The sequence below is a fragment of the Alkalibacterium thalassium genome (genome assembly GCF_900101165.1).
GTDB lineage: Bacteria > Bacillota > Bacilli > Lactobacillales > Carnobacteriaceae_A > Alkalibacterium > Alkalibacterium indicireducens.
On record NZ_FNFK01000009.1, the window covers coordinates 1 to 57,671 of the forward strand.

General features: G+C 44.5%; 56 protein-coding genes and 1 pseudogene (1 of these 57 running past the window's edge). 33 read left to right on the forward strand and 24 right to left on the reverse strand.

Annotated features, from left to right (window positions below; all coding sequences use genetic code 11):
• Positions 1-207 (forward strand): zinc ribbon domain-containing protein (locus tag BLR76_RS03620; RefSeq protein ID WP_143009181.1); only part of this gene is annotated, 207 nt, incomplete at its 5' end.
• Between the two features lie 175 nt (positions 208-382).
• Here BLR76_RS03620 and BLR76_RS03625 read toward each other — a convergent pair.
• Positions 383-1,588: an NAD(P)/FAD-dependent oxidoreductase gene (locus tag BLR76_RS03625; protein ID WP_091265564.1), complete on the reverse strand. Its 1,206-nt coding sequence runs from the start codon at positions 1,586-1,588 to the stop codon at positions 383-385.
• A gap of 27 nt (positions 1,589-1,615) precedes the next feature.
• Positions 1,616-2,413, reverse strand: a complete 798-nt coding sequence (locus tag BLR76_RS03630) for an SDR family NAD(P)-dependent oxidoreductase (protein WP_091265567.1) — start codon at positions 2,411-2,413, stop codon at positions 1,616-1,618.
• 348 nt (positions 2,414-2,761) lie between these two features.
• Here BLR76_RS03630 and BLR76_RS03635 point away from each other — a divergent pair, with 348 nt between their 5' ends.
• Both BLR76_RS03635 and BLR76_RS03640 read left to right on the forward strand, forming a co-directional pair.
• Complete coding sequence (locus BLR76_RS03635) at positions 2,762-5,419, forward strand: cation-transporting P-type ATPase (RefSeq protein ID WP_091265572.1); 2,658 nt, start codon at positions 2,762-2,764, stop codon at positions 5,417-5,419.
• Positions 5,420-5,452: 33 nt separating this feature from the next.
• Positions 5,453-6,742: a flavin monoamine oxidase family protein gene (locus tag BLR76_RS03640; protein WP_091265575.1), complete on the forward strand. Its 1,290-nt coding sequence runs from the start codon at positions 5,453-5,455 to the stop codon at positions 6,740-6,742.
• 417 nt (positions 6,743-7,159) lie between these two features.
• Here BLR76_RS03640 and BLR76_RS03645 read toward each other — a convergent pair whose 3' ends face one another.
• Entirely contained in the window at positions 7,160-8,398 is a 1,239-nt protein-coding gene (locus tag BLR76_RS03645) for a dicarboxylate/amino acid:cation symporter (RefSeq protein WP_091265697.1), read from the reverse strand.
• A 210-nt stretch (positions 8,399-8,608) separates the two neighbouring features.
• Between BLR76_RS03645 and BLR76_RS03650 the strand changes: the two genes are divergently transcribed.
• Complete coding sequence (locus tag BLR76_RS03650) at positions 8,609-9,562, forward strand: 2-hydroxyacid dehydrogenase (RefSeq protein ID WP_091265576.1); 954 nt, start codon at positions 8,609-8,611, stop codon at positions 9,560-9,562.
• 67 nt (positions 9,563-9,629) lie between these two features.
• Here the strand turns inward: BLR76_RS03650 and BLR76_RS03655 are convergent, their stop codons facing one another.
• Both BLR76_RS03655 and BLR76_RS03660 read right to left on the reverse strand, forming a co-directional pair.
• Positions 9,630-10,553, reverse strand: a complete 924-nt coding sequence (locus BLR76_RS03655; protein ID WP_091265579.1) for an ATP-grasp domain-containing protein — start codon at positions 10,551-10,553, stop codon at positions 9,630-9,632.
• A 181-nt stretch (positions 10,554-10,734) separates the two neighbouring features.
• Complete coding sequence (locus BLR76_RS03660; protein WP_091265580.1) at positions 10,735-11,916, reverse strand: FAD-dependent oxidoreductase; 1,182 nt, start codon at positions 11,914-11,916, stop codon at positions 10,735-10,737.
• A 132-nt stretch (positions 11,917-12,048) separates the two neighbouring features.
• On the opposite strand from BLR76_RS03660, the gene BLR76_RS03665 reads away from it, so the two are divergent.
• Entirely contained in the window at positions 12,049-12,687 is a 639-nt protein-coding gene (locus tag BLR76_RS03665) for a TetR/AcrR family transcriptional regulator (protein WP_091265583.1), read from the forward strand.
• A 351-nt stretch (positions 12,688-13,038) separates the two neighbouring features.
• Entirely contained in the window at positions 13,039-13,434 is a 396-nt protein-coding gene (locus tag BLR76_RS03670; RefSeq protein ID WP_091265585.1) for a hypothetical protein, read from the forward strand.
• Between the two features lie 520 nt (positions 13,435-13,954).
• On the opposite strand, the gene BLR76_RS03675 is transcribed toward BLR76_RS03670, so the two are convergent.
• Positions 13,955-14,572, reverse strand: coding sequence for an alpha/beta hydrolase (locus tag BLR76_RS03675; protein ID WP_091265587.1), 618 nt, complete (start codon positions 14,570-14,572; stop codon positions 13,955-13,957).
• Positions 14,573-14,608: 36 nt separating this feature from the next.
• On the reverse strand, positions 14,609-15,529 hold the full coding sequence (locus BLR76_RS03680) for a VOC family protein (RefSeq protein ID WP_091265590.1): 921 nt from the start codon (positions 15,527-15,529) through the stop codon (positions 14,609-14,611).
• 410 nt (positions 15,530-15,939) lie between these two features.
• Between BLR76_RS03680 and BLR76_RS03685 the strand changes: the two genes are divergently transcribed.
• Entirely contained in the window at positions 15,940-16,923 is a 984-nt protein-coding gene (locus tag BLR76_RS03685) for an NAD(P)H-quinone oxidoreductase (protein ID WP_091265593.1), read from the forward strand.
• Positions 16,924-17,083: 160 nt separating this feature from the next.
• On the opposite strand, the gene BLR76_RS03690 is transcribed toward BLR76_RS03685, so the two are convergent.
• The 3 genes from BLR76_RS03690 to BLR76_RS03700 all read right to left on the reverse strand — a co-directional run bounded on the left by BLR76_RS03690 (position 17,084) and on the right by BLR76_RS03700 (position 20,750).
• Complete coding sequence (locus tag BLR76_RS03690; RefSeq protein WP_091265596.1) at positions 17,084-17,797, reverse strand: coiled-coil domain-containing protein; 714 nt, start codon at positions 17,795-17,797, stop codon at positions 17,084-17,086.
• A gap of 422 nt (positions 17,798-18,219) precedes the next feature.
• On the reverse strand, positions 18,220-19,674 hold the full coding sequence (nhaC, locus tag BLR76_RS03695; RefSeq protein ID WP_091265598.1) for a Na+/H+ antiporter NhaC: 1,455 nt from the start codon (positions 19,672-19,674) through the stop codon (positions 18,220-18,222).
• 176 nt (positions 19,675-19,850) lie between these two features.
• Positions 19,851-20,750, reverse strand: a complete 900-nt coding sequence (locus tag BLR76_RS03700; protein ID WP_091265600.1) for a glycine betaine ABC transporter substrate-binding protein — start codon at positions 20,748-20,750, stop codon at positions 19,851-19,853.
• Positions 20,751-21,187: 437 nt separating this feature from the next.
• Here BLR76_RS03700 and BLR76_RS12330 point away from each other — a divergent pair.
• Positions 21,188-21,403 (forward strand): annotated as a pseudogene (locus BLR76_RS12330) (aldo/keto reductase); the annotation flags it as partial.
• Positions 21,389-21,850: an aldo/keto reductase gene (locus BLR76_RS12335; RefSeq protein WP_342706580.1), complete on the forward strand. Its 462-nt coding sequence runs from the start codon at positions 21,389-21,391 to the stop codon at positions 21,848-21,850. The pseudogene BLR76_RS12330 and the gene BLR76_RS12335, both read left to right, overlap by 15 nt.
• 89 nt (positions 21,851-21,939) lie before the next feature.
• Here BLR76_RS12335 and BLR76_RS03710 read toward each other — a convergent pair whose 3' ends face one another.
• Positions 21,940-22,374, reverse strand: a complete 435-nt coding sequence (locus BLR76_RS03710; protein ID WP_091265603.1) for a GNAT family N-acetyltransferase — start codon at positions 22,372-22,374, stop codon at positions 21,940-21,942.
• Positions 22,375-22,512: 138 nt separating this feature from the next.
• Between BLR76_RS03710 and BLR76_RS03715 the strand changes: the two genes are divergently transcribed.
• From BLR76_RS03715 to BLR76_RS03730, 4 genes are all read left to right on the forward strand, one after another.
• Positions 22,513-23,343 carry an SMP-30/gluconolactonase/LRE family protein gene (locus tag BLR76_RS03715; protein WP_176759597.1) on the forward strand — a complete coding sequence of 277 codons (831 nt, stop codon included), beginning with the start codon at positions 22,513-22,515 and terminating at the stop codon, positions 23,341-23,343.
• 429 nt (positions 23,344-23,772) lie between these two features.
• Positions 23,773-23,973, forward strand: coding sequence for a PLD nuclease N-terminal domain-containing protein (locus tag BLR76_RS03720; protein ID WP_245683017.1), 201 nt, complete (start codon positions 23,773-23,775; stop codon positions 23,971-23,973).
• A complete protein-coding gene (locus BLR76_RS03725; protein WP_091265608.1) occupies positions 23,973-24,890 on the forward strand; it encodes an ABC transporter ATP-binding protein in 918 nt (305 codons plus the stop codon). The genes BLR76_RS03720 and BLR76_RS03725 overlap by 1 nt, the downstream gene beginning before the upstream one ends.
• Positions 24,887-25,654, forward strand: coding sequence for an ABC transporter permease subunit (locus BLR76_RS03730; protein WP_091265610.1), 768 nt, complete (start codon positions 24,887-24,889; stop codon positions 25,652-25,654). The genes BLR76_RS03725 and BLR76_RS03730 overlap by 4 nt, the downstream gene beginning before the upstream one ends.
• A 140-nt stretch (positions 25,655-25,794) precedes the next feature.
• On the opposite strand, the gene BLR76_RS03735 is transcribed toward BLR76_RS03730, so the two are convergent.
• Positions 25,795-26,298, reverse strand: a complete 504-nt coding sequence (locus BLR76_RS03735) for a hypothetical protein (protein WP_091265613.1) — start codon at positions 26,296-26,298, stop codon at positions 25,795-25,797.
• 172 nt (positions 26,299-26,470) lie between these two features.
• On the opposite strand from BLR76_RS03735, the gene BLR76_RS03740 reads away from it, so the two are divergent.
• Positions 26,471-26,992 (forward strand): cupin domain-containing protein, encoded by a 522-nt coding sequence (locus BLR76_RS03740; protein WP_091265616.1) that lies wholly within the window; start codon positions 26,471-26,473, stop codon positions 26,990-26,992.
• Between the two features lie 89 nt (positions 26,993-27,081).
• Here the strand turns inward: BLR76_RS03740 and pulA are convergent, their stop codons facing one another.
• The 3 genes from pulA to BLR76_RS03755 form a co-directional block, all read right to left on the reverse strand.
• Positions 27,082-29,067 carry a type I pullulanase gene (pulA, locus tag BLR76_RS03745; RefSeq protein ID WP_091265619.1) on the reverse strand — a complete coding sequence of 662 codons (1,986 nt, stop codon included), beginning with the start codon at positions 29,065-29,067 and terminating at the stop codon, positions 27,082-27,084.
• A 108-nt stretch (positions 29,068-29,175) separates the two neighbouring features.
• Entirely contained in the window at positions 29,176-29,769 is a 594-nt protein-coding gene (locus BLR76_RS03750; protein ID WP_176759598.1) for a TVP38/TMEM64 family protein, read from the reverse strand.
• A gap of 84 nt (positions 29,770-29,853) precedes the next feature.
• Positions 29,854-30,507, reverse strand: coding sequence for a metal-dependent transcriptional regulator (locus BLR76_RS03755; RefSeq protein ID WP_091265624.1), 654 nt, complete (start codon positions 30,505-30,507; stop codon positions 29,854-29,856).
• Between the two features lie 170 nt (positions 30,508-30,677).
• Between BLR76_RS03755 and BLR76_RS03760 the strand changes: the two genes are divergently transcribed.
• The 4 genes from BLR76_RS03760 to BLR76_RS03775 are packed head-to-tail and all read left to right on the forward strand — an operon-like array spanning position 30,678 to position 34,250.
• Positions 30,678-31,616: a metal ABC transporter solute-binding protein, Zn/Mn family gene (locus tag BLR76_RS03760; RefSeq protein WP_091265627.1), complete on the forward strand. Its 939-nt coding sequence runs from the start codon at positions 30,678-30,680 to the stop codon at positions 31,614-31,616.
• Positions 31,617-31,661: 45 nt separating this feature from the next.
• A complete protein-coding gene (locus tag BLR76_RS03765) occupies positions 31,662-32,417 on the forward strand; it encodes a metal ABC transporter ATP-binding protein (protein WP_091265628.1) in 756 nt (251 codons plus the stop codon).
• The gene (locus BLR76_RS03770; protein WP_245683018.1) at positions 32,371-33,336 is read left to right on the forward strand and encodes a metal ABC transporter permease; all 966 of its coding nucleotides are present in this window, start codon (positions 32,371-32,373) and stop codon (positions 33,334-33,336) included. Before BLR76_RS03765 ends, BLR76_RS03770 begins: the two co-directional genes overlap by 47 nt.
• A gap of 5 nt (positions 33,337-33,341) precedes the next feature.
• Positions 33,342-34,250, forward strand: a complete 909-nt coding sequence (locus BLR76_RS03775; RefSeq protein ID WP_091265630.1) for a metal ABC transporter permease — start codon at positions 33,342-33,344, stop codon at positions 34,248-34,250.
• A 169-nt stretch (positions 34,251-34,419) separates the two neighbouring features.
• Here the strand turns inward: BLR76_RS03775 and BLR76_RS03780 are convergent, their stop codons facing one another.
• The 3 genes from BLR76_RS03780 to BLR76_RS03790 all read right to left on the reverse strand — a co-directional run bounded on the left by BLR76_RS03780 (position 34,420) and on the right by BLR76_RS03790 (position 39,220).
• Complete coding sequence (locus BLR76_RS03780; protein ID WP_176759599.1) at positions 34,420-35,391, reverse strand: LacI family DNA-binding transcriptional regulator; 972 nt, start codon at positions 35,389-35,391, stop codon at positions 34,420-34,422.
• A 128-nt stretch (positions 35,392-35,519) separates the two neighbouring features.
• On the reverse strand, positions 35,520-37,655 hold the full coding sequence (locus BLR76_RS03785; RefSeq protein WP_091265633.1) for an RNA degradosome polyphosphate kinase: 2,136 nt from the start codon (positions 37,653-37,655) through the stop codon (positions 35,520-35,522).
• Between the two features lie 2 nt (positions 37,656-37,657).
• Positions 37,658-39,220, reverse strand: a complete 1,563-nt coding sequence (locus BLR76_RS03790; RefSeq protein WP_091265634.1) for a Ppx/GppA family phosphatase — start codon at positions 39,218-39,220, stop codon at positions 37,658-37,660.
• 320 nt (positions 39,221-39,540) lie between these two features.
• Between BLR76_RS03790 and BLR76_RS03795 the strand changes: the two genes are divergently transcribed.
• From BLR76_RS03795 to BLR76_RS03805, 3 genes are all read left to right on the forward strand, one after another.
• Positions 39,541-40,725: a 3D domain-containing protein gene (locus BLR76_RS03795; RefSeq protein WP_091265637.1), complete on the forward strand. Its 1,185-nt coding sequence runs from the start codon at positions 39,541-39,543 to the stop codon at positions 40,723-40,725.
• 326 nt (positions 40,726-41,051) lie between these two features.
• Positions 41,052-41,849 carry an AAC(3) family N-acetyltransferase gene (locus BLR76_RS03800; protein WP_091265640.1) on the forward strand — a complete coding sequence of 266 codons (798 nt, stop codon included), beginning with the start codon at positions 41,052-41,054 and terminating at the stop codon, positions 41,847-41,849.
• 20 nt (positions 41,850-41,869) lie between these two features.
• Positions 41,870-42,616: an alpha/beta fold hydrolase gene (locus tag BLR76_RS03805; RefSeq protein WP_091265643.1), complete on the forward strand. Its 747-nt coding sequence runs from the start codon at positions 41,870-41,872 to the stop codon at positions 42,614-42,616.
• Positions 42,617-42,706: 90 nt separating this feature from the next.
• Here the strand turns inward: BLR76_RS03805 and BLR76_RS03810 are convergent, their stop codons facing one another.
• Positions 42,707-43,099: a DUF4430 domain-containing protein gene (locus BLR76_RS03810; protein ID WP_091265646.1), complete on the reverse strand. Its 393-nt coding sequence runs from the start codon at positions 43,097-43,099 to the stop codon at positions 42,707-42,709.
• Positions 43,100-43,672 carry an ECF transporter S component gene (locus tag BLR76_RS03815; protein ID WP_091265651.1) on the reverse strand — a complete coding sequence of 191 codons (573 nt, stop codon included), beginning with the start codon at positions 43,670-43,672 and terminating at the stop codon, positions 43,100-43,102.
• Between the two features lie 188 nt (positions 43,673-43,860).
• Between BLR76_RS03815 and BLR76_RS12180 the strand changes: the two genes are divergently transcribed.
• From BLR76_RS12180 to BLR76_RS03835, 4 genes are all read left to right on the forward strand, one after another.
• Positions 43,861-44,052 carry a hypothetical protein gene (locus tag BLR76_RS12180; protein WP_091265654.1) on the forward strand — a complete coding sequence of 64 codons (192 nt, stop codon included), beginning with the start codon at positions 43,861-43,863 and terminating at the stop codon, positions 44,050-44,052.
• 108 nt (positions 44,053-44,160) lie between these two features.
• Positions 44,161-44,415, forward strand: coding sequence for a hypothetical protein (locus tag BLR76_RS03825; RefSeq protein WP_091265655.1), 255 nt, complete (start codon positions 44,161-44,163; stop codon positions 44,413-44,415).
• Positions 44,416-44,446: 31 nt separating this feature from the next.
• Entirely contained in the window at positions 44,447-46,237 is a 1,791-nt protein-coding gene (gene uvrC, locus BLR76_RS03830) for an excinuclease ABC subunit UvrC (RefSeq protein ID WP_091265658.1), read from the forward strand.
• 15 nt (positions 46,238-46,252) lie between these two features.
• Entirely contained in the window at positions 46,253-46,810 is a 558-nt protein-coding gene (locus tag BLR76_RS03835; protein ID WP_091265659.1) for a GNAT family N-acetyltransferase, read from the forward strand.
• A 125-nt stretch (positions 46,811-46,935) separates the two neighbouring features.
• Here BLR76_RS03835 and BLR76_RS03840 read toward each other — a convergent pair whose 3' ends face one another.
• From BLR76_RS03840 to thiD, 3 genes are all read right to left on the reverse strand, one after another.
• Entirely contained in the window at positions 46,936-47,511 is a 576-nt protein-coding gene (locus BLR76_RS03840) for an LURP-one-related/scramblase family protein (RefSeq protein ID WP_091265662.1), read from the reverse strand.
• Between the two features lie 142 nt (positions 47,512-47,653).
• Entirely contained in the window at positions 47,654-47,818 is a 165-nt protein-coding gene (locus tag BLR76_RS03845) for a YvrJ family protein (protein WP_091265665.1), read from the reverse strand.
• A gap of 74 nt (positions 47,819-47,892) precedes the next feature.
• Entirely contained in the window at positions 47,893-48,717 is an 825-nt protein-coding gene (gene thiD, locus BLR76_RS03850) for a bifunctional hydroxymethylpyrimidine kinase/phosphomethylpyrimidine kinase (protein WP_091265669.1), read from the reverse strand.
• Between the two features lie 133 nt (positions 48,718-48,850).
• Here thiD and BLR76_RS03855 point away from each other — a divergent pair, with 133 nt between their 5' ends.
• The 3 genes from BLR76_RS03855 (at position 48,851) to BLR76_RS03865 (ending at position 50,817) form a co-directional block, all read left to right on the forward strand.
• Complete coding sequence (locus BLR76_RS03855) at positions 48,851-49,585, forward strand: NAD-dependent protein deacylase (RefSeq protein WP_091265671.1); 735 nt, start codon at positions 48,851-48,853, stop codon at positions 49,583-49,585.
• A gap of 66 nt (positions 49,586-49,651) precedes the next feature.
• The gene (locus tag BLR76_RS03860; protein WP_245683019.1) at positions 49,652-50,290 is read left to right on the forward strand and encodes an NUDIX hydrolase; all 639 of its coding nucleotides are present in this window, start codon (positions 49,652-49,654) and stop codon (positions 50,288-50,290) included.
• Complete coding sequence (locus tag BLR76_RS03865; protein ID WP_091265674.1) at positions 50,287-50,817, forward strand: acyl-CoA thioesterase; 531 nt, start codon at positions 50,287-50,289, stop codon at positions 50,815-50,817. Before BLR76_RS03860 ends, BLR76_RS03865 begins: the two co-directional genes overlap by 4 nt.
• 124 nt (positions 50,818-50,941) lie before the next feature.
• On the opposite strand, the gene BLR76_RS03870 is transcribed toward BLR76_RS03865, so the two are convergent.
• Entirely contained in the window at positions 50,942-51,829 is an 888-nt protein-coding gene (locus tag BLR76_RS03870) for a Cof-type HAD-IIB family hydrolase (protein ID WP_091265677.1), read from the reverse strand.
• Positions 51,830-51,933: 104 nt separating this feature from the next.
• Between BLR76_RS03870 and BLR76_RS03875 the strand changes: the two genes are divergently transcribed.
• The 5 genes from BLR76_RS03875 to BLR76_RS03895 all read left to right on the forward strand — a co-directional run.
• Entirely contained in the window at positions 51,934-52,620 is a 687-nt protein-coding gene (locus BLR76_RS03875; RefSeq protein ID WP_091265679.1) for a uracil-DNA glycosylase, read from the forward strand.
• 87 nt (positions 52,621-52,707) lie between these two features.
• Complete coding sequence (gene pta, locus BLR76_RS03880; protein ID WP_091265681.1) at positions 52,708-53,691, forward strand: phosphate acetyltransferase; 984 nt, start codon at positions 52,708-52,710, stop codon at positions 53,689-53,691.
• A gap of 279 nt (positions 53,692-53,970) precedes the next feature.
• On the forward strand, positions 53,971-55,500 hold the full coding sequence (glpK, locus tag BLR76_RS03885; protein WP_091265684.1) for a glycerol kinase GlpK: 1,530 nt from the start codon (positions 53,971-53,973) through the stop codon (positions 55,498-55,500).
• A gap of 27 nt (positions 55,501-55,527) precedes the next feature.
• Positions 55,528-57,195 carry an FAD-dependent oxidoreductase gene (locus tag BLR76_RS03890; protein ID WP_091265688.1) on the forward strand — a complete coding sequence of 556 codons (1,668 nt, stop codon included), beginning with the start codon at positions 55,528-55,530 and terminating at the stop codon, positions 57,193-57,195.
• Between the two features lie 15 nt (positions 57,196-57,210).
• Positions 57,211-57,671, forward strand: the 5' portion of a protein-coding gene (locus BLR76_RS03895) for an MIP/aquaporin family protein (RefSeq protein ID WP_091265690.1). It continues 262 nt past the right edge of the window; only the first 461 of its 723 coding nucleotides appear in the window; the start codon lies at positions 57,211-57,213; the stop codon falls past the right edge of the window.

Consider the following 57,671-nt stretch of genomic DNA (forward strand, 5'->3'; position numbering starts at 1 on the left):
GCGGAGTGGCATAACCGCTCTCTAGTTAAAGTCAGTCAGTGGTATCCTTCCAGTCAACTGTGCTCGTCTTGTGGGCATAACGCCGGGAAGAAACATCTGCATATCAGAGAGTGGATCTGCCCAGAATGCAAAGCGCATCATGACAGAGATATCAATGCAAGTATCAATATATTAAACGAAGGCATTAAAATACTACAGTTTGTCTAACACACTCCAACCGTAGGGACTACGGGGGTAGCCTGGTAAATAAAAGCAACCGCTGATACTCTATTAAACAAGTGTGTCAAGTCTACTTTGTTCCCAGGAATCTCCCACTTCTAAGCGTGAGCGAAAGTGGGGGTAGTTCAACAGATACACTATATGGATAGTGCTTTTATTTTAATTATTCACTGTCTTCTTTTTCTCTAATTAGTCCTTTTAGTGCATCTTTTGATTCAGGGGGATTACTTAAAACATTCCTGACTTCATCAAGATCCGGCTCCACATTCCAAGTCAGGATGCCGACGGGTTTATTGTCTTCAAGATAGTAGACGACCTTGCCGCCATCCACTTCGTCAATGTAATAATCAAGCTCGGGATCTAGCGTACCGATTGCTTTCCAAGAAATATCAAAGACCATTGAATAAAAATAAGGGGTATAGTCATAAGGCTCCTGAGCACCAGCCATATTTTTTCCTGCAGTAGTTCCAGATTTACGAGCATGGTCCACATGTTCAATACGATTTCGTCCAAGAATTGGGTCTGGGTAGTAGGCAATATCTCCTGCAGTGAATATGTCTGGATCAGATGTTCTAAGGTATGTGTCAGTTACTACCCCTTCATCAACTTCAAGACCCGATTCTTCTGCAAGCTCTAGTAAAGGCTTGACACCAATACCTAATACAATTGCATCTCCATACACTTTCTCACCGTTATCAAGAGCCACTACTAGGTCGTCACCATCTTTATCGTAAGATTCAGCTCGAGTTCCACTAATCAGCTTGATGCCATGGTTTTTATACGTGTTCTCGTATTCTTCGGCTAGTTCTTTAGGCAAACGATTGTCACTAAGTGTATCCTGTGGATAAATAAAAGTGACCTTGGTGTTATTCAGTGCAAGGTTAGCTGCTAGTTCAGTACCAATATAACTACCTCCAACGACTATAACATGATTGCCAGAACCTGAAATACTTCTTAAAGTGCGATAGTCATCGAATGTTCTGAACGCAAGCACGCGAGAATCATCGGGCCCCTCGATTCGTTGTGGCTGTCCACCAGTTGCTAGAAGCAATTTTCCGTAACTGAATGTATGGCCATCACTGGTCCGAACGGCTTTGTTTTCTTTATCTATAGAGACAGCAGTAGTCTGAAGAAAAATCTCTGCACCTGTCTCTTCGGTATGAAAGGGAACATCTTCTTCTGTAAAGTCATCATCTGTCCATATTTTTTTAGTTAGAGCAGGTCTAGTATAAGGTGAATCATTTTCTGAAGAAATAATACCAATCGTTCCATCTTTATCAACTTCTCGGATTCCCTCGGCAGCAAACCCTGCTACTGTTCCTCCACCGACCATTAGATAATCAAAATGTTTTACTGAATCTTGAGTCATGTGTGCATTCTCCTTTATCGTTTAGTGTTATATTGTTGCTACTGAACCACCATCGACGCGGTAATTGGATCCATTTACAAAAGATGCTTTATCTGAACATAAGAATAGAATCACTGGAGCCACCTCTTCAACTTTTCCGCGACGCTTCAGTTCAATATGCGGGCGTTCCTCGTCAAGGAAGGACTCAATGGCTTCTTCAAATGAGACACCCAGTTTCTCGGACCGTTTTTCCATCATCTTATCGGTCATTGGGGTTTCAATAAAAGCTGGAGAGACAGTGTTGACGAGCAGTCCCTCTGTAGCATAGGTTCTGGACAATCCCTTTGAAAAAGCCAGAATGCCTGCTTTGGAACAGTCGTATGGCAGTTCATCTTTGTATGGCTGAAGTCCGTTTTCCGATGAAATGAAAACAATGCGTCCCCAGCCCTTGCTTCTTAAATCAGGCAGGAATTCCCGGACGACACGTACCGGTCCAAGCAGATCATCTTCGATCGTCTGTACCCAGCCAGCGTCATCGATTTCATGGAAGAGTCCCTGGACACCGACCGTTCCAGCATTCTGCACTAGAATATCGATCTCTCCGACCTCCTCTTTTATGTAATCATGTAAAGCTTTCAGATCGTCTGTATTTGTGATATCTGCCGGGTAGGAATAGAGGGTGGCTTCAGAATCAAGCCAGTCTATGGTTTCATTCAGTTTCTCTTCATTGATGTCAGTCAGTACGACAGTCACGCCTTCTGCCAGAAACAAGCGGGCCGTTTCTTTTCCGATGCCGGCAGCGGCTCCTGTGATCAGTGCAACCTTGTTTTTTATCCCTAAATCCATGATGAATTCCTCCTGTAAAATCTGATTTTTATTTGATAGCGATTAAAAGCCTCGTTACTGTAAAGGGTACTCCACACGTGTCAAAACTTCAATTATAAGGCTTGACCTCCAGGCCTGGCCTTACTAAGAGTGAGTGAACATAAGTTTTTTGAAATAAAACTGTACACCTTTCTGAAATAAAGGAGAACTGATCGGATTTTCCCTGTAGAAAACAGCAATACTGGAATTAATGAAAGAACCATAGAATGCCGTTCTGTGGTATTCTATAGTTAAGAGAATAGATAATTTAGAATAGATAGGTAACAGGTCGAATCCGTTCAGGAAACTGACAATGGGGAGGAGAGTGTTATGTCTATTGAAAATAAATGGCACCACCTGACTGTAGAATCCATCACGGAGTCTTTGGGCACCGACAAGCAGCATGGGCTGTCGCCTTCGGCTGTCAATAAGCAACGGGAGGCATTCGGGTCCAACACGCTGCCAGAGAAGGCGGTCACACCCGAATGGAAGAAGTTCGTGAGTCATTTCAACGATATTCTGATTTATATTCTGCTGGTAGCGGCTTTAGTCACACTGATTTTAGGCCACTACATCGACACAGCCGTTATACTTCTTGTCGCAGTCATAAATGCTGTGATCGGTTATATTCAGGAGAACAAAGCCGAAAAAGCGCTGGAGGGTATCCGTAATCTTCTGTCACTTCAGGCTACTGTATTAAGGGAAGGGAACAGGGAAGAAATCGATTCAGAACACCTTGTGCCCGGCGATATCGTTCTTCTGAAAGCCGGAGACAAAGTTCCGGCTGATGTGAGGATCTATCAGGCTGAGCGTTTGAAAGCAGAAGAAAGTCCATTGACTGGTGAATCAGCCTCAGTCGAAAAACAGACAGCCGCATTGCCAGAAGAAACAGTCCTTGGAGACCGGACGAACATGGTCTTTTCAGGAACCTCCATTTCTTCAGGAACAGCTAGAGGAATAGTCGTCGCAACAGGAGAGGATACTGAAATCGGTCAGATTAACCGAAGCATGAAAGAAGTAGAGGATATGAAGACGCCTCTCCTCCAGCAGATCGATACATTCGGTAAAATGATTTCGATTGTCATTCTGGTTCTTGCTCTTGTATTGTTCGGCTTCGGATTGCTCATTCATGATTACGATTGGGGAGAACTGCTTCTGTCTGTAATTGGATTGACAGTGGCGGCTATACCCGAAGGACTGCCGGCCATTCTGACGATCATCCTGGCCCTGGGTGTTCAGACGATGGCAGACAAGAAAGCAATCATGAGGACTTTGCCGTCAGTTGAAACGCTCGGAGCGGTCACGGTGATCTGTTCTGATAAGACAGGTACTTTGACAAAAAATGAAATGACAGTGAAATCAGTCATTACCCGTGATAAACTTATTAATGTAACCGGCACGGGCTACAAGCCTGAAGGTGAACTGATTGAAGAGAAAACTGGCAAGCCAGCTGACGTCAAAGGGGATCTGAGATTACTTCTGACTGCCATGATGACAGTAAACGATGCAGAAATACAGGAAGAAGAAGGGCAGTGGATCGTCAGAGGGGATCCGACGGAAGGCTGTCTGATTACTTTGGCTAAAAAAGCCGATCAAAACTGTGAGCCACTGGACCTTATATCTAAAATTCCATTTGATTCAGAATATAAGTACATGGCTGGATTAGTGGAAGAAGAGGGACAGAAAAAGATTTATCTTAAAGGTGCCCCCGATCGACTGCTGGATATGTCTGACCTTGAAGAAGAGTGTGAGGAACGGGCCTACTGGGAAGAGCAGGTCAGATACCGGTCGAGAAAAGGCGAACGCGTCATCGCTGCGGCAGTCAAAGAAGTCGACAGCAGTCTGACGGATATTGATCATGAGGATGTATCGAGCGGCCTGACCCTGTTAGGGCTGACCGGTATTATGGACCCGCCCCGGGAAGAGGCCATCGAGGCTGTTCGCGTTTGTAAAGAAGCAGGTATTCAGATCAAAATGATTACAGGTGATCATAGAGAAACAGCCCTGGCGATCGCCAAGCAGATGGGGATTACTGATCATGACGATGTGATCGAAGGTCGCGAACTGGATCACATGAATGAAGAAGAAATAAAGCAAGCCGTCAGTCAGTCTGATGTCTTTGCCCGGACCAGTCCGAACAACAAGCTTCAGCTGGTCGAAGCGCTTCAAGCAAACGGCCACATTAGTGCGATGACGGGAGATGGTGTGAATGATGCTCCGGCGCTCAAGCGGGCGGATATCGGAGTAGCAATGGGAATCAAAGGAACAGAGGTGGCAAAAGAAGCATCCGAAATGGTCCTGGTGGATGATAACTTCTCGACAATTGTCAATGCAGTCAGTGAAGGGCGGCGCGTCTATGACAACTTGAAGAAAACCATCCTGTTCATTCTGCCGACGAACGGAGCGGAAGCCTTTCTGGTGATGGGTGCCCTGCTTCTTGGCCTTGATATGCCGCTGACACCCGTTCAGATTCTATACGTGAATATGGTGACAGCTGTCACTGTAGCACTCGCCTTAGCATTTGAACCCCTTGAAGAAGGCAGCATGTCAAAACCGCCCAGAAAAGCAAATGAACAGCTGCTGAGTCCATACTACATTTTCCGTATCCTGTTTGTATCGCTGTTGATAGGCGGGAGCGTAATGTGGATGAACGGACAGCTCCAGCAGACCTATTCACTTGCCCATGTCAACACAGTGACGCTGCATGCAATCGTATTCGCTCAGCTGTTCCATCTTTTCAATGTGAGAAATGAGCGGCATTTCAGCTTGAACAGGCATTTCTTTGATAATAAGGCAGCCTTTATTGTTTCGGCTCTGCTTATCCTGTTTCAGCTAGCTGTCACCTATGTGCCGTTTTTAAGCAAGGCCCTCGGGTTATATCCGATAGAAGCGTTCTACTGGCTATTCCCTCTTGGGCTTGGACTGATTGTCTTTATCGTAGTAGAAATAGAAAAATATCTGACTCATCATGTGTTTAAACGAAAATAAAAAGGTAAGGGAAGCCTTTCAGGAGGACAGGTTATGTACAGATATAAAAATGAACCGGTCGATGTAGTGATCGTCGGAGCCGGATTGGCAGGGTTATCTGCCGCAGTAAAAGTGAAGGAACATGGCTTTTCATTTAAAGTGCTCGAAGCCAGCGACCGCGCAGGCGGAAAGGTCTATACCGAGTTTTCTGAAGATGGCAAACGATTCTATGAAAAAGGGGCTCAGTTTGTCAACAAGGATATGACAGAAATAATCAGCCTGATCGAGGGAGCCGGCATGGAACTGAAAGACACGCGCCTGGCAGATGAGTCGATCGTTATCAACGAGAAAAACAAGAAAGCGATCAAATTCAGCATAACTGAAAATCAGGAGCTGCTGAATGATTATGAACTTGAAGAACACTCACGGCTATCAACAGTTTTAAGCGAGTCGATAGAAGGCAAGTGGGAACAGAAAATGCTGAAGAGTTACATTGCTGCTGAAACGACTGTAAGCAGTGACTATATCAATGCCAAAGCGGCAAGAAAAATGATCAGCCGGATCACGACGCGAGAAAGTGAGCTTAAATATCAGGCCAGCGGTCCCTTGAATAATGTGATTACTCATTTGACAGGTCAATTGGGTGATGCGATCCATTATCACGAGCCGGTAATTTCAATCGATAAAATCGAAGAGACCTATCAGATTAAAACTGAACACGGGAATACGTTTGAGGGACGTGCACTTATACTGGCGATTCCACCGACCGTGGCCAACCGTATCGACATGCCGGAATCTCTTCAAAACCACTTCCGTGAAGCCCTGGACAGCTTTCTGGATGGCTCAGTCATCAAACTGACTTTCCTGTACGACGAAGATTTCTGGAGACATCATAAAGTTGGTGGAAAAGAGAAGAAGGTATTCGGTGTCATTTATGTTGGAAACGAAGGCGTCAATGTCATGGACTCGTCTACTGGTGAAGATGAAAACCGTCTGACGATGTTTATTGGTGGAGACAAGGCCAAAGATCTGGTCAAAGTTCCCCCACAGGTCAGAGAGAATTTCGCTCTGGATCGCCTGATTGATGTCTTTGGGGAAGAGGCAGAAGGCTATCAAGATATAGAAGAAAGCATCTGGGTCGACTCGCCGTACACCGGTGGGGGATACGGTGCGATGGTGCACACTGAAGGCAACGAGGATGCAGATGACTTTTTGGGCGTACCTTTTGAACACGCTGTGTTTGCCAGCACTGAACTGGCCCCGCAGTTCCCTCACTTTATGGAAGGAGCTATCCGCTCCGGCAAGCAAAGTGCAGAACGACTGATCGAGGCAATGGAAAAATAAAGCAATTCACGCACTAATAAAAGATGAAGAGGAAGACACTGGCCCGCCGGCCAGTGTCTTTTCGTTACTTCAGCAGATGAGATGGGCTAAATACCGGGACTGGCTGCGTGCAGAGCCTGGAATAATCAGGCGAACACCTCATATTAGTCGTATATGAGGTGTTCAGCATAGTAAAAGAGCAGCGAATCGCTCATAACTCTGTGATATGAGGCATTCGTCTAACTAAAACAGGTATGAATGCCTCATAAACACAACTTATGAGGCATTCAACCGCCCCGACAGTTACTGAGAGATGAGCCTGTGTCTGTTAAATATTTTTAAGTTGATTAGTTATTGATCAGTACGGCACGGCGCATCTGGATATAAAAAAAGGGAACCCAATAGCTATATGCTGGGTTCCCATCATTAGTAAAATCTTTACAGTTCTGATACTTCTGGAACTACATCATCTTGTACAGCAGGGACGTCTTTAAGGAAGTATGTGGCATATACTTTGTCAATGATCAAAGCGATCGCATTGTCACCCGAAACGTTTGCGGCTGTGCCGAAACTGTCCTGAGTGATATAAAGTGTAATCAGCAGGTTGCCCAGAGTACCCGTCGGATCGATGCCGACCATATAGACGAATGGCAGGGCACTCATGATAGCTCCCCCCGGTGCCCCCGGAGCGGCAACCATGGCAACTCCTAGAGTGGCAATGAAACTGGCCATCATACCGAACCCAAACGGCATGTCAAACATCAGTAGTACAGCTGTCACACAAGACGTGATGGTCACGATGCTTCCCATGAGGTGGATTGTGGCGCTCAAGGGAATGACGAATTCACGAATTTCTCTGGATACTCCATTTTTACGTGCACATTCCATATTGACTGGAATAGTTGCGGCCGATGACTGCGTCCCTAAGGCAGTGAAATAGGCGGGAATCTGATTTCTCATAAGTGTGAGAGGATTTTTCCCAGTGTATAGGGCTGCCAGTACGAACATGATCGTAATAAGAAGCAGCTGGAGAGCAATCACGATCAAGAAGACACGCCAGAATACGGATAGTAATGAAAAGACCGTACCAGTGTAACTTAGATTTAGAAAGTTACCGAATATATAAACGGGTAGAAGCGGAATAATGACAGTTTTCAAAATTAGTGTAATGATTTCCCCGAAATCATTAAAGAACTGGTACATGGTTTCTCCTTTGCCATCTTCACGCAGCCATGAAATAAATATGCCGAATAGAAAAGCGAAGACGATGGCCGATGTAACACCGAATAATGGTTCGAGCGGCAAAGTAAATAATGGTTCCAAGGCAGCTGTCTCTTCCTGTACAGTGTTTCTCACCGACGCATCGATAAAGAGCGGAAAGAGTGAAGACGCTAGGAAATAAGCGATGAACCCACCGATCAGAGTCGATGAATAGGCAAGCAAGGCATTAAGACCTAAAAGCTTTCCTGCCCCTTGTGAGATATCTGAAATCCCTTTGACCACATAACCTACGATCATCAATGGAATAATGAAAGACAGCAGACTGCTGAACAGACTTGATACAGTGACTGGGATCTGCAGAATAAAGTCAGGTATGAACTGGATCTGACCCAAAATAATCCCCAGTAGAATAGCCAGAAGCAATTTCGGGACCAGCCCGAACTTAAGTGAATGCATCTTTTTCATAATAAATTCCTCCCCTAAATTTTGTCCTTTAAAGACTTCTATTTTTTCTCCTAAAAAGGATGGTCTGACTAGTATACTATATTAGGAAACAATTAGTAATATAAAAGTAGAAATTAATTTAAAAAATTCACGCTGGCTCCCTTTTTTTCTTGTCGGATGATATAGTAGAAGAGATAAACAGGAATTGGAGTGGATGTATAAATGAAAATTGCACTGATTGAACCGCTGCGTGTCCCTGAAACACTGATTGAACAGCTGGCTCAGCCCATTAAAGACAAGGGTCATGAGTTCATCTACTATAACGAGAAGACTACAGATACAGGTGAACTGATCGAACGAAGCAGAGATGCGGACATCGTCATGATCGGAAACAACCCCTTCCCGGAAGAAGTGGTCGATGCCTTGGACAAGACCCAGTTGATCAACGTTGCTTTCACTGGAGTGGATCATGTAGGGAAAAAAGCGGCTGACCGAAAAGGTATCAGTATAGCTAATGCAGCAGGCTACTCAGATCAGTCTGTGGCAGAGCTGGTCATCGGATTGACTCTGGATGTCTACCGGGCAATCTCAAAGGGGAATGAGGATGTCAGATCAGTAGATTTCCCTGGCATGATTCAAGGGAGAGAAATCCGCGGGAAGACAGTCGGTATTATAGGTACAGGCAACATCGGTTTGAAAACGGCTCAGCTGTTCAAAGCCTTCGGAGCAGACCTGATCGGTTACAGTCGAACAGAAAAAGAGGAAGCTAAGGAGCTGGGACTTGTCTACAAATCGCTTGACGAGGTCTTTAAGGAGAGTGACATCCTTTCCCTTCATCTACCGGTGACCGACGAAACAAAAGGACTCGTGTCTTCAGAAAAACTGTCTTTAATGAAATCATCAGCTATTCTGATCAATTGTGCCAGAGGACCGATCGTCGACAATGGCGCACTGGCTGATCTTCTGAACAAGGATGAGATCAGCGGAGCGGGCATCGATGTCTTCGATATGGAACCGCCACTTCCACAAGATTATCCTCTGCTTAAGGCAAAAAATGCGGTGCTGACGCCTCATGTGGCCTATCTGACAGATGAGGCAATGGTTCAGCGGGCGCATATAGCTTTTGATAACACCTTGGCTTTCATCGAAGGAAATCCTAAGAATATTATCAGGTAAAATAAAAACGGGCTGCCTCTTATCGAGACGGCCCGTTTCATTTTATCCGATTTATTTAAATGCAGTCTTAAATTGCATCCAGTTCGTTTTTCAGATACTTAGCCAGTTCAAGCATAGCAAACTGACCGGCTTCTTTTTCGGCATCTTCATTGTAGTTAGTGTTCGTATTGACGTCGTAAGTGTAGACGTCGCCTTTCTCATCGATAATGAACTCCAGTGCAGCGACATCGATATTCTGAGCATTCAGAAAATGCGTGTAGCGTTCGATCTGATCTTCCGACAGACGGTCGATGATCTTGAACTTGCTCTCTTCCTGAATCAGCTGTCCGTCAGGTCCGATCTGGCAGGCATCGGCCGGACACAACTCAAAGCCGTCGCTCGAATCAACTTTCACGGCATAAACGTATTCACGTCCGACAAATTCCGAGCGAATGATGTGGCCGTCTTCTGAACGGATATACTGCTGGATCAGGCTCAGTCCGTCAATTGAATCTTCAAAATCGGGCCCATTGATGTACTCCTTCAGTTCGTCCATTGTATAGAGAAGCTGGACACCAAGCCCTTTACCAGCCCGGTTGTGCTTAATGATAAATGGAAACTCATTCAGCTTTTCAGCAGCCTTGATGATGTTATCTTTTCCGACCGCACCGATCGTATAAGGTGTTCTGATCCCACTGGCCTGAAGTGCAAGATACTGTTTAAGCTTGCTGACCTCAAGAGAGAGCGCGCCAGTCCCGTTAATGACTCGGGCACCTTTCTGTTCAAGCCAGATCAGAATCTGATCAGTCAGTTCCGGTGCATAACGGTGACCTCTCGTATGAGAAGAGGCACTCATCCGGTTGTAGTAGACCGCGTCTTCAGGCAGATCTTGTATATCGATCATGCCGTCTGACAAGTCCCATTCGTCATAAGGAACATCCAGTTCTTCCAGACGTCTGATCAAGTGTTTAGTCCAGTCCATATTTTCATGCAGAATAATTACTTTTTTCATTTAAACGTACTCCTTTGTCAATAGACTCATTCTCTATTATCCGGCAATCACTTACTTTTTGCAAGTATGTTGACAAGACGAAGAATATACTTGTTTTAAAACAATATCAAGCCATCACGTTACAACTATTAAGTCATAAGGTGATGGCTTGTTTTTAATGAGCTTTTAGACATGTTTTATATTATTTCCAATAGACTTTAGGTAAGTCCAATAATATACTTTTCAGCTGATCTTCACCAGTAGAGTCTATAAAGTGATCTAAATCTTTAGAAATTGACTGTTCCATTTCTAAAGTCTTGTCATGGATTTTTCGTACACTATCTTTTCGGTCATACTCGTAATAATAAAATGCATCTTCGTGATCTACATGATCTCTTATCATTTTAGCCAGATATAAGGCATCTTCAAGGCTTAGAGAGGCACCCAGCCCTGATAAGGGATCGGTTGTCTGTAAAGCATCACCTATAAGAGCCACTCTGCCTTTTGAGAATCTCTCCAGAGACCCAATGTTAAAAACATTAGTAGGGAAAAACGTGCCACTGTTCTGAATTAGTTCTGATATAGGTTCTTTAAAGTCCTTAAAACGATCTGCAAGGTCTTGTTTGAATTCGTCTACGGGTTTATATTCAAGTTCACTTTTAGGTTTCTTTCGGTCCTGAAGTTCAATGAAAATCCATGATAGGCGTTCTTCAGCCGTAGGATGGTGTTTGGATATTGTAAAATTGAAATTATCTTTAAAATAGGATGATATGTGCTCCTGCTCCAAGAACATGCTGGCTTCTTCAAGGTCTCCTTCAGAAGCCATACCGAATACTGCCCATTTATTATTATATCTAAGATATTCGTGCGGAAAGATGAGCTCTCTTGTCCTGGAGTGAATTCCGTCTGCACCGATCAGCAAGTCGCCTTCGTATTCTGTTCCGTCGTCAAAGTATGCGGTGACAGAATCTTTTGTCTGCTCCAAATTTGTCAGTTTCTTCGAAAAATGGACAGTAATTCCTTTACGTTTAGTTTCTTCATAAAGAATATTAACTAATTCATGTCGGGCAATATAAATAAATGAATCATCTGATGAGGGATCGACTCGCAGCGCGTCACTATCCAACATATCTGATCCGTCACTGTCTTTTAATCTGTATTCGGTCAGAGGATGGCTGACTTGAGTCAACTCATCTTCCAATCCGAGCTCGCTGATTACATGAACGCCTTTAGCATGAACAAGATAACTCGCTCCCGCTTTGGTAAAGGCCGGTGCCTGTTCGAATACTTCAGATTTGATGTCTGCTTTTTCTAGAAACAAAGCCATGGCAAGGCCTCCGGTACCTCCTCCGATAATCACTACTGGTTTATTCATTTTATTCATTATCTCACCTCATTATAATATTTTCGGACGGTTGTCCGATTTAGTGTAAAAAAACAATAACTATGATACAATCATAACAATAATCGGACAGTCGGTCAATTATTACAAACTGAGATTACTGGAGTGACAAAGATGGGAAGACCTGCAGATAAAAATAGTGATGAGACAAGAGCGTTTATTCTCAAAGAGGCTCAAAAAGTGTTTGAAAGAAGAGGGTTCAAGTCCACTTCTATGAGAGAAATTCAGAATGAAACGAAAATAAGTAAAGGAACGATATATTATCATTTTAAGAATAAAGAAGACTTGTTCTTGTCCTGTGTTCTTCATTCAGTCAAAGAAGAACAGCTTGAATGGATGAAGTTATCTCAAGGAAAAAGATCGGCCCTTGAAAAGTTGAAATTATGGGTAGATATGGGAATAAGAGAAATGAAAAAGCCACTCACACGATCTTTATACGAATTTGCTGATCAATATTCGGGAGACGAGAAGATTGATGCTAGAGTTGCTAAAGTTATCGACGAAGAGCTGTCCATTATAACCTCTATTTTAAGTAATGGTATTTCTTCTGGAGAATTTAGAAAGGATCTGAACGTCAAGGACACAGCAGTCATCCTGCTGAATATTTTTGAATTTATTGGTGAAACATCAGTTTTCAACTACAAGGATATACAGCAGCAGGCTAAATTGTGTCAATATACGTTTAAACTGATTCTTGAAGGGATAAGGCACGACTCGTCGACCTCCCATTCAATATCCAGTCCATTGATATAGTCTTTCAGCCTATCGATTTGGATGGTAAAGCTGGCCCCAAAGTCATTTCCTGCACGACCACACTTGATAATTAAAAAATCATTTGGATTTAACCAATTCGATGATGTTATCTTTTTCCTCATTGGCTAACATATAAAGTGTTATTATTTCACTTCAGTAAATGGTGACTATCAAGAAGGTACAGTTTCGTTTTCTGTTAACATAAATAATAAAGTTATATTAATAACCGTGAAAGTGATTTTCCAGAACACGTGAACTATTCCAGTAAACTGATTAATACTATTCAAGGGGAGCTGGGAACGAATAAGGTAATGAAATTAAAATAATGAAACCAGAAGGGGAGTTTACATCATGCGTAAAAAAGTATCGATATTTCTCGCCATTACAGCAGGGGTAGTGCTGCTAGTTATAGGACTGTTTTTTTTCGTAGTTGTGGGCGGTAAAGTACTGGATCAAGCGACTTATGTCGAGGACGACCCATTGCCGGATACAGTTGAAGTAGCAAGCACTAACGTCATGGCAGCTGGTGAGCAAGGCAGTATTAACTGGAAAGACGATTACGGAAACGGGGGAACGGTTATGTTCAGTTTCAATTCAACGGATGAATTCGAGTATATGGATGATATAAGTACATTCCCGGAACATATGGAAGATGACCGAGGATTGTTTGACAGTGTAGCGCGAGAACTAATGGAAGAAGCAAATAACGAAGCTGCCTCAGAAGAAGAATCCGAATTGCCCCATTAAGGGTCAAATCGATACATCCGAAAGGGAGCTAGCGACATTTTATAGGGTCATAAGGATATAAACTATAACTAGTGACTATCTAATGGCAGCTAACAGCCAAGTAGTGAAATATACTACAGCTAGAGGCCATCTAGTGAGATTAAAGAAGTGCATAAGAGAATAAACTATAACTAGAAGCCGTCTAAACGCATTTCACAGGCACGTTCGGAAATATAATACAGCTAGAGACCGTCTAGCGACATCAAAGAGTCATATAAAAAAATAAGCTACGACTAGAAAACGCATAGTGAAAGATTAAGTATCATATTTACTCTTTAACTGTAATTAAAGGCTTATTTAACTGTAGTAATGACTGATTTTAAGAAGCAAACTGCAAGTAGAGCTGAAATAATAGCTAATTACATAACATGACTAATAGGATGAAAGTGACCAGAAGTCACTTTCTCATCGAATGGAGCGGAATTATCGCAGGTGGCGAACTGATCCAGGTCATGTCAATAGACAAAGAAAAAATCGCCTGTTAATCCAGGCGATTTTTTTGTTCAGCAAACCATTCTGATGCTGCTTGAACTTCTGTTGAGGTCAGCTGGTGACCATAGTTTTCCCAGTGAATGGTCACTTCAGCTCCTGCTTCGGATAACAGATTTTCCAGTTCGGTTGATTCTTCCGGCGGGCAGATCGGATCATTTGTACCGGCCCCGATGAAGACAGGAAGGCCAGTCAGGTCCGGAAGATCAAGTCCTCTTAAAGGAACCATCGGATGATGAAGGATTGCTCCGGCAAGTGCATCACTGTAATGGAAAAGCAGGCTTCCGGCAATGTTTGCGCCATTGGAATAACCTACAGCCACTACTTTCTTACGGTCAAAGCCGTAATCTTCAGCAGCTTTGTCTAGAAAGCTGTTCAGTTCTTTCGTCTGAAACTTAAGGTCGTCCTCATCGAATACTCCAGGACCAAGTCGTTTAAAGAAACGAGCCATGCCGTTTTCATTGATGTTTCCAAGTACACTCAATACATTTGCGTCAGGATCAATCACGTCTGCAAGTGGAAGCAGGTCGCGTTCTGATCCTCCAGTGCCGTGCAGCAGCAGTAAAGTCAGGTCAGTTGAGTCGGTTCCTTTATTAAAAATGTGTTTCATTTCTCTCTCTCTCCTTTAGATTGTTTTAGCTTAAAATTAGTTTAACAGCGGAAGCACACGCTTAAGCTCATCTCTATGCTTTTCATATTGTTCAGGCAGCTTCAATGACTCACCGAGACTGTCCAGTGGTTCATCTGCAGTAAAGCCGGGAGTATCCGTTGCGATCTCAAACAGCAGTTTACCATATTCTCTGAAATAAAGAGCCTTGAAGTAGTTTCTATCCTTGACTTCTGTGACCTGATACCCTTTTTCTCTCACATGTTTCTGCCACTCTAGATGATCGGTTTCATCAGATGCACGCCAGGCAATATGATGAACAGTTCCGATGCCCATGTCTCCTAATGAATAAGCTTCTAGTGGGACATCGATGGTATGACCTGATGGCCCTTCAGTTGTCAGACGTACCACGTTATCTTCTTCAGTTAATTGATTGAGTCCCATTGTTCCAGTCAGCGTTTCAATAGTCGCTTCCGGATTAGTGGAGAACAGTACAGCGCCAGCGAACCCTTTAATTGCCACTTCTGGAGAAAGACCATCGCTGGACCAGGTGTTGTGTGAACCGGCTTCGCGTTCGACTAGTTCAAGCTGTAGACCATGGACATCTTCAAACTGAAGGACAGTTTCATTGAAGCGTGTCGTTTTATGAACAGTGATGCCTTTTTCTTTCAGACGATTTTCCCAGAAAGAAAAACTTTCTGGAGGAACGGCATAGGATGTGACACCGACTTGTCCGCCGCCGATCTGTCCCTGAGCGCCACTCGTCCAAGGGAAGAAGGTGATGATCGTACCGGGTTCAGCTGTCCCGTTTCCAAAATAGAGATGATACGTCTGCGGATCATCGAAATTCACTGTTTTTTTGACCAGTCGCAGCCCAAGTATGGAAGAATAGAAGTCAGTATTTTCCTGTGGATGCCCAACAATGGCTGTAATATGATGTATACCAGCTGTTTTTTTCATGAATAGTGCTCCTTTTTTTATTACGAATTCGAGATATTATATAGTAAGTATACCAACTTCTTACTTTTTGTCAATAGTAAGGCTTTAAAGCTGTAATGTGTTAGACATGTACTCACATCACAGTCAAACAAAAAAACTGGGACGGCAATTATTATATAGGTATTCAATGAGAGAGGTACGGGCTCACGAAAACAGTGTAAACATGATAAGATAAAGGAAGAGACTGTCGATGAACTGAGTAAATATAGAATCTGGTGGGGCAGTAATTATTCACAGATAACTGAGGATAGATGAGGAAAGGCCTTATACTTAATGAAGGTGATGGAGCATTTGAAATCAATTCATCAAATCCAGGCGTGCATTGATAAAGACAAGTATTTAACAGATGCGTAGAAAGGGGAACAAGATAGATGAAAGCATGGACAATCAACAAACCTGGGGGAAGAGATCAGCTGACTCAAGTTGAAAAAGAAAGGCCTGTACCGGCCGAAGGGGAAATTCTTATAGAGGTAAAGGCAGCCGGAATCAACCGTACGGATACGCTAACGAGGCAGAATACAGCTCTTGAAAAACCTTATCCCATTCTGGGTGTGGAAGTCAGCGGAGTAGTAGCCGAAAACCACGCGGCGCATACCCACTTAACAGAAGGCACACGGGTCATGGGGCTGGTTAATCATGGGGGATACGCCGAGTATGTGACCATGCCGGCCGATCGAGCTATGGTGATCCCTGAATCCCTGACCTTTGACGAAGCCGCCGCAATACCCGAGGTGTTCATGACTGCCTATCAGACCCTTTACTGGCTCGGAGAACTGAAACAGCATGAAAAAGTACTTATCCACGCTGCTGGAAGCGGGGTAGGCACTGCAGCGATTCAGCTCGCTCGTTACCTCAGTGAAGCAGCAGTTGTAGCAACAGCCGGTCAGCCTGAAAAACTTGAACTGGCCAGAGAACTTGGCGCGAGCATTGAAATCAATTACAAGAAAGAAGCTTTCGATGAAGTCGTTCTGCAGCAGACAAGTGAGCATGGCGTGGATGTCATCCTGGATTTCGTTGGGGCATCATACTGGGAAAAGAACTTAGCCAGCTGTGCAGTCGATGCACGGTGGATCCTGATCGGAACATTAGGCGGCTCAACAGTTGAATCTGTCTCTCTAGGGAAGCTGATGAAAAAGAGGATCGCTTTAAAAGGTACACTGCTCACCCCTAGAAGCGATGAGTATAAAGCTGAACTGACCAGAGAATTTTCTGAAGCCTGTCTGCCTCTATTTGAAGAGGGAAGGCTCGCACCGGTCATTCATTCGGTTGTACCTTTCAGTGACCTGCCAGAGGCGCACCGTCAGATGGAAGACAATGAAAACTTAGGAAAGATCATTCTATCTCTTGATGACTGATTTTTTATTAACGAATTTACAAGAATAACAGTATTCACCAGTAAGCATCATACAAAATGATCCCGTCTGTGTCCCAGAAGTTTTTCTGTGAAGCAGACGGGATTTAATGTAGAAAAGGTGCTGACTTTCGCGATACGTAGAATGTTCACCAAAGATTTTCTTAATAGTAGTATTCGGACTCTTCGATTTCAGCTGTGACTGAACGGTGGTTGTTCTGAAGGGTCTTCTGGATATCTTGGACTTCGTAGTAGAGTTCGTTGAGCATATCGATGTTTCGACCGATGGTTTCTTTCGTACTCCAGTCAGAAAAGATATTATCGAAGAAAATATCAAAGAAGCGGTGCATTTCACCGAGTTCCTCGTAAGTCAGATCTGTTTCCATCTGAACATCCTTCAGTTCCTTCTTGTATCGGTCGATGGCCGTCTCAAGGTGGGTCAGTTCTTTTTCTGCCTGATCGATTTTGTTGTATTTAATCAGGTCAGTGAACAAGCCGTCTGAAAACAGATCCCAGGTGGCCATGGAATCGGCTGAATCAAGCTTGTCGAGCGTGGCATCGAGCCTGTCCAGAACGGTTTGGCCGGCTTTATATGCTTCGTTTATTTCCTTGATCTGATCCTTCAGTTCCAGCCGTTTCTGGTGTTCCTGAGTCAGTTTCTCCCTGAATGAATCATCAGACAGTGACAGCTCATGCTTGAGAACATTCAGTCTTCTTTCTGTATCCTGGACCTGTTCACTCAGCGCCTGGAAGTCTTCGCGGGCTTCGAGAAATAGAGCAGTCATCCGGTCGAGATAAATCTTTGCCTCAAGCTGTTCCTGTTTTTCCTTTTCCAGTCTTTTCAGTTCGATCTGAAGCTGCTGGTATGTAGGGTTCATAAGTGCTCCTCCTTTTAGTGCATTCAGTTTAACATATAATTAAAGTAAGAATAATCGGTCTGGAGAGTGATTTTTAAAGGGTGTCTCTTCACTTAATGAATGTTAAAACCCACTTGGATGGTAAACAGAGGAAAGTGGGTCGTAAGATGGGTTTTAGAATCAGCTCGCTGGTTTTTCCCGTCTTGAGTGAGTCGCAAGACGCATCTTGGAACCCACTCTCATAAAAAAGCAGTCTTAGTTCGTCATAAGCCTCGACCTAGCACCACTCATAACCTGTACTCCAGACCCAGTGAATTTAACAAAACGACTCAGGATATGAAACACAAAATAAGAAAAAAGCAATGAGACACCATTAAAGATCGACGGCCTCCCATTGCTTCTAATTTTAATACTAAAACTGTTCAGTTCAATATCTATCTCTACTAAGCATTGGTCAGGTGAGCCTTACCGGACACCTTGTTCTTCTGCTTGCGCTCGGATTTCTTATGCAGGGGTTCTTCTTTTTCTGTCATTGTAAATCCGGTTGCTGCATAGATCAGCGTGATTACTGGTGTAATGAACGCCAGGAAGGTAAACGGCAGATATTCGATTACCGGGATACCTAATGTAGTCGTAGCAAACAGTCCGGCACCGACCCATGGGAACAGCGTACCTGACAAGGTTGCAGCAGCTTCTACTGTACGTGACAGGTTCTCGGGCTTAAGATTCATTCGGTCATATAGTGGTTTCATGATTGTCCCCGTCATAACTGAAGAAAAGTAGATCGCTCCACCAATTGCTAAAGTAAAGTAACCGAATAATAAAGTCAGTAAAGTCAGTGAGAAATGGCTCTGTATTTTGTGAGCAAAGGAATCAAGCAGTGATTCCAGTACGCCTGATTCTGCCAGCATGCCACCGAGTCCTAAGGCAAACAGGAACAACGCGATTAGCGGAAGCATATCAGTGATCCCTCCACGCTGGAGCAGTTCGTTCACTGTTTCATTACCGTAATCAGTGGTGTATCCGTCGTACATGATATTGAAGACGGAGGACAGCGTGTATCCTTGGTAGAAGACCGCCAGCAGTCCGCCGTACATAGCCGCTGAAAAAATAGATATAACAGCTGGTTTTTTCCACAGCATCATGCCGACCAGAAATAAAATAGGGGTTAGTGAAACCCAGTTAATTGTAAAGTTACCTGACAACTGCTGTAATAATTCATCAGTTTGAGACGAATCGATCGAGTCGATACTATACCGAAGGCCAATGACTGTAAAGATGATGGCAGTCAGTATAAATGAGGGGACAGCAGTGTATATCATATGTTTAATGTGTGCGAAAAGTGAGGCTCCTGTAACGGTCGGAGTCAGATTAGTCGTATCAGATAGCGGCGATACCTTATCTCCAAAATAGGCACCACTTAGGATAGCACCGGCAGTAATCCCCGATGGAACTCCGATCGTCTGACCGACTCCCATCATGGCTACTCCGGCAGTACCAATCGCTCCCCATGATGTTCCTGTTGTTGTTGCCACTACTGCTGTAAATATGAGCGTCGTCAGCAGGAAGAATCTCGGTGAAATCATGTTAATGCCGTAATAGACAAGTGCCGGCACAGTTCCTGATGCGATCCATGTCCCGATCAGAATACCGACATTGATCAGGATAAGAACGGATTCCAGTGACTGCCCCATCGATTTGAACAGGACATTCTGGACGTTTGCGTACGTGTAGCCCAGTTTAAGCATGAACGGAATCATAATGAACATGGCGATAAACATAAGGACTTGTATAGGCGCCTCAAAGACGAGGATCCCAATGGAAATAACCGAAATGATCGTAAGTAGTATCGCTAGTGCAAATAAAAAGCCTGGTTTCTTTACTTCTGTGTTCTGCAAGTTAAAACTCCTTTGTGTTTAGTTTTAATTGTCATATTGCTGAATATAGGTAGTTCAGAAAGCAGCTGAACCGTCCAGATTAATTCAATTACTGAACGGTACTATAGGAAAAGAGCTTAGAGTAAAGACTACAAGCTCTTTTCCTATAGGTTTGCTGTTTCAAGGCACTGAGTATCTTACTCAGTTTCGCCTGTCAGGTCTTCGATCGAATCGATATCCATATATTCTGGAACAACGAGTCCGATTACCGTGCCTTCCATGTTGACGCCCATATCGACAATATCGTCACCATACTGTTCAAGATATGCGCCTTGAGTTGTAGGTAGCCATGGTGCAACAGTTGCATCTACTTCACCTTGAGCAAGTGCCTGGAAAAGAATGGATGGATCGACATTTGATACAGTGACATCAAATCCATGTTCTTCAAGGATCTGTGAAATGACTTGTGAAGACGCACGTTCTGAATCCCAAGGGAATGACCCAAGTTCGATTGACTGCCCGTCCACTTCATCTATACCTTCGACCCAGCTGTCAGTGAGGTCACGATTCTCTTCGATCCAGTCTGATGCCGCTTCGTCAAACTCCATATCCTGTGCATCCAGCATGATCTGCTGCATATCATCGACTTCCCAAGAGAAGTTTTCCAGGATAGCGTACGCTTCAGGCATTTCTTCTTCAAAACCTATACGGGACATGGTGTGGACAAACTCGCTGTCGCCATAAATACCTTCAGGATCCTCAAGAAACTTCAAATCATACATCTCGAACTTATAGTGTGGGGTCCAGCCGGTAACGACTAGTGGTTCTTCATTTGCTATAGCCGAGTCAATCTGACCCATCATTCCTGCAGTTGAACTTGTTTCCAGCTCCCAGTCGCCCAGGTTATCATACGCGTTCAGAGCCTGTTCAGTTGTTTCGGTAATACCAGCACCAGGTTCTATACCAGTGATTGTGTAATCCAGCTGGTCGCCTATGCTGGCGTCTTCCCCGTTCTGTGCTGCATCGTCTCCACAAGCGGCCAGGAGTAGTCCGGCTGAAGCAAGAGAAACGAGTTTTAAAGGTGTTGATTTAATCATACGTGTTGTGTCCTCCATTAGTAATTTTAGTATTTCATGAAAATTTCATTGAATTTTCACTCCGCATATTACCGTAGCATAAATAGTTGTATGACGCAAAAATTGGCAGAACAGGAAGAATCTAATAGAAGAAAATTAATCGTCTAATCGGTATAACGTAAATAATTTAAGAAATTTATTAGAATTTTCTCATTTTGTAATTCTAACCGAAACTAATGGATCGTTTCTCATTTAATCGGGATGTTTGATAGTAGAAACTGGCGCTTCGATTAATGGAGGGGTATCATGAACAGGAAGGAAATGTTAAGGAGGGAATGCAGGTGAAGAAAAGACAGTTGGGAACTACTGGAATTAAGGTATCTGAAATAGGATTTGGTGCCTGGCAGTTAGGAAATGGAACAGACTGGTCCGAAATGAGTGACTGACAGGCAGTACGACTAGTTGATGTGGCATTGGACCAGGGATGCACTTTCTTTGATACGGCACCGAGATATGGGGGAGGCAAAATTGAAATCATCTTAGGTCAGGCTCTTTCAGGGAGACGGAACAAAGTTCTCATCAGCAGTAAGTGCGGGCATCAGGCTGATAAGGTGACAAATTTTGAACCGGGCGACTTGATTAAGTTAGTAGAAGACACATTGAAGCGCCTGAATACCGAATATCTGTACAGTACCGTTATCGAAGTGATGTTCAACAACCTTTATCAGGAACCTCTGGAACAGATGACTGCGGCTTATGATAAGGGAGTAGGACTGATAGTTAAAGTGCCGCTCGACTCGGGATGGCTGACCGGAAAGTATGATGCGGACAGTACATTTACAGGAGCAAGAAGCCGCTGGAGCAAATCGGATAGCGAATATGGAGGGGCGATAGTTGATAAAGTCCGAGGAGTTATTGGACCGGACGCCTCGATGATCGATGCAGCTCTTCAGTATATTCTTTCTTACCGGGAAACAGCGACGGTTATCCCGGGTATGCGGACGAGTGAGCAGGTTAGAGGAAATCTGTCAGCGGCTGATGTGCCTATGTCAGAAGAAATGAAGCAAACGCTGAGACAATTCTGGATAGAGGAAATTGAAGGCAAAGATTTTCCATGGTAAAGCAACTAAGTAATTGATTTAAGAGTCGCCAGAAAAAATACGGGCCCATATTCCTGAAAACAGGAATCAGACCCGAAAGTCCAGCCTGCCTAGGCGTCCGCATTCATTTTTACAAAAGCTAGGCCGCCGAGTTCATTTGAAGAGATAAACCCTAGAGATCGGTAAAAGGCCTTAGTTTCTTCGCTGTCGTCGGTCATCAGAACCGTCTGCCTGATATAGTCGAATGCTTCAAGCGTCGACTGCATCAGTTTACGACCGATTCCTGACCTCTGATAGTCAGGTCTGACCAGGATATCCTGGATATAGACAATCGATGCATGGTCGCTCACCACCCGGATCAGTCCTACAAGATGATCGCCATGCCAAGCGGACTCGTAATAGGCACTGCCGTCAAGTAGTCGAGCCATTTTGTCCGGATGATCAGTATAGCCGGTCCACTCGACACTGGCATATAGATCCGTCAGTACAGAAACGGATATCGGACTGTTTGTCTTGTATGTAATAACAGGATAATTTTTAGTCATATAAGCACTCCATTTCATATTATCATGATTTAACCTTAGTATACCTGGAAAAGAGTATAATAAAACAGAAAATTGAAGAAACAGATTGATTGGAATTGACAATATTACATGACACTATCAGCCGGAAGGATGTCACCAATGACTGAACAATTACAATATGAACCGGAACTAATTTTTTATGCCGGAAGTGCACTACTAGAAGGACCCGAATGGGATGAATCGAACCAGCAGCTGTATTTTATTTCCATATCAGATGGAATCATCTATCGTTTCAATCCGGAAACAACCGAATTGACTACTTACTTAACTGATGGCCCCGTCGGAGCAGCGGTTCTTGATAATGAAGGCAAGCTCTTGTCTGCTGAAAAAAGCGGGATCTACCGTATCGATCCGGAAACAGGAGAGCGGACATTTATCTGTCAGCCTAATAAGGATGATCGACTGCGTTACAATGACGGGAAACTGGACCCCAAAGGACGATTTTTCATTGGAACAATGGGTGATGAAGAAGTGATCGAAGGCGCTGCTGCTTTATATATTGTGGAGGGTTCGGAGTATAAGGAAGTCCTCGATGGCCTGACGATTGCCAATGGACTGGGCTGGTCTGAAGATGGGGCAACTTTCTATCATGTTGAATCGGGAGAGAAAATCGTCCGATCATTTGCGTTTGACATGGACACTGGTGAGCTGTCTGGCGAGAAAGTCCTGTTTGAAGTTACAGACGGGGGCACACCGGACGGGATGTGTGTGGATCTGGACGGACATTTATGGGTTGCAGAATACGGTGGAGGCAAGGCGTGCAAATGGCACTCCACTACTGGAGAGAAACTGATGGAAGTGCAGATGCCCGTGTCCAACGTCACATCGTGCTGTCTGGGAGGGAAAGAACGGGATCACCTCTATCTGACGACCGCAAAAGAAGAGGGCGAACCCTTATCAGGGGGACTGTTTAAAGTTCGTATCAGGTAAAAAAGATAATCGAATAAGCTAAAATCTGAAAGGCAAGGTCAAATCGTTAAGCGTTTGGTCACTCTAGAATCAAATCGATTGATTCCCGATACAGCACATCCTTTTATACTCTTTGAAGTAAAAGCGAGGAAGGCCGCCCAATTCAGGCAATCTTAAACGGTCTAGTCTACTGACTGTGTCGTAAGACGCGAAATCAGCCAGGCTAGCTCTCCTTAAAGCTGTGAGTTCGCCCAGGTCTAATACAAATTAATTATGAAAAATCCGGCTGAACTGAGCCGGATTTTTTTGTCCTCATAGTTCTTTAGTGACTCGGCTAAAGTCACTTGCTGAATATGGGAGATATAATCAATATACATCTGAAGTCCCTGTCTTTTTTGTGAAAAAAAGGGTAAACTTAAGCTGACTAATTCATTTGAAGGAGGAAAGCCCATGCAACTAATGACTGACTATTTTGCCATTCTGCTGCCTTTAATTATACTGCAGCTTATTCTACTGGTTACCGCAATTGTTCATCTGGTCAGGAATGACCGGCTGTCTCAATCAAATAAGATCATCTGGGCACTGGTGATCGTTTTCGTTAATATTATCGGCCCGATTATTTATCTGATTTTTGGAAGGAAAGAAGACTGATGGCCGTACTTGAAATTGAACAGCTCAAAAAGTCATATGGGACACAGAACGTGCTTGATGGTGTCACTTTTTCAGTAGACAGCGGGTCAGTTTACGGCTTTATCGGGAAAAATGGTGCAGGGAAAACGACAACAATGACGATTGCTCTGGGTCTGCTTAAACCAGACGAAGGAACGGTCAGAATCAATGGTGAACCGGTGACATATGGGGATACAAAAACCAACAAATATGTAGGTTATCTGCCGGATGTGCCCGAGTTCTACCCGTTCCTGACTGCCGGAGAATACATGACGTTGTGCGCCGATGTCAGTGGTCTCGACAAGAAAGAGAGCAAGAAGAAGATAAGTGAGCTCCTTGAAATGGTCGGTCTGGAAAACAACAAAAAGCGAATACGGAACTATTCTAGAGGGATGAAACAGAGACTCGGAATAGCGCAGGCGCTTATCAATGATCCGATTCTGCTGATCTGTGATGAACCGACGTCTGCACTGGATCCAATCGGAAGGCAGCAGCTGTTGACTGTCCTTAAAAAAGTGAAGGAAAAGACCACAGTCATCTTTTCGACCCACATACTCACAGATGTTGAAGCAGTTTGTGACAAAGTGGCAATACTGAACAACGGAAAAATCGTCAAGCAAGGCTCAGTGGAACAACTGAAAGCAGAAGTGAAAACCAATCAGTGGACGGTGGTTCTGGAAACTGAAGAAGAAGCAGGAAGAGTGGCAGAAGCACTCGAAATACACCCGGAATTGCTGCCGGCCAAACAGACAGGCGTCAAAGTTGAAGGGACATCAGAGTCCGCAGCAGATGCCATGAGTATTATTCTGAATTGTCTTCATACTCTATCTGTCATACCAGTAAGAGTGGAACGCAAGGAGCCGACTATGGAAGAAGTGTTTATGGAGGCGATCAGATGAGAGGCTATGGCGCATTTATTCAGAAAGAAATAAGAGAAAACAGCCGGAATTATAAGTTCTTCATTCTGGGCATCATTTTTGCGATAGTGGGCCTGCTGAGTCCGTTGAGTGCGCGATTTCTACCGGAGTTGATGGAAACTCTGATGGATGAAAATATAACGATCATTCTTGCCGAGCCGACTTACATCGATTCATGGCTTCAGTTCTTCTCCAATATCAATCAGATCGCGCTAGTCGCTTTCGTCCTGGTATTCAGTCCGGTGATGGCAAAGGAATATGAAAAAGGAACCTTCATTCATATGGTCACTAAAGGCTTGCCGCGCCTGACGATTTACGGGGCTAAGCTGACCGTTCTGCTGCTCAGCTGGACGATCTTTTATCTTATCAGCTTCCTGATCACCCGGGCTTATACGCTCTATTACTTTCCGGAAGGGACAAGTGAGGGCCTGTTCATCTCGGTAGGGAGTCTCTATTTGTTCGGTCTTCTGATCATCAGTCTCCTTATGCTCTCAGGCGTCCTGTTCAGGAACAGCTATGCGCCACTCCTGGCTGTTGGCGGAGGAGTTGCCGTGTTATTTATTGGAAGTATCTTTCCAGTAATCGAAAGATGGAGTCCGCTCCAGCTTGCCACTAGAAACGTTGAAGTCCTCACCCTTCAGTCAACGGATCCGGCCTTCACTCGTGGAGCGATCATCACGCTTATGATAACCGTCATGTTCATCATAACAGGTGGCCTTGTCTTCAGACGAAAAGCTTTACAGTAACTAATGAAATAGATAATAATTCAGAAAAATGAACACCTCCCGATCCGAAGCAGACCTTATAAATGGCCTGTCAGGATCGGGAGGTGTTTTTATTGGTCGCACAGAAACTGATCAGAATATGAGCAGGATCGTACCATACATCATGTAAACTGAGCGAAGATATCCAAGCCCAAAGGCGACTCGCCTTCTACAGCTTGTTCTGTTTCACGATCGTACTCAAGATAAGGGCCGCCGGTCACGTAGACAAAAGCAGTCAGCAGATGTTTAGACTGATACTCCTGAATGGCTTTTGCCTTTTCTTCTGGAACGAAACCGATCGGTGAACCTTCGACGACGACCAGAATACGGTCTTTTTCTTTTACGTTAAAATCAACATTTACCGTCGTAATGCTTTCGTACTTGTAGACGCGTTTACTCAATGCTGTCATGTCTTCCAAGGTTCTGCCGTTATAGTAGTTCTTGAACGGATCTTCTTCTACCATTTTAGCTACGACAGTGTCTATAGTTGACTCGTCAGCCTTCAGTTCGTGTGCAGTCAGTTTGGCTTCATATTTGACAGTAATCTGATCCGTTTCTTCATTACTGACCGGTTCGCTGCTGGAAGCCGGTTTGTTTTTACCTTTAAAAAAATCAAATAGTCCCATGATGATCCCCTTTCTAAAATTACCTTTTCTTTATCTAAGAATACTGAAAGTGCCAATAATAGTCAATTTTATACATATCACTTAAAGACTCAAAACGTATGAGTTGCAGTTTGAAGACACGTTTGCCACACTGAAGTGTAGAAGATATAACTCATTTAAGGAGGTTTAATGCATGGTCGAAACTCATCGGTTTAAAGAACAGTCTCCTTTTCCTAATCACCCTTTACCAGTGATTATTTATCCGAAAGCTGTGGAGGAAGTCATTCAGGATTATTCCAATCCTGGTGAAGCAGTCAAATCATTTTTTTCTGAAAATGGCTATACGAACGGATGGGTGAATGGGATCTATGATTTTCATCATTTTCATTCAAACACACATGAGGTTCTTGGCTGCGTGTCCGGAAGAGCGACTGTTCAGCTTGGCGGGCCACATTCGAATGAATTTACTGTAGAGGCCGGAGATGTCATGCTTCTCCCAGCTGGGGTTGCACACAAACTGCTGACATCTACTGATGATTTTCAAGTGGTCGGCGCTTATCTAAATGGTGAAAGTCCGGACCTTCAACGCGGAGATGCTGTCGATTACGAGCATGTAAAACAGAGGTGTTACGACATACCCGTTCCGGAGACAGACCCCGTAAGTGGTGAAAGTGGAGCAGTTCAGAAGTACTGGGCCCTATCTACGGATGAGTAGAAAAAAATGAAAAAGCCGATGTCTTATAAGTTGAGAAAGAGCTCATCTTATCACAGACATCGGCTTTTTTTATCAATGGTATAAGGTGATCAGCTAACCAGAATCAAAACTTCTCTCGGGTTGATGATGAGTTTATTGCCGGTGATCGTTCCCAGAGGAGCTAGTCCGGCGGTGTGACGATTGGCAATGATCGTCCATTCTTTAGGCAGCGGGTAGCTGCTTCTCAGTTCAACCCGGTCGGGCTGCTGGTTGGAGTTCACCACAACAGCCATCATCGACCAGTCACCTTCCCCTGTAGTGTTTGGGATCGTATAGGCTAGAAGGTTTTCTGTCAGCTGTGAGAAGAAAACGGCGTCGCCAGTCTGATTCGTGTCATCCCGGAGTGGAGCGTACGCCTTTCTGATAGCAATCATGCCTTTATAGTAGTTGACAAGGTCGATATGCTCATAGGTGCGTGTCCAGTCAAGAAGATTGATGTCGATGGATGAACGGTAACTATTGTCATCGCCATATTTAGTCCGACCCCATTCCTCACCAGCCTGCATGAAGACACCGCCAAGAGAGGAATACAGCAACGCGGCGTTCAGTTTGTTCATCTGAATAAGATCCAGATTTCGCTCGTAAGCAGGTTTCTTAAGAGTAGATGCCACCAGTTTGTCATAGAGAGTCAGATTATCGTGAGCAGATGCATAGGTCACGACCTGACTTGGATTACGTGCCCACTGCTTTTCATCCGGCAGACGGAAACGGCCCACATCGGACTGAGTGTTAGCCAGAATACTGGCAATCAGATCATTCGTCGCATAGGCGCTGTCTTCATGTCCGTTGGCTCCCTGCAGAAAGCCACCTTTATGGGCTTCAAAGACAGGACCTTTGACCGCATCGCGGAATTCATCATTAAATATGGCTATGCCGTCCTCGAAATCACCGATATGGTATTTATCAGCAGGTTTATTAGGCTCATAAATAGCCACACTACCAGCATTCCAAGGTTCTCCGTATAGAATGACGTCACTATGGCCTCTTTCATTCAAAGTCCTTCTTAGCTTATTTATGGTATCGACATCGTGCAGGCCCATGAGATCAAAACGAATGCCGTCGATATGATATTCTTCCACCCAGTATACAATGGAATCAATGATGTACTTGCGCATCATTTTCCGTTCGCTCGCCGTTTCGTTCCCGCATCCTGATCCGTTGGATAAGGCCCCGTCCGATTCCTGACGATAATAGTAGTCAGGTACAGTCAGCTGGAACCAGGAATCGTCAAATGTAAAGGTATGGTTGTACACCACATCCAGGACCACACCGATCCCCTTCTTATGAAGACTGGCGACCATTTCTTTGAATTCTCTGATTCGACTGAGTGGATCGGCTGGATCAGATGCGTATTTGCCTTCAGGGACCATATAGTTCTTTGGGTCATATCCCCAGTTGTATGCAGGAGAAGTTTCGTCATTTTCATAATCGAAAGCAGGGAGGAGGTGAACATAATTGATTCCCAGCGCGCTCAGATAAGGCAATCCTGCGGGCTGGTCAGGCTGATCATTGACATGGACTTGATCATCAGTAAAAGCCAAATATTTTCCTCTGTGTTCTTTTTTAAACGTTGCTGATTCATCGCTTGAAAAGTCTTCGACATGAACTTCCCATATCATGGCATCAGTGATTCGTGACACTCGCTCGAAATGATCTTCTGACCATCCCTCTGGATCCGTTTCTGCTAAATCAATGACTGCCGACTTGTTTCCGTTCAAGCCGACTGCTCTGCTGTAGATATCTGCTGTCTCGGTTTCAACGCCATCGTGAATAAATGAATACGTATAAAATAATCCCTTCAGGTCCTCATTGACCGTCAGTTCCCAGACTGTGTCTTCCAGAGACATCTCGATCTGTCGGGACGATGTGTCTGCGTCAGCTGAGTCGTACAGATTGACCCAGGCCTGTTCAGCAAGAGGGGACCAGACCTTGAACGTAGAGGAAGCGGCTGTATAGGTCAGGCCCAGATCATCCTGACTGTAGCGGTTATCTTCGAGATAGGGAATGCGTTTTTCTAACGGTTGACTGCTGTTCATAGTAACAATCCTTTCTTTCTACTTATTATAAAGTATACCATGTAGATCAATGGTCAATTTAAAAGAATGATAAAAGGGCTTTCCAGCACGCTCTACCATTCTTTCAAACTATATGATGCCGATGAGTTCCAGAAGGGTCGTCCATCCAAGACTGTATAAGGCAATTGATAATGGTTTGCCCAGAAGGATGATGACTGAGACTTTTAAAACGGACATATTGGATAGACCGGCAAGGTAACAGACCACATTATCAGGCGCAAACGGGAGAAATATGACGGTGGTAAAAAAGCGTTCGAATGTCTTGCCGTTTTTTAGTTTATCTTCGTATTTTTGAATCCTGTTTTGACTGACCAGTTTTTCAAGAGCCGAGTGACCGTAACGTCTTACAATGAGAAACGCCAGAATTGAAACAATACTTATGCCGATATAATTATAGAGAACACCTATGAATGGTCCATATAAAATAACTCCTGCCGCTACGGTAATAGCTGAAGGAAGAAGCGGAAGGAAAATCTGCAGAATCTGAAGCAGGATAAATATAGCTACTGAAAATCGTCCAAAACCATGAACGTAGGCTACAAAATCTTCCCGTGAGTTGAACACGCCACCCTGCCATGCAAAATAAATAAGTATGACAGACAGGCACAAGCCGATGAGGCTCAACAGATCGATCCATTCCAGTTTACGATGCAGCTTTTCCACACAACTTCCTTCTTTCCAGAGTATACTGCTTATATTTTATCAGGGAACTAAAAAAACGCTCATAAGAACGCTTTTGTCAGTCGATCATTCGATTATGTCTACAAAGATTTTAAATGCTGCCTTATGTCCGATGACTGTCTTTTCGCCAGCCGATGTCTCAAGAGTCAATGGGCCATCATACGGTTCGATTTCAGCCAAGGTGTATTCTTTGCCTAAGTGAACCTTTTTATACAGCAGATATTCCAGAAAGTCTTCCTGATCATCGACTTCCTGTATTTTGAACCGGTCACCGACTTTGCACTCAATGAGCGGTGTAGAATGTATTTCCGGGACTGTCCCGTCCTGATTCGGGATCACTCCGCCGTGAGGATCAAATGTCGGTTCCTCCAGAAATATATTAAGGCGTTCGATCAGAAGATCAGAAGACACATGTTCCAGAAGGTCGGCATCCGCATGGACTTCATTCCAGTCGTACCCCAGTTTTTCTGCAAGAAACACTTCCCAGATCCGGTGTTTCCTAATAAGCTGATTAGCAATAAGCAGGCCTTTTTCAGTAAGCATGACGCCCTGGTAAGGCAGGTGTGTGATGAGCTCTTCCTTGAGCAGACGTGTATTCATATCTGTCACAGATGCTGCAGAAATCGAAAGCATCCGGACCAGGTCTTTATTGGTCACGACCTTTTCTTTTCCACCAAGTTCAAAAATTGCTTTAATAAAATCCTCTTTATTGGGTGTCATCGTTATACCCCTCTATCTTTTTCATTTCTATAAAAGTGTACCACATTTATCAGTTTCTAATCAAAGGGGTATTTAATTTTCGTTTCATGGTTGACTGAAATTATTTTTTAGGGTAGACTAAAAATAGTTAAAGTAAAATAACACTATTTGTATAGAAGGAGATAGATATAATGAAATGGGTAAAAGGATTAGCATTAATGGCAGGTGTCGTGTCACTGGCGGCATGCGGAAATGAACAGACAGATGAGGTTTCAGAAGATAATCCATTGAACGTTGTGGCAACTACATCAATGATCGCCGATCTAATGGAGACAATCGGTGGAGAAAAAGTGTCAGTAGAAGGTCTGATGGGTCCCGGAGTCGATCCGCATGAGTACCAGCCGTCCACATCTGATGTAAATGCCATGCAAGAAGCAGACATTGTCGCGTATAATGGATTAATGCTTGAAGCAGGTTTTGTGGAAGCCTTTGAACAGTTGGATGAAAGAGGAGTCTCTACCATCGTCATGGCAGATGCCTTGAATGAAGGAGATCTTCTCGTTCCGGAAGAAGATGAAGAGGATCTGGAGTATGATCCGCACATCTGGTTCAGCGTTTCTCATTGGGAAACAATCACAACTTATGTGGCAGACCAGCTGAGTGAAAAAGATCCGGACAATGAAGACTATTACCAGGCGAATGCGGAGGCGTATTTAGTTGAACTGGGAGAATTAAGAACGTATATTGAAGAAAGAATTGAAGAAGTACCGGAACAGTCCCGTTATCTGGTGACGGCACATGATGCGTTTCAGTATTTTGGGGAAGAATTTAATTTTGAAGTGGTCGGTCTGCAGGGATTGAATACACAGACAGAAGCGGGAACTGGAGACATCAGTCAGCTCGCGGACTTCCTGGTAGATAACGAGATCAATGCGGTATTCGTTGAAAGTTCTGTTTCACCAAGAAATATCGAAGCGCTGATCGAAGCAGCCGGAAGCAGAGGTCACGAGGTAGTCAATGCCGGAGAACTGTATTCCGATGCATTAGGCAGTGAAGAAGACGATGCAGAAACCTACATTAAAATGTACCGTGCCAACATTGATACGATCGTTGACGGTCTGGCTGACTAAGTTCAGCTGAGTACAGCAGGTTTTTAACAGAAAGAAGGAACAGGTGTGGATGATAAACAGGCAATTTCAATCGAACATTTGACGGTCGCTTATGATGCGAGACCGGTCTTGTGGAATATTACCACAGGATTTAAAGAAGGCCGTCTCACGGCGATCATTGGACCAAATGGAGCAGGAAAGTCGACTCTGATCAAATCAGTATTGAATTTTCTTCAACCTATCACTGGGACAGTAGCCTTTTCCATACAGAATGAACAGAATGTTCCTTACAAGAAAATAAAAAATAAAGTAGCCTATGTCCCTCAGAATACTTCAGTCGACTGGGACTTCCCAGCTACCGTTCTGGATGTCGTTCTGATGGGCAGATATGGCCACTTAGGCTGGCTGAAACGACCAGGAAAGAGAGATAAAGATTTATCAAAACAGATGCTTTTAAAAGTCGGGCTGCCGACTTTTGCCTCCCGTCAGATCAGTCAGCTGTCTGGCGGTCAGAGGCAGCGTGTGTTCCTGGCACGTGCGCTGGCTCAGGAAGCGGATATATATATAATGGATGAACCGCTCTCGGGTGTTGACATGAAAACTGAACGCATCATCATGAAACTTCTGAAAAAACTGGTTGAGCAGGGCAAGACCGTTATTGTCGTTCATCACGACTTGCAGACGGTTGAAGACTATTTTGACGACGTGGTGTTCATTAATCGCGAAGTCATTGCTCAAGGGCCAGTTCAAGAGGCGTTTACTCAAGGAAATATTGATGAAACTTATCATCAGGATCGAAACCTGGGAGAAGGTGAAGGCTGATATGCTGGAACAGATCAGATTGCTGCTGAATGACTACACGTTTCAAGTCGTTGCTTTAGGCACCGGCTTCTTAGGGCTGTTAAGCGGAGTGATCGGAACCTATGCGACATTAAGAAAAGAAAGTCTGCTTGGGGATGCATTGAGTCACGCTGCCTTACCCGGAATTGGGATCGGCTTTATTCTTATACAAAGAAAAGAACTGTCTGTACTGATGCTTGGGGCAATCATTTCAGGATTGATCGCTACGGTGATTATTCAGACTATGAGCAGGAAGACCGTGGTCAAACTCGACAGTGCCTTGTCACTGATCCTGTCCAGCTTCTTTGGTCTGGGTCTCGTCATCCTGACTTCGATACAGAATAATCCGAATGCTCAACAGGCTGGACTAAGCAACTTTATTTTCGGGCAGGCGAGCGCTATGCTTCGAAGCAATGTCCAGTTGATCGGTCTGACCGGACTGGTCCTGCTCGTTCTGGTAGCATTGTTCTGGAAGGAATTTAAAGTATTTACATTTGATCCGATGTTTGGACGGACATTAGGCTTCTCAAGTAAGATCGTTGAATCCCTGTTGTCGACAATGATTGTTGTAACCATTATTTTAGGACTGGAGTCAGTAGGGGTCATCCTGATCAGCGCATTGCTGACCGGTCCATCAGTAGCCGCCCGTCAGTGGACGAACCGGTTGAGTCTGGTCATGCTGCTGGCAGCAGGTATTGGATTTGTTTCCGGTGTGACGGGAACATTTATCAGCTCTATGGGGGCTCGAATACCAACAGGGCCATCGATCGTAGTCGTTGTCAGTATGTTCGTGTTCCTCAGCCTCTTTATATCTCCCGGAAGGGGAATACTGGCTAGACACATGGCCTACAGAAAGAGGCAGAAAGTATTTATGAAACAGATCAGAAGTCTGGAGGAGTGAGCGCGATGAGCATGATCAATGAAATAACCCTGATAGCAATTATTGTTGCCGTCGCCTGTGCGCTTCCAGGTGTCTTTCTGGTGCTGAGAGGAACCACAATGGTATCCGATGCAATCACACATACAGTTCTGCTCGGAATCGTTCTGGCCTTCTTCATTACACAGGATCTGAACTCGCCTCTTTTGATGATTGGAGCTACGCTTGTCGGGGTGGCGACGGTCTGGGCAATAGAAGCGCTCCAGCAGACTAAGCTCTTGTCCAACGATGCCGCTATCGGTATTGTTTTTCCATTATTTTTCAGTATAGCGATCATTTTGATTACACGCTATGCCGGAAACGTTCATTTGGATGTAGATTCAGTCTTGATGGGGGAACTGGCCTTTGCGCCTTTCAGACGTCTGATGTTCTTCGGTTTAGATGTAGGACCGAGAGCGCTCTGGACAATGCTGGTCATCCTGCTGATCAACAGTCTCTTTATTGGATTGTTCTATAAAGAGCTGAAAATCACAACGTTTGATGCAGGCTTTGCTGCAGCAATAGGGTTCTCACCGGTACTCATCCACTATGGGCTGATGACCCTTGTGTCTCTGACTGCCGTTGGCGCCTACGATTCAGTAGGATCCATTCTGGTTGTGGGATTCATGGTCGGTCCTCCGCTGGCGGCCTTTCTACTGACAAACAAGCTGCATGTCATGATTGGTCTGACAGCTGTAATGGCAGTGATCAACAGTATAGCAGGAGTGCGGCTGGCTTTTATGCTTGATACGACGATTGCGGGAATGATTGCTGTGGTGACAGGAGTCACAACTTTACTTGTTTTTGTCTTTTCTCCGGAAAAAGGACTGATTAAAGCTACGGTCAACCGAAAAAGAGAGCAGAAGAAAATCGAACAGCGTCTTCAGGAGATAAAATAATAAGATTGGTCGGTAGGAAAATATCTTAAAGAAGCAAAATAAATCTGGATCATGAGTCCCTGCTGTTATGGGTCAGGGCTGCTCATGCTCCAGATTTTTTATATTTATAGTGAGTCGAGGGATTAACTGTTAACGTCTTGAGGCTGAACGGCATGCGAAGCTTTTATTATTATAGCGTCGTTTTTCGTTTGATGAGCTTGAATGACAAGGGCTTTAACTCATCGACGGGCTGATTTAATGTCTGAAGAAGCAGACGGCAGGCGTTTTTCCCCTGTTCCTCGATCGAATAATCGATAGTAGTCATATCCATCACATCGCTGACATCCAAGTTATCGAATCCAATGACGGATACATCTTCAGGTACACGAATTCCTTTCCTTCTAAGTCGGGAAACGACAAGCGCTGCAATGGAATCGGAATGAGTGACCACTGCATCAGGTTTGACTTCAGTTGATTCGTACCATCTGATAAAGTCATCGACTTTTTCAGATGTGACTGTATCAATGAAGAGGTCAGGATTATGCGGATCGATCTGATGGTCTCTGCAGAAGTCTGTATAGGCATCGATCCGCCGATGGGTGTTGAGCCCTTTAGGTGTCCCGTATAAATTGAGGATTTGACGGCATCCGGTTTCCCACAGATAGTCTAGAGCGAGGCGATGTCCCTTATAATGATCGATGAAGACAGAAGGAATCTGTTCAGAATCGACATTGTGTAAGGTGACAACTGGACCAAAGGAAGCATATTTTTCCAGAACAGACCAGTCATTGGCACGGTAAATCAGGAAAATGCCGTCCAGCTGCTTAGATTTCAGCAGGTCAAAAGCTTCCCTTTCTCTTTTCTTATCCCCATTTGTAACGAAGAGGGTCGTTGTATAGCCGTTCGCGTAAGCAGTAGAGATAAATGAATTGATTCGGGCTACTGCAGTATCATTGAACTGTGTACTGATGATCCCGAAGTTTTTAGTTGATCCTGTTCTCAGATGCTGGGCATTTTTGTTTGGGCTGTAGTTCAGCTGCTCAATGGCATCTTCTACTTTACGTCGGGTCTCTTCACCAACATATCCGCTAGAATTGATGACGCGGGAAACAGTAGCGGATGACACCCCAGCGTGTCGGGCAATATCCAATATCGTTGGCATTCGTGCACCTTCTTTCCTTGCATTCATTATATCAGATATTCTTTAGGCTTGTGAAAATGAAAAAACTGCCCGTCATATATCCTGGAGAATCTTGAGCTCCATGGTACATGACGAGCAGATGTAAAGTGTTATCGGCTGAAGAGCGCGGATAAGTAAGTGAGCCATTTATTTAAAGAAGTATGATCTTCTTTAATTTTTTCCTGTTCACTGCTGATGGACAGGAGTTCATTTTGAGCATGAACAGGTTTGCCACTTAGTGAAGCTTTTTTATAAAACCCGTCACTAGTCAATATCCAGGCTTTCGTATTGTCATAGAGATAAAGCTTGAGAATAGAGAGAATGTGAGATTTCAAAGGTGGTTCCAGTACTGGAAAAGCTATCTCGACGCGCTTAATCATATTTCTTGTCATCATATCGGCGGAAGAGAGGTAGAGGTTTTCCTCGCCATTATGATAGAAGTAATAGACTCGGCTGTGTTCAAGAAAACGACCCACAATACTTCTCACCGTAATGTTTTCACTTACACCAGGAATACCTGGAATCAGACAGCAGATCCCTCTGACGATCAGCTCGATTCTGACCCCTGCCTGACTGGCTTCATACAGTTTAAGCAGCATTTTCTTGTCGGTCAATGAATTCATTTTAGCAATGATATGGCCGTTTCCGTATCTTGTGTGCAGCTTGATTTCCTTTTCAATATTTTCAATGAATGCATCCCTGATATCAAAAGGGGAGACATGCAGATAGTGATAGTCGGGCTGTTCCGAATACCCGCTCAGATAATTGAAGAAATCGAAGACATCCTGAGTGATTTCATTATTCGATGTAATAAGACCCATGTCCGTATAGAGTCTAGCAGTCTGTTCATTATAGTTTCCGGTCCCAAGATGGACATAACGCCTGAACCCGTCCGTCTCTTTTTTTATGACCAGAGTGGCCTTGCTGTGGGTCTTCAAACCTTTTACACCATATAATATATGAGCACCGGCTTCTTCCAGCTCCTTGGCCCAGTGGACATTATTTGCTTCATCGAACCGTGCTTTCAGTTCTACAAGAACAGTCACCTGGATGCCTTTTTTTGCTGCGTTCTTCAAAGCTTCAACTAAAGGGGAATTATCGCTGACCCTGTATAGAGTCTGCTTGATGGAGACTGTCCGGTCGTCTTCGGCTGCTTCCTTGACAAAGGAGATGATCGGATCAAAAGCATCAAAAGGATGATGGAAAAACAGATCCTTTTTTCTTGCCAGCGCATAGACTGACTGCTTTTTCAGCTCAGCTGGATAGTTTGGCTCAAATGGCTTGAAGGATTCTGTTATCCCTTGCTCCTTCAAAAGAGGGATGACTTCACTTAAAAAAGTCAGATCCAGCGGGCCATTCAGGGTATAGATATCCCGCTGCTTGATAGATAGAGCCTTTTTAAGCAAGGCCACGTCCTCATTAACTGAAACTGCACTCTCTCTCCGGTCGATTTCGAGCCTCACAGCCATTCCGTTTTTACGTTTCTCCAGATAGTCTTCAATGGCCGAAAGCAAGTCATCTGCGCCGTCTTCCTGAATCTCCAGATCGGCATTTCGTGTAATACGGAAAGTGAAGGAGTACGTGACATCGTAGCCTTTGAAGAGGTCAGACAAAAACGAATAAATCAGGTCTTCGATCAGCAAGAGATAGGTATGCTCGTTGTTGTGAACAGCATACACCCTGGACAGTCGTTCCGGAACTGGCACGATGGCTATGAACGGCTCACCGGACCGCTTCAGTTTGACGAACAAGTGCAATACTCCATCGCTCAGATGAGGAAACGGACGATAGGCATCGATGCCGTAAGGAGTGATAGCCGGCTTGATTTCTCTTTCGAAGATGGCTTGGGCCTTATTTTTATCACTTTCGTTCAGTTCCCAAACTGATTTGAAATAAAGCCCCTTTTCATTCAGCTGCTTTCTTTTAAGGTCAAACAGATCATACTGGCGGCGCACATTGATCCGGTTTTTCTTAGTGATCTCCTGAAGCTGCTTTTTAGGCGACCACATCTTTTTCGTGTCCGGTTCTTCAACCCCCATTTTCTCCTGATCCTGAAGTCCCGCGACCCTTACTTTATAGAACTCATCCAGGTTTGATGCCCCAATGGATAAAAAAGTCAGCTGCTCCAATATAGGATTGGCAGGATCGTTCGCTTCTTCAACGACACGGGCATTAAAATCGAGCCAGGACAGCTCTCTGTTCTGGAAGTAAATCGGATCATCAATCAAGATTTCTCTACTGCTCATACTTATTCCTCCGCTTTGATAGAGCCTTCAGTCACACTCTTAAGTGAAATAGTCAGTGGTTTGCCAAGAACTCGTTCGAAATGGTTCTTATGCTTGTTTACCCGATATTCTTCTGCAATCGCATCACCCATATATGTCACATCCAGACGGTAGTCATCCCCGTCTTCCTCGAGAGCCATATCCTGAACAAAATTGACGTGTGAATCATTCAGCGCCTCCGCAAACTTGATGATGCATCCCAGATGAAGCAGGGCTTCCTTTTCATCATCGCTGAACCAGTCGTCTACTGTTTTTACATATTGTTTGAACAGTGATCTGTTTTTATAGCTGGCCAGCAGAGCCAGTCTGACCCTGTCTTTGTGACTGAATCCATGAAGATTCGTATTGGAAATGATGTAGAATGTGTGCTGCGATTTGGAATCATCTTCTATATAACTGCCCAGGTAATATAAAGTTGCTCCATAATGAAGAAAATAGAGTTGCTCTTCGCTGACTTTCAGGATACCTTTTTCCTTTAAAAGAGTAATGAGCTGGTCAGCGAGCATGATGCGCTGATGGGCACTGATCGGGCGTATATCATACTGTTTGAACAGGCGCTGAACAGTCTGACGCTTCACACCGTAAAGATCATAGGGCTCTTTGTACTCTTTGTTGAGCCGTTCAAGGATAATGCCTTCACGCAGACCTCGGTTACTGATGGCAAAGCTTGGAGCAGCCATCACATCAACTAGTTCCTTGAAGACAATCCCTGCTGGAATGATGATGTCCCGGCGGTCCCCGCTTAAGCCATCAAGATCGCTCAAGTCGTCCATAGAACTGTCTACTAGCAGATCAAAGGTGTTTTCCAGCTCATCGGGTGTCATCTGATATTCATGAATACCGGCAATTGGGTAGTCGGTCTGACGCTGGTTGATTTCAGCATAGTTACGTGCCGACCCACCGATTCCGATCAGAGGCACCTGCGCATTGGGCACCCACTCAAGCTGCTTGAACTGATCTCTGATCCACTTGGTGGCTTTCTCAATAGCCTTTTTGTCATTGTGCTTTTTGTCCGAGAAAAACTGTCGTCTTAAAGATACCGTTCCGAAAGGGAAACTGTGTACTTCCTTGACTTCTTTGTCTTTGAAAAGGGTCAGTTCAGTACTCCCCCCACCGATATCGATACTGATTCCATCCATAAGGTCCATAGTATGCCGGACTGCATAGTTTCCGTAATACGCTTCTTTTTCTTCCGCAAGCAGCTCCAGTTCCAGCTGGAGGGCCTCTTGTACCCGCTGGATGATGGTGTCACGATTCGCTGACTGACGAACAGCAGCAGTAGCTATTGCCTTCAAATCTTTTATAGCGTAACGTTCAGCTATTGCAGTAAAACTTCTGAGGACAGCCAGGAGTACGTCGATACCCTCATCAGACATCTTCTTGCTGTCGTCCAGATACTGGACAAGCCGGGCAGGTGTCTTGATGTTCTGCAGCTCGGTCACTCCTTGATAGTCGTCCATTTCGAAGATGACCAGTCGTATTGTATTTGATCCCACATCTATTAATCCAAACCGTTCATTAGCCATAATGCACGCTCCAATCTCCTTTTTATCTTTAAAACGCTTGATTTCTTAACTTAATCATACTAAAAGCGAGAAGGCTATGTCTAAAATCAGACCTTTTTTACGATTATATTACAAAAAACAGGAAAGCGATACCATAACTGGGTTTGATTACAATAGCTACAAGTATACAGCTTAATATTTATGAATATTTTGACTTTCTGTAACAAATTGTAAGAATATAGAAATGTACTTCATACAATTTCTCGGTATAATAGCGTGGCATTGAACAACTTATTTTAAGATATCTCAAATTCAAAAGAGAAAGGATTGTTCTTTAAGCGATGACAAAGAATATAGTGGGGATGGTTGTAGCAGTACTGGCCTTCCTGTCCTTAGGTCAAGCAACCACTGCATCAGCCCAGACGCTAGAAGCTATTCGGGAGCAGCAGGAACAAACTCAAGAAGAAATTGATTCATTACAGAAGGAAGTCAATACCGTGCTTGAAGAAGTGAGCGTATTGAGTACAGAACTGGCTGAACTGGATGTAGAAATCGAGGAAAAGCTGGAAGAAATCGGCCAGACTGAATCTGAAGTCTCAGCCCAGGAAGAAATCGTTGAGGCGAGAATGGAACAGGCAAGACAGCGTCTGCAGTCTCTTCAGTTAAATAAGTCCACTCAGAACATTGTATTGACTATACTTGAATCTGAAAGCCTGTCTGATTTATTTAATCGTGCTCTTATTATTATGCGTCTGACAGATGCAGGCAATCATCAGCTGGAACTGGCTGAAGAAGAAGTTCAAGTACTTATTACTTTACAGGAAGAACTTGAAACGGCACAGCAGGAACTTGAAGAGAGACGAGTACTGGCTGCTTCACAGAAAGAAGTCTTTGACGGAAAAGTTTCCGAGCTGCAGGCTCTGATCAGAGATAATCAGTCTCAGCTGACTGAACTGATCGAAAGAGAAGCAGTAGAAGAAGCGAGAATCGAAGAAGCGCGTCGAGTGGCTAGAGAAGAAGCTGCGAGAGCTGCTGCAAGAGCAGAAGCCGAACAGCAAACTGAAGTATCGGTTTCTTCTTCAGACAGTTCAAGTGCACAAGCTGCCGAACAGACTGCATCAAACAGCTCATCTTCAAAGTCAAGTTCAGCTTCAGGTTCTAGTTCAAGCAATAATTCTAACTCAGACTCAAGTTCAAACAGCAGCCCGGCCCCTGCACCAGCTAAGCCGGAAGTAAGTTCCGGTAGAACGTTACGTGTTCAGGCTACAGGCTATTCAACCGCGCAGCCTAACTTAAGCACACACACGGCAACTGGAATCGATTTGAGAATCAATCCGCGCGTCATAGCAGTCGATCCTTCTGTCATTCCTCTAGGATCGATGGTAGAAGTTGAAGGCATGGGTGTTTATATTGCTGGAGACACAGGTGGAGCAATTAGAGGAAACATCATTGATATCCATTTCCAGACAGTAGGAGAAGCACTGAGCTGGGGAAGACGAAGCGTAACGATTCGAGTACTGGATTAACCTCATTACATTATTATAGAAATCGGCCCATTGGAGACTAGTACTTCTCCAGTGGGTTTTTTTATTGTTGTGGACTAAGTGAACGAGGTCAGATTATGGAGTTGGTTTAATAATCCTGACATTCGGGGGACTGGCCCTCCATGACAGGACCAGAGACTTCTCTATTGACCTGTAACAGTGTTCTGATTCAATGGAAGCTGATTTCGAGAAATCAAGCAGTCATTATTAGATAAAGAAGACTTATTTGCTTTATAAAATGGAATGGTGTTTAATCTAAAGAGAAAGAGATTCTGAAATAGAGTTGACTAATGAACAAGGAGAATAGCATGTATTCTAAAAAACATTTAATGGATTGTCTCGACCATTTGAGGATTGAAAAAGAAGGGACACTACTGGTTCATTCGTCCTATAAAAGCATAGGGGAGGTGAATGGACGAGCTGATACTGTTCTGGATGCCTTGAGCGACTATATGGCAGACGGTCTGCTTGTCCTTCCGACTCATACGTGGAAGTACATCAGCAAGGACAACCCTGTCTTCGATGTCAAGAAGTCGCCGTCCAATGTGGGAATCCTGACTGAACTGTTCAGAAACCGGGAAAACACGATCCGATCGGAACATCCGACTCATTCGGTAGCGGCCCTGGGGAAAGATGCGGCCGCCTTTACAGCAGGTGAATACAAGCATGATACCCCCTGCGCCAGAGAGTCGGTCTGGGGAAAAATCGTTGACAGAAAGGCAAAGATTCTGTTAGTCGGTGTAGATCTGACTAGAAACACGTTTATTCACGGTATTGAGGAATGGCTGGATATCCCGGGCAGAATGACGGACAATCATGAAGAACTGTTTAGTGTCCTCAATTCTGGAGAAAAAGTTCGGGTGCCCTCACGCCGTCACTGTGGATTGTCGTGGTCTGAGCATTTCTGGAAAGTCAATGATCTCCTGATTGAAGAAGGGGCGATGAAAACTGGACGATTCGGGGATGCAGAAACACGAGTTGTGGACGCACATATGACGACGGTGCTGCTGACTGAACTGCTGGAAAAGCACCCCGAGCTATTTACGGAGAATAAGCCGCTGGAACCGGAGTGGCGCTGTTATTTTAGAAACAAACGTATGAACTAAGCTGGAAAAGAGGCGGATTTATGAAACTGACGATCAGAAAACGAACCCTTGGAACTATCCCTCTGCTGGAAGTGGTGCAGAAAGAAAATAGAAACGAGCTACTCCCTCTGATAGTTTATTACCACGGCTGGCAGTCATCTAAGGAGCTGGTGCTTACCCAAGGTAGGAAGCTGGCACAGGCCGGTTTTCGCGTTCTTCTACCGGATGCAGCCAATCACGGGGACCGTTACCAGGAAATGACCCGTATTCCTTCGCTGACTTTTTGGCAGAGCATCCATACCAATCTGTTTGAATATGGTTTTATTGTCAATCACTTCAGAAAGCTCGGCCTGGCTGACGACCGTATTGGCGTAGGCGGGGTATCCATGGGTGGATTCACTACCTGTGCTCTCCTGACACATAATCCGGAAATCAAAGCTGCAGCCTGTGTCATGGGCTCTCCGAAACCGGTCGCTTATCGTGACAGAATACTGAAACGGGCAAAAGAAATGAATCGGTTTTATCCTCATGATTATGAATCGCTTCTTTCCTGGATCCCTTCGTACGATTTGTCTCTGAGGCCTGAAACACTGGCCGGACGCCCTCTTCTGTTCTGGCACGGCACGCAGGACCGCATCGTTCCTTACGAAGATACGGCGGCCTTTATTAAGGAAAATCAGATTCCAAATGTCAGGTTCATTGAAGAGGGCGAGAAGCACCTAGTCAAAGGCCCGACAATGGATGAAATCACTTCATTTTTTGTCAGGGAAATGACCAGCCAGTCCTGAAAATCTGAATAATAGAAGACACCTCTGCTTCCCGACCAGTGTAGTAACTGAACGGGACAGCAGAGGTGTCTTTTAAAAAAACTGTTTGTATTAAAAGGCTGTCAGTTCCCACACGATGTGGTCGCCTTCTTCGGGAACGAAGCCCGAAGCACCTACATTGACAGTTTCCTCGTTAACTTCATATATCCAGTAAAGATTTTCTTCAGGAATCTGGTCTATGCCCTCGATAGACTCAATAAAGCCATCATCAGTCACAATCAGATCGTAGTGCTGACTCATGATATCGAGTAGTGTAGAATCGTCAGTGACATCGAGAGCATCATCGGCAATGATTTCATTGTCAACTACTAGAGTCAGTTGAATTTCTTTATCCAGATCAGCGGTTGTCGGGTTATTGGATGCAAGTCCTGAATACCATAGTCCTAGAACTAGCAGGATAACAAAAACGGACACACCGATAAGGTATTTCTCTTTTTTATTCATTCATTTCTCCTTTTTTTGAGTGGACCGTTTCTCAAGAGCTGAGGCATCCGCCATTTTAAAGACTCTCATACATGCCGGGTAAAGGATGGGGAAGAAGACCGAATTTCCTGCAGCATGAAGCAGATCATACCCTAGGCCGGAAAGATAATAAGGCATAAGAATGTTCCAGCCGATAATCGGGGCCTGTATGACTGACACCACGAGGCCATATAAAATGCCTAGAAAGGCCACGTAGATCTGCAAATAGATGAGTGGTGTGTTCCGATGACTGTCTTTAAACATATGAGAAAGCAAAATAAGTGCAGCAAACCCACCGATTTGAGCCACCGTCCATGGGCCCATACCCAGATACAGGTTCGTGATGAGTACGGAAAGCAGTGCGACCGTCAGCCCCATCTTCCAGCCATAATAAAAAGTGATACATATCAGAAGAACAGTCATCGGCTGAACATTTGGAATAAATGAAAAAGTCAGTCTGCCCACAGAAACTAGACTGGTCAGTAAGGCTATCCTTGTCAGAGCATACGTTCTTCCAGAAGCCGAAGACCTGTTAAATTTTGACTGTCCAGTCATACGACATCCTCCTCAAGAGTCAGTAATGGCTTCAACTAAAACATTCATCTCAGATCCACTTTGTGACGTACTGTTTTCTATCATACAAAAGAATACACTGAAAGACAATGAGGAAAACGCACCCCCTGAGCATAAGAAAGGGACGCGCTATTTTTATCGAAGAATCAGTATGCACCACGGATGTAGTCATGAACATTATCCCAGTAGAATGTGCTCAGTTTATCCAGAATTGGGAAGAGATCTGTATTTTTGAGCACGTCCAGAGGGGCACAATGAATCTGGTACAGATCGATCTGCTCTTTGTTCAGATGTCTCAGACTGTTTTCCAGGTAGCTTCTGACCAGTTCTTTAGAATAGTTGGACGGGTCATTGATGATTAACTTTTAGTAAGTAAACAGATGGGCCTGTTCTCGAAAAGCTGACAAATGTTCCCATTTCTGGTAAAATAGACTGGACATTTATGAGGATTGAAAGGAGTGAAGGGGAACATGAAAGAGAATTATATCGATTTTTACAGAGGGAAAGACGAAGAGGCTTTTCTAAGTGCCTGGGAAGCCGAGCACGGAAAGCTGTCTGACGAGGCGATCGATGACCTGTACGCAGAAATTGCCGATGCTGTTGACGAAGCAGTGAAGAACGGGACGCATGAACTGGGGGAGTCCTTCAGTTATAAGAACGTAAAAGTCGGACGATCAGACTTCAATACGTTCCATTCGCTTTATATTTTTGAAGAGTCCAACTAATTTAATCAACTGAAAGAAGGGGGGTGCTTTTTTGACTACGGAAATCATCGAACATAAACTACAGCTGCTGACTGATCTGCCAGGCTGTTATATCATGAAAAACAGCAATGACGAGATCATTTACATCGGGAAGGCCAAGAATCTGAGAAACAGGGTCCGGTCTTATTTCAGAGGCGAACATACGGGAAAGACCAAACGTCTGGTAGAAGATATAGTAGATTTTGAAACGATCGTGACCGGCTCAGACAAGGAAGCCCTGCTTCTTGAGGTCACCTTGATTCAGAAACATCAGCCTAAGTATAATATCCGGCTGAAAAGAGGGACCAGTTATCCTTATCTTAAAATAACTAATGAACGGGATCCTCAGCTGGTGATAAGTTCAGAAGTTGAACAGGATGGGGGCTATTATTTTGGACCTTACCCTGATGTCTGGGCGGCTTCCGAAACAAAGCAGCTGATCCAGAAAATCTATCCATTGAGAAAATGCAACGGTCATCAGAAACGGGCTTGTCTCTATTATCATATCGGCCAATGCATCGGACCTTGCGATCATGAGGTCTCGAAAGAAGAATATGATGCTCAGATCGCCCGGATCAAGTCATTTCTGAATGGAAATGTCACAGATATCAAGCGGGATCTGAAAGATAAAATGCAGGAAGCGGCTGAAGAGATGAACTACGAGCGTGCTGCCGAGTTCAGAGATCAGATATCCTACATTGAACGGACCGTTGAAAAACAGTCCATTATATCAAACAATTTCACGCCGCGTGACTTTTTCAATTATTACATGGACAAAGGCTGGATTTCTATCCAGGTCTTTTTTGTGCGCCAGGCTACACTCATAAAGCGGGAAGCCACGATGTTCCCGATTTATGACACCCCAGAAGAAGAGCTGATGAGTTTCATGCTGCAGTACTATCAGGATAAAAACAACCAGAAACCTAAGGAAATTTATGTCCCTGAGACAGTCGATCAGGCACTTCTGGAAGATACGCTCGATACGAAAGTTCTAGTGCCTAGAAAAGGCCGGAAAAAAGAACTGCTTGAGCTGACCGGGAAGAACAGCGAGCTGGCTCTGAAAGAAAAGTTCCGTCTGATAGAAATGAAAGAACGCAAGACGACCGGAGCCATTGAGGAACTGTCCAAGGCGATGGGGCTTCCTTACATCGAACGGATCGAAGCGTTCGACCACTCGAATATTCAGGGATCCAATCCGGTTTCCGCCATGGTCTCTTTTAAAGACGGGAGCCCGGACAAAACTAATTACCGGAAGTATAAGATAAAAACGGTCGTCGGGAGCAACGAGTATGCGACGACGCAGGAAGTTATCCGGCGCCGCTACAGCCGGCTGCTGAAAGAAAAGAAACCTCTGCCGGATCTGATCATGATGGATGGAGGAAAGATTCAGGTAAATGCAGCCAGGGATGTGCTTCAAAATGAACTGTCGCTCATGATTCCTGTCGCCGGCATGGTCAAGGACAATAAGCACCGGACAGCCGGACTTATTTTTGGAGATGAACTGGAACCGGTGATTCTCGATCCAAGGAGCCAGGCTTTTCACCTTGTTCAGCGTGTGCAGGAAGAGGTCCACAGATTTGCCGTTACCTTCCACCGAAATGTGAGGAGCAAGAACAGCTTTACCAGTCAGCTGGATGACATCGAGGGCGTGGGTCCGAAAACCCGTACGAAAGTCCTGCGTCATTTCAAGTCAATGAAACGCCTGCGTGAGGCAGAACTTGAAGAGCTGACTAAGTTGGGGATTTCAAAACCAGTCGCTGAACGGATAAAGCAGACACTTGAAAATTCAGCTTCAAAAACATAATTGAGGAGTTTTAATATGATCAGAGAAGCATCCCGTCAAGATGCGGAAGCAATCGTTGATTTATTTAAAGTGATTCTGACAGATATGGAACTGCCGATCATGGCTCAAGTAACTTGGGATGATCTGCGGCCTGCAATGGTTCATGCTGTTCGAAGTGAATCGTTTATTCAAGGGTACAAAAATGTCCTTTTAAAAGAGATCGATGGAGAAATAGCCGGTTTCTGCTTTTCCTACCCAGGGGGAAGTGCCCATCAGTATGATCAGCTGTCAGACTTGATATCGGCCTACAACCTCCCTCCTTTTGAAACATTTATCGAAGGTGAGACTTTCGAAGGCGAATGGTATCTTGATTCCATCGTAACGAAGGATACGTTCAGAGGAAAAGGAATAGGTAAAGAACTGATGCAGGCGGTTTATGACAAAGCGAAATCAGAAGGCTTTACAGTGGTCGGACTCAATGTCGACCATGATAATCCCCGGGCTCTGAAGCTTTACGAAGCACAAGGCTTTCAGAAGGTAAAGGAAGTCATGATTGCCGGCCATCATTACGATCATATGCAGAAGAAGGTATAGACAGAAATACTGGTATAATTGTGAACTGACCGAGTGATCAGTTGCAAAGTGGACAGGACTGATATTTAAAAATAAGCCCGAAGACTGGGATAAATGCAGTCTTCGGGCTTATTATAATTTTGGAGTCACTTGTTTGACCAGAGCAGTCTTTTTACTCTCAGCCAGACCGGCTGCATGAAACTGAGACTGTATTTCTGCTGCTTCATATCATTCCAGACAGTGGATTTATTCTGACCGTAGTGATCCAGCAGCTGAGAAATGAGACAGGCTACAGGTGCAATTTTCTCATTCTGAAAATCGAGGATATAAAATTCTCCAGTGAATGACACGCATTTTTCGATAGATAGAATCTGCTTTCCGAATCGTTTGACGGAGAAAATTTGTTTATCGTAATCACCGGTGATAATCCAGTTGAGTCGTGTAACTGTAAAGTATGGGTGAGCCATTCCACGAAGACCTTGACGTTTCTTTATTGTTCCGATTTTCTTTCCATCCTGAAACAGACGGAACTTAGGAAAAACAGAGAGCTTGACTTGTCTGGCTTCTACGATTCGTTTTCCGTCCATAGAGTAGACAGTCAGACTGTCTCCGAGTCTGCCCCATTTTCCGACAATCAGGTATATTTTTTCACCTGCAGTATCTTTTACGATCATCCGGTCCTGCAAGGTCTGGTATTCCTTGTTGACAAATAGCCGAACCATTTCTATCACCTCTAGTTCGTCAAACGTGTACCGTGCTTTTATTTATTATACCACTATTACATAAGATAGAAAAAAAGAAAAACTTCACGTGCTGTTCAGTTTAAAAATGAAAAAGAGTGCCTCAAAAAGACACTCTCGAGAATTACCGGTGGCGTGCTTCAGTCACAGCTGTCAGATCGTTGAGCGCTTTGACTACCGCATCGAGCTTACTTTCCATGCGGTGAAGCAGCACTAGTGAAATGAAGATAGGAAATCCTACATTAGCAATCATGTCGATCATCGCCGGAAACCAGTCAGTCCCAGACATAACAGTCAGCCTCCTTTCTTCCATATATAGGTAATAACGGAGAAAAGGGCTGAACTGTAACCCGTTTGAAAGGATTAAATATCCGACTGTCTGTTCAGTCTGTAGCCGCTGTGAAAAACTGGGCCAACATACTCATTGAAGGCAAAGCCTGCCTGCATCGCTTCTGTCACAAAGTGTTTAGCTTTTCTGACCGCTTCGACAGGATCCAGTCCTTTTGCAAGACCAGCTGTGATGGCTGCGGCAAATGTACAGCCGGCTCCGTGACTGTTTGCAGAAGGGATTTTTCTTGCAGTCAAAGTAGTAAAGGATTCGCCGTCGAAGATCAGGTCAACAGCCTCTTCTCCTTCAAGGGCTTTTCCACCTTTGATTACGACCAGTTTGGCCCCTTTGTCGTAAATGATTTGAGCGGCTTCTTTCATATCGTCCAGTGAATGCAGAAGACCGAGTTCTGACAGCTGTCCTGCTTCAAAGAGGTTCGGAGTAATGATGCTGGCGAGAGGCACCAGGTACTCCTTGAGGGCGGTCACATTTTCTGGATTCAGCACGTCAGACTCCCCTTTGCAGACCATGACCGGGTCAACGATCAGCGGTGTTTCTGGATGCTCTTTTAGCATATCTGCAATGACTCGGGTTACTTCTGGATTAGGAAGCATTCCTGTTTTGGCGGCCGCAATAGCCGGTCCTGCAAAAGCAGTGGTCAACTGATCTTTTACAATCTGAGCGTTTATCGGTGTGACACTGTGACTCCAGCTGTTATCTGGATCCATTGTAGCGATTACTGTCAGTGCAGCAATCCCGTAAGTACCATATTCGGCAAAGGTTTTTAGGTCTGCAGCAATTCCAGCTCCTCCGCTGGCATCATTTCCGGCTATCGTTAGTGTAAGTTTTGGTTCAGACATAGTAGTCCCTCCATTTTTTATCTATCGTGAGTCAGATGAATATGTTGCGTTTCAGTGGTACACTCCTAGTATAATAGGATAAAGGTACTCGAGTAAAGGATAATGGCAGCGAAAAGAAGGAGTGACATGATACATGGACAAAGGGAGTATCAGAAAAGCAGCGGAATGGGTGAGTAGCAGTAAGTCCATAGCTGTAATCACTGGAGCAGGAGTGTCTACAGAAAGCGGTATACCGGATTTTCGTTCAAGCGGGGGATTATACAATAGGCAGACGAATCTGACTACTCCTCTCGAAGAAGTTCTGAGTCATCATTTTTTTGAACAGGAACCCGCTCAATTTTATACATTTTATAGAAAGAATCTCCTGAGAAGAGAAGCGCAGCCCAATCCGGGGCATGTCTTTCTGGCTGATCTTGAGAAGATTGGGAAAAAAATAACGGTCATCACACAGAATATTGACAGCCTTCATCAGAAAGCTGGAAGCAGTAAGGTCATTGAACTGCATGGGAGTACTGCTCGGGTAGTGTCCCGGAATGGAACGGTTTATTCTTGTGAGGATGCCGTTGAAACGGAGACAGCCATGTATGTCGGCAGGGAATGGGTCAGGCCGGATGTCACGCTATACGATGAGATGCTTGATCCCGAAGCGATCCGTCAAAGCATTAAGGCCATCGGTCAGTCAGATGTCCTACTGGTTCTGGGAACGAGTCTGAGCGTGTATCCCGCTGCCGGATTCGTGTATGATTTTAATGGGGATAAAAGCATTCTGGTCAATAAAGGAAGGACCGGGCTTTCTTATCCATTCGGGCTGAGTTTTAAGACATCAATCAGTCAATGGGCAGAAGCAGTAAAGAATGAACTGGCATGAACCGACAGTATTATTGGCAAAATAGGCCTGAAAGAACAGTCGGAAGTCAGATATGGGGTGTTGGACATGGAGAACAACAGAATAAGAGATAAAATCAGTCAGTATCGACCAGAACCATTAGGCGGACAGAGGCGATTTTCGGTCTTCCTTCCACTCATTGACATCGATGGAGAGACGCATATCTTGTTTGAAAAAAGAAGCCAGACTGTGTCCCAGCCGGGGGAAACCTCTTTTCCAGGAGGAGCTGTCGAAGAGGGGGAAACATACGAAGAGGCCGCAATTCGAGAGACAGTTGAGGAACTGAATGTGAAAGAGAGTCAGATCGATATCTATGGAGAAATCGATTATATCGCAACTCATACTCATGTCATTTACTGTTTCGCTGGAGAACTAAAGAACTGTACATTAAAGTCACTCCAGCCAAACAAGGAAGTGGAGTCACTGTTCACGATTCCGCTCGACTATTTCCTGACACATCAACCGGAATATCATTATGTGGATCTGATCATGGAACATAAGGAGGATTTCCCATTCGAGCTGATATCCAATGGAGATAAGTACAGATGGACCACCAGAAAGCAGGGCATCCCTTTTTATCGGTTGGAAGGTCAGTACCTCTGGGGATTCACAGCTCAGTTTACTCATCGATTTATAGATATCATCACAGACCGTCAGACGACTGAAATCAAAGGAGAGCAAATATGACTATTAACAAACAGATGAGCTGTAACGAAACAAGGGTCGTTCAGACACACAGAGTCCTCCCATCTGAACTGAACGGACACCAGACTCTGTTCGGCGGGAACTTGATGAGTCTGATCGACAATACGGCATCCATGTCGGTTGCAAAGTTTGCCCGTTCAAATTCTCTTGTGACGGCTTCCATGGACGAGCTTCATTTTCTTCATCCAATCAAAGCCAGTCACGCGGTGAGTGTGGAGACCTATGTAACAGGTTCCGGAAGACGGTCGATTGAAGTGTTTGCTAAAGTTCTGGGTGAAGACCTAGAATCAGGAGAAACTTATATCGGGGCAACCAGTTTTCTCACCTTCGTACTCGTCGGTTCATTCGAAACAGATCAGCCCCTTCTTCCTGATCTGGTCTGTGAATCTGAAGAAGAACAGAAAGTCTGCAGAGATTACAGTGAAAGAAGGAAGAAACGACTGGCTGACAAGAAACTCAATGAAGAACTGGTTGAAGGACTGACATTGACGCCGCCCTGGATGAGCTGATTGAATTTTTTCAAGTCGTTATTTAGCCGGAGGTTCCACTATACTGTCCAGAAAAAAAGCCCTCTCCGAGCCTGAACGGTTGTTATTGAACCATCAGAACAGGAGAGGGACGGGCGACATGCCCTTAATCATTCTTATAAATTTTACCACTTAAAACACGAGTGATCGCTTCGGCTACACCATTCTTACGGTTACTTGAAGTAAGGTAATTGGCAGCCTCCTTGGCTTCAGGTGCAGCATTTTCCATGGCAACTGAATATTTTGCCCATTTAAGCATGGAGATATCGTTGATGTTATCCCCGATAGTCATAACCTGGTCGGCTTTAAGGTCCAGTTTTCTGGCCAGTTTAGCGACGGCCAGTCCTTTCTGGGCATTCTTATGGTTGATCTCAAGGTTTCGTTCACTTGAAGCAGTGATGGCCAAATCAGGAACCGCCTCATAAAGTTTTTCCTTTAAGGGATCCAGCAGCGCCTTTCCTTTTTTTGTATGGACCGCCACCTTCAAGACGACAAGACTCTGGTCGTTCAGAACGTCGGAGTAGTCATCCACATAAGTGATTGGCATCTCATCTACTCGCTTCTTAGCTGTTTCAAGAGCTTCTTCAAATGTGATATCCGGGTTCATATCTGATAACATGGACGCGAGCATTTCTTCACGCTGATCCTTATTATCGGAGAAGATGCCTTTAGATGTCATCAGCTCTTCGTGAAGTGAGTCGTATTGAGAAAAGATGTCAAGCATCTGTCTGACCGTCTTTTTTTCCAGCCCGATATTGTAGAGATTTTTTCCGGTTCCGTCAAAATACTGGGCGCCATTCTGTGCAATCAGCGGACAGATAATGGTATGCTCCTTGAGCAAAGGCGAAGCCATCGGGTAATCTCTCCCAGTCGCAATAGCAAAATGGATGCCTTGTTCCTGCGCACGCTTGATGGCAGAGGCATTTGCATTGGATATTTCCATGTGTTCATTAAGCAGTGTTCCGTCCATATCGGAAACAATCAGTTTGATCATTCATTTCGTCCCCTTTACTAATCTATCTTTTGTATAGTATCAGTCTAACAAAAATAGTGGACGAAGGGAGATAAATTTACTCAAAAGAGAAAGGAAGTTTACATATGTCGATTCCAGTAGACAATGACTGGACCCCCATTTTAAAAGAAGCTGAACAGACCGCGTCCTATCAGGAATTAAGAGAGTTTTTAAAGAAAGAATACGCTGAGGCAACAGTCTATCCTGTCGTGGAAGATATCTGGCAAGCATTTGAATGGACACCTTTCAGTGAAGTCAAAGTCGTGATTTTAGGGCAGGATCCCTATCACGGCAGGTATCAGGCTCATGGCCTCAGTTTTTCTGTCAGACCAGAGGTGGATGTGCCTCCTTCTCTTAAAAATATGTATAAGGAGCTGGAGAGAGATCTGGGGATTCCTCCAGTCTCACACGGGTATCTGAAAAAATGGGCAGAAGAAGGCGTCCTGCTTCTCAATACAGTATTAACCGTTCGAGGAGGAGAGGCGCATTCGCATCGCAACAGAGGCTGGGAAGATCTGACAGACCACGTGATAAAGGCCTTGAGTGAGAGAGAAGAACCGATCGTATTTCTTCTCTGGGGGAATGCGGCTCAGAGAAAAGAGAAGATGATCGATACCAGCAGACACGTCGTTCTTAAAACCTCTCATCCGAGTCCATTGTCTGCATATCGGGGCTTTTTAGGGTCAGGCGTGTTTTCAGAAACCAATCGGATTCTTGAGAAAATGGGTTTCGAGCCGGTTGACTGGAGTCTGCCTGAAAACCCGTATGACTAGAATAATTTACTGGTTAAACTGTGAAAACCATTGGAAAAGTGGTATGATTAAGAATGTGGAAAAAACAAATCCTGGAGGGAAAATCAAGTGGAATTATTTGAAAGTCTGAAACAGAACATTCAAGGAAAAGATCTGAAAATCGTCTTTCCTGAAGCGACAGATGAACGTATTTTAGGTGCTGCATTGCGCCTTCATTACGAAAACATTCTTGAACCCGTTCTGATCGGTAAAGAAGAAGACATTTTAGAGGAAGCAAAAGCTCATGGATATGATCTGAAGGATATCGAAATCATCGATCCTGAAACATACGACAAGTTTGACGAAATGGTAGACGCATTTCTTGAGCGCCGTAAAGGGAAAGCCACAGAAGAGCAGGCTAGAACTCAGCTTAAAGATGTGAACTACTTCGGTACCATGCTTGTCTATCTGGACTATGCAGCTGGCCTGGTCAGCGGAGCGGTTCACTCAACAGGAGATACGGTCCGTCCGGCTCTTCAGATTATCAAGACCCGTCCTGGCGTAAGCCGTACATCTGGGGCATTCATCATGCTACGAGGACGAGGACAGGAAAAATATCTGTTCTCCGACTGTGCGATCAATCCGAATCCGGATGAGCAGGTCCTGGCAGAAATCGCAGTGGAAAGTGCCCGTACAGCTAAAATGTTCGGTATCGATCCTAAAGTTGCATTACTGAGCTTCTCTTCAAAAGGATCAGCTAATGCACCGGAAGCAGAAAAAGTTCGTAACGCAACAAAAATTGCGCAGGAACTTGCTCCTGACTTGGCTATTGACGGCGAGCTTCAGTTCGACGCAGCTTTTGTTCCTGCTGTAGCCCAGCAGAAAGTACCTGAATCAGACGTTGCAGGTGAAGCAACTGTGTTCGTATTCCCTGAACTGCAGTCAGGAAATATCGGCTACAAAATGGCTCAGCGTTTAGGTGGATTTGAAGCAGTCGGACCGATTCTTCAAGGTCTGAATAAACCTGTCTCAGACCTGTCACGTGGATGTGTCGAAGAAGATGTCTATAAAACAGCTATCATCACGGCAAATCAGGCACTGATGAACGGCTAATCATACGATCAAAATAGTGTAAAGAAAACAGCTCACTCGAGCTGTTTTTTTTGTTCACTTAAGAATCATGTAAGATAAGTGGTCGTCACAATCAATTACTCACTAGAGAAAATGAACAGTCAACTTATGACCTCACCGAATAAAAGTAAAATAAAATGGGGATGAATTTAACACATTTACTTCTTCATATGCTTACTATTAGAAGAAGTGAAGGGTGCAATGTTATACTGGATTCGACAGTAAGCCTTTACAATTAAGAGAAAGGGAGTAGATATAGCAATGGCTGATTACATTATGGCAATCGATCAGGGAACGACAAGCACGCGGGCAATCATATTCGATAAGGAAGGGGAACCAAGATGGAGTTACCAGAAGGAGATTGAGCAGTCCTTCCCGGAACCGGGTTGGGTCGAGCACAATGCGAATGAAATCTGGTTAAAGACGCTTCAGGTCATTGCAAGTGTCATGATCGAAGCAGGTATTGAGGCAGACGACCTTGACAGTATCGGCATAACAAACCAGCGGGAAACAACAGTCATCTGGGATAAGGAAACAGGGGAACCGATTTACCCTGCAGTCGTCTGGCAGTCCAAGCAGACATCTGATGTTGCGCACCAGCTTGTTGAAGACGGACATAAGGACATGATCCATAAGAAAACGGGTCTCATTGTAGATTCCTACTTTTCAGCGACCAAAATCAAATGGATCCTTGATAAGGTAGAAGGCTCCAGAGAACGGGCGAAAAATGGAGAGCTTTTATTTGGGACGATTGATACCTGGCTTTTATGGAAGCTGACTGGTGGAGAGGTTCACGCTACGGATTATTCAAATGCCAGCCGCACGATGCTTTACAATATTTATGATATGCAGTGGGACTCAGATATACTCGATCTCCTGGATATTCCTGAAAGCATGCTGCCGGAAGTCAAACCGTCTTCAGGTATATTTGGAGAGACTATGGATGCGATCTTTAAAGGAGTTCAAGTACCGATTGCAGGAATTGCCGGAGACCAGCAGGCAGCTTTATTCGGACAGACTGCTTTTGATAAAGGAATGGTTAAAAATACGTACGGAACAGGTGCCTTCATTATTATGAATACCGGAAAAGAGCCGATTCAGTCTGAGAATGGTCTGCTCACTACTCTGGCATATGGATTGGATAATGAAGTGTATTATGCGCTGGAAGGGGCAATTTTCGTTGCCGGGTCTGCCATTCAGTGGCTGCGTGACGGTTTGAGAATGTTCAGAGATGCGCCGCAATCAGAAAACTATGCTACAGCAGTGGATACAACAGATAATGTTTATGTCGTTCCTGCCTTTACTGGACTGGGGGCCCCGCATTGGGACCAGGATGCCAGAGGAGCCGTCTTTGGACTGACTCGAGGAACGGAAAAAGAACACTTTATTCGTGCCACGCTCGAATCTCTGGCTTACCAGACAAGAGACGTTGTGGATGCGATGAATGAGGATGCAGGACTTAAGACAGAAACGATGCGAGTGGATGGTGGAGCCAGCATGAACGATTTCCTCATGCAGTTCCAGGCTGATATTCTGGATGTGAAGATTGAACGCTCTAAAATCATGGAAACGACCGCTTTAGGTGCAGTCTATCTCGCTGGTCTGGCTACGGGATTCTTTAAAGACCTGGATGAAATCAAAGCGAAATGGGATAAATCAGCAACCTTTGAGGCTAATATGGACGAAGAGGTCCGTGAAGATCTGTACGAAGGCTGGCAGGCAGCTGTCAAGGCAACTCAGGCTTTCAAATTCAAGCCGAAAAAAGTAAAAAAAGAAGAGGAAGACGGTTAAAAACTTAAGAAAGGAGCTGACGGACGCATGACATTTTCAGCTCAGACCAGAAAAGAGAATATAAATAAGCTGTCATCTGAACAAGTCGATTTGCTGATCATCGGAGGCGGCATCACTGGAGCTGGATTAGCTCTCCATGCCGCTGCCCGAGGTATAAAAGTTGGTCTGATCGAGATGCAGGACTTCGCAGGAGGGACGAGCAGCCGGTCCACAAAGCTTGTTCACGGGGGTCTACGCTATCTGAAACAGTTTGATGTGGAGCTTGTGTCAGAAGTAGCTAAGGAACGGGCTGTTATTGGAAAGAATGCCCCTCATATTGTCCAGCCGGGCTATATGCTGATGCCGGTATATGAAGAACCAGGTGCTTCTTTTAATGCCTTCACTGCAGAAGTTGTTCTGCACCTGTACGATTATCTGGCAGAGACTGCCGAAGAATGGGCCCATTATATCGTTGACAAGGAAGAGGTGCTTAAGGAAGAACCTCACTTGAAAGAAGAAGGACTTGTAGCCGGAGGTTTCTACCTTGACTACACGAATGACGATGCCCGACTGACAATCGAAACAATAAAAAAAGCTGACGAACTCGGAGCCATTATAACCAACTATGTTAAAGCTGAATCTTTCGGTTACGATGAGGATGGAAAGATAAGAACTGTCAGAACAAAGGATACGTTGAACGAGGAGTCCTTTGACATCGATGCGAAAGTCGTGGTGAATGCTACCGGTCCATGGTCGGATGAGACAAGAAAGAACAGGAAGGCATATACTGAAGGTAAAATGTTCCCTACAAAAGGAGTCCATTTTGTAGTGGATCATTCTAAGCTCCCTGTGTCCAGAACCATTTACACTGATACCGGACATGAAGATAATCGTATGGTCTTCATTATCCCACGTGGCAATAAAACATATTTTGGAACGACGGACACCCCATTTGAGGGGTCGTACGAGGACCCGTCCATCGAACAGGAAGACATTGATTACCTCCTGCAGACAATCAATCACCGATTTGACGGGGTATCCATAGCATTGGATGATATCGAATCGAGCTGGGCGGGGCTCAGACCGCTAATTCAGGATGAGAATAATGATGACCCGTCAGGCATTTCCAGAGGACACGAAATCTTTACTGAAAAAGACGGACTGATCACGATTGCAGGAGGAAAACTGACTGATTACCGGCGTATGGCGGAAGATACCTTTGAAGTCATCGATAAAGCCTTTGAAGAACTGAATGTAAGGTTCGATCAGGTGGACACGAAGACCATTCCGCTTTCCGGAGGAGATGTCGAAAATCCATTTGCATTCCAGACATTTATAGATCAGCACAGTCAAGATGGGACTGATGCAGGTCTGGATCAGGACGATGCACGTTTCCTGGTTGACTGGTATGGGACAAATATTTTTAAGGTGTATGATCTGCTGGGGAAGGCCCGATCGTTCGATATGCCTTTAAAAGATGCCCTGCAGCTGGCGTATGGGCTGGAGCATGAAATGATTCTGTCTCCAGAGGATTTCTTTGAAAGACGCACAGATTCAATATTCTTCAATATAGACAAGGTTATTGAACTGAAAGAATCGGTTCTTGATGCCATGCAGAAAGAACTTGGATGGAGTGAAGAAGAAAAAGAAAACTGGTCTGCTCATCTGGATGAAAGAGTAAGAGAAGTATCACTGGAGGAATACAAAAATAAATAAAGCGAGGGATTTATAGTGGAAACAACTTTATTTCAGCAGTTACTTGGTGAGTATTTCGGCACGATGATCCTCATTCTTCTGGGAGACGGTGTGGTTGCTGCCAATGTACTGAAAAAGACGAAATCATATGATAGTGGATGGATCATGATCGGTATAGGGTGGGGGCTCGCCGTAGCTATGGCGGTTTACGCTGTAGGCTGGCTGTCTCCGGCACATATTAATCCGGCAGTGACCCTCGGAATGGCTGTGGCTGGTGAAATTGGATGGGAGATGGTAATCCCCTACACCATTGCACAAGTTGCAGGGGGTTTTACTGGTGCCGTTCTGGTCTGGCTTCATTATATTCCTCATTTCAGAGCTACGGATGATCAGGAAGCTATCCTGGCTGTGTTCTCAACAGGTCCAGCCATTAAAGGATCAAAATGGAATTTGTTATCTGAAACGATTGCGACGATTGTTCTAGTATTCGGCCTACT

Excerpts from the sequence above, each read along its gene's own strand:
- BLR76_RS03625 (WP_091265564.1), bottom strand. The coding sequence starts at position 1,588 with ATGACTCAAGATTCAGTAAAACATTTTGATTATCTAATGGTCGGTGGA.
- BLR76_RS03630 (WP_091265567.1), bottom strand. The coding sequence starts at position 2,413 with ATGGATTTAGGGATAAAAAACAAGGTTGCACTGATCACAGGAGCCGCT.
- BLR76_RS03635 (WP_091265572.1), top strand. The coding sequence starts at position 2,762 with ATGTCTATTGAAAATAAATGGCACCACCTGACTGTAGAATCCATCACG.
- BLR76_RS03640 (WP_091265575.1), top strand. The coding sequence starts at position 5,453 with ATGTACAGATATAAAAATGAACCGGTCGATGTAGTGATCGTCGGAGCC.
- BLR76_RS03645 (WP_091265697.1), bottom strand. The coding sequence starts at position 8,398 with ATGCATTCACTTAAGTTCGGGCTGGTCCCGAAATTGCTTCTGGCTATT.
- BLR76_RS03650 (WP_091265576.1), top strand. The coding sequence starts at position 8,609 with ATGAAAATTGCACTGATTGAACCGCTGCGTGTCCCTGAAACACTGATT.
- BLR76_RS03655 (WP_091265579.1), bottom strand. The coding sequence starts at position 10,553 with ATGAAAAAAGTAATTATTCTGCATGAAAATATGGACTGGACTAAACAC.
- BLR76_RS03660 (WP_091265580.1), bottom strand. The coding sequence starts at position 11,916 with ATGAATAAAATGAATAAACCAGTAGTGATTATCGGAGGAGGTACCGGA.
- BLR76_RS03665 (WP_091265583.1), top strand. The coding sequence starts at position 12,049 with ATGGGAAGACCTGCAGATAAAAATAGTGATGAGACAAGAGCGTTTATT.
- BLR76_RS03670 (WP_091265585.1), top strand. The coding sequence starts at position 13,039 with ATGCGTAAAAAAGTATCGATATTTCTCGCCATTACAGCAGGGGTAGTG.
- BLR76_RS03675 (WP_091265587.1), bottom strand. The coding sequence starts at position 14,572 with ATGAAACACATTTTTAATAAAGGAACCGACTCAACTGACCTGACTTTA.
- BLR76_RS03680 (WP_091265590.1), bottom strand. The coding sequence starts at position 15,529 with ATGAAAAAAACAGCTGGTATACATCATATTACAGCCATTGTTGGGCAT.
- BLR76_RS03685 (WP_091265593.1), top strand. The coding sequence starts at position 15,940 with ATGAAAGCATGGACAATCAACAAACCTGGGGGAAGAGATCAGCTGACT.
- BLR76_RS03690 (WP_091265596.1), bottom strand. The coding sequence starts at position 17,797 with ATGAACCCTACATACCAGCAGCTTCAGATCGAACTGAAAAGACTGGAA.
- BLR76_RS03700 (WP_091265600.1), bottom strand. The coding sequence starts at position 20,750 with ATGATTAAATCAACACCTTTAAAACTCGTTTCTCTTGCTTCAGCCGGA.
- BLR76_RS03710 (WP_091265603.1), bottom strand. The coding sequence starts at position 22,374 with ATGACTAAAAATTATCCTGTTATTACATACAAGACAAACAGTCCGATA.
- BLR76_RS03715 (WP_176759597.1), top strand. The coding sequence starts at position 22,513 with ATGACTGAACAATTACAATATGAACCGGAACTAATTTTTTATGCCGGA.
- BLR76_RS03720 (WP_245683017.1), top strand. The coding sequence starts at position 23,773 with ATGCAACTAATGACTGACTATTTTGCCATTCTGCTGCCTTTAATTATA.
- BLR76_RS03725 (WP_091265608.1), top strand. The coding sequence starts at position 23,973 with ATGGCCGTACTTGAAATTGAACAGCTCAAAAAGTCATATGGGACACAG.
- BLR76_RS03730 (WP_091265610.1), top strand. The coding sequence starts at position 24,887 with ATGAGAGGCTATGGCGCATTTATTCAGAAAGAAATAAGAGAAAACAGC.
- BLR76_RS03735 (WP_091265613.1), bottom strand. The coding sequence starts at position 26,298 with ATGGGACTATTTGATTTTTTTAAAGGTAAAAACAAACCGGCTTCCAGC.
- BLR76_RS03740 (WP_091265616.1), top strand. The coding sequence starts at position 26,471 with ATGGTCGAAACTCATCGGTTTAAAGAACAGTCTCCTTTTCCTAATCAC.
- pulA (WP_091265619.1), bottom strand. The coding sequence starts at position 29,067 with ATGAACAGCAGTCAACCGTTAGAAAAACGCATTCCCTATCTCGAAGAT.
- BLR76_RS03755 (WP_091265624.1), bottom strand. The coding sequence starts at position 30,507 with ATGACACCCAATAAAGAGGATTTTATTAAAGCAATTTTTGAACTTGGT.
- BLR76_RS03760 (WP_091265627.1), top strand. The coding sequence starts at position 30,678 with ATGAAATGGGTAAAAGGATTAGCATTAATGGCAGGTGTCGTGTCACTG.
- BLR76_RS03770 (WP_245683018.1), top strand. The coding sequence starts at position 32,371 with ATGAAACTTATCATCAGGATCGAAACCTGGGAGAAGGTGAAGGCTGAT.
- BLR76_RS03775 (WP_091265630.1), top strand. The coding sequence starts at position 33,342 with ATGAGCATGATCAATGAAATAACCCTGATAGCAATTATTGTTGCCGTC.
- BLR76_RS03780 (WP_176759599.1), bottom strand. The coding sequence starts at position 35,391 with ATGCCAACGATATTGGATATTGCCCGACACGCTGGGGTGTCATCCGCT.
- BLR76_RS03785 (WP_091265633.1), bottom strand. The coding sequence starts at position 37,655 with ATGAGCAGTAGAGAAATCTTGATTGATGATCCGATTTACTTCCAGAAC.
- BLR76_RS03790 (WP_091265634.1), bottom strand. The coding sequence starts at position 39,220 with ATGGCTAATGAACGGTTTGGATTAATAGATGTGGGATCAAATACAATA.
- BLR76_RS03795 (WP_091265637.1), top strand. The coding sequence starts at position 39,541 with ATGACAAAGAATATAGTGGGGATGGTTGTAGCAGTACTGGCCTTCCTG.
- BLR76_RS03800 (WP_091265640.1), top strand. The coding sequence starts at position 41,052 with ATGTATTCTAAAAAACATTTAATGGATTGTCTCGACCATTTGAGGATT.
- BLR76_RS03805 (WP_091265643.1), top strand. The coding sequence starts at position 41,870 with ATGAAACTGACGATCAGAAAACGAACCCTTGGAACTATCCCTCTGCTG.
- BLR76_RS03810 (WP_091265646.1), bottom strand. The coding sequence starts at position 43,099 with ATGAATAAAAAAGAGAAATACCTTATCGGTGTGTCCGTTTTTGTTATC.
- BLR76_RS03815 (WP_091265651.1), bottom strand. The coding sequence starts at position 43,672 with ATGACTGGACAGTCAAAATTTAACAGGTCTTCGGCTTCTGGAAGAACG.
- BLR76_RS12180 (WP_091265654.1), top strand. The coding sequence starts at position 43,861 with ATGAACATTATCCCAGTAGAATGTGCTCAGTTTATCCAGAATTGGGAA.
- BLR76_RS03825 (WP_091265655.1), top strand. The coding sequence starts at position 44,161 with ATGAAAGAGAATTATATCGATTTTTACAGAGGGAAAGACGAAGAGGCT.
- BLR76_RS03835 (WP_091265659.1), top strand. The coding sequence starts at position 46,253 with ATGATCAGAGAAGCATCCCGTCAAGATGCGGAAGCAATCGTTGATTTA.
- BLR76_RS03840 (WP_091265662.1), bottom strand. The coding sequence starts at position 47,511 with ATGGTTCGGCTATTTGTCAACAAGGAATACCAGACCTTGCAGGACCGG.
- BLR76_RS03845 (WP_091265665.1), bottom strand. The coding sequence starts at position 47,818 with ATGTCTGGGACTGACTGGTTTCCGGCGATGATCGACATGATTGCTAAT.
- thiD (WP_091265669.1), bottom strand. The coding sequence starts at position 48,717 with ATGTCTGAACCAAAACTTACACTAACGATAGCCGGAAATGATGCCAGC.
- BLR76_RS03855 (WP_091265671.1), top strand. The coding sequence starts at position 48,851 with ATGGACAAAGGGAGTATCAGAAAAGCAGCGGAATGGGTGAGTAGCAGT.
- BLR76_RS03860 (WP_245683019.1), top strand. The coding sequence starts at position 49,652 with ATGGAGAACAACAGAATAAGAGATAAAATCAGTCAGTATCGACCAGAA.
- BLR76_RS03865 (WP_091265674.1), top strand. The coding sequence starts at position 50,287 with ATGACTATTAACAAACAGATGAGCTGTAACGAAACAAGGGTCGTTCAG.
- BLR76_RS03870 (WP_091265677.1), bottom strand. The coding sequence starts at position 51,829 with ATGATCAAACTGATTGTTTCCGATATGGACGGAACACTGCTTAATGAA.
- BLR76_RS03875 (WP_091265679.1), top strand. The coding sequence starts at position 51,934 with ATGTCGATTCCAGTAGACAATGACTGGACCCCCATTTTAAAAGAAGCT.
- glpK (WP_091265684.1), top strand. The coding sequence starts at position 53,971 with ATGGCTGATTACATTATGGCAATCGATCAGGGAACGACAAGCACGCGG.
- BLR76_RS03890 (WP_091265688.1), top strand. The coding sequence starts at position 55,528 with ATGACATTTTCAGCTCAGACCAGAAAAGAGAATATAAATAAGCTGTCA.